Below are 57671 nucleotides of genomic sequence, written 5' to 3'. Positions count from 1 at the left end.
CTGTGCCCCAGAATGCAAGAAGAAACAGGGGTTTACGTCCTCATGCTGACCTCTCGCGTCGATACCGCCGATCGCCTGCAGGGGTTTCACTTAGGGGCAGATGACTATATTACGAAGCCTTTTAACCTACCTGAAGTGGGGGCAAGGGTTGCGGCCATTCTCAAGCGGCAGCGCCCGATCGCGGCAGCGCTAGAACAGCCGCTGCACTTCCAAGATTTGAGCATTGACCCCGAGCAGCGCAAGGTCAGTCGAGGCCAGAATCTCATTCCTCTAACGGCACTTGAGTTCGATTTGCTTTACACCATGGCTCAAACGCCGGGCCGAGTCTGGCGGCGCGGCGAGCTGATTGAAGCTGTGTGGGAGGAGGAGCATGACGGTGACGAACGGGTGGTGGACGTTCACATCGGCCAAATCCGCAAGAAGATCGAAACTCAGGTGGATCAGCCCTCCATCATCCGCACCGTGCGCGGGGTGGGCTATAAGTTTGAAGCTCCCATCGAACCGGTGGAGTTGTCCGTCCCCAGGCCCGTTCCCTCTAAAGTCTGATGCCCCGCCCCCACTACAGAGTAGCGGCAGTGCTAGTTCTGGCTAATGGGCTCGGTACTCGTTAAGGGCAGATCGCTCGTCAAGTAGATATGACCCAACTCTGTTTCCTCAAACATCCGGCGGGTCAAACGCCAGCCGGGATTGAGCGAAATGCGAGTGAAGCCAGTGCTGCTAATGCCTTGGGTTCGACCAATCTCGATGGGAGGAGTGCTGAAATCGAGGTTGGAGTAGCCCCGCAAAAACAGCTCGTCCCCTTCCTGCACGACCCTGAGGCTGTAGTGCAACCCCAAATCGCGATCGGCCATTCGAATCGAATAGGCATTGCTGTCTGCTTTGCGTCCGCAAATACCAGTGAAATCAAAGGTCAGCAGTAGCGGCTGGACTTCGGTGGGGCTAGTACCCTGCTCGCTCCAACACAGACTTTCGTCTGTCTCTTGTTCGACAATCATCAGATAGTAATCGCCGGATCGGCCCCGAGGAGCAGCCATCGCAATAAAGGCTTCGATATCGACTTCTTGCTTGTCAAAGAGGGAACGGGCATTTGCTGCTGCTCGAGACGAGGGGGCCACAGTGGCAGGCGTGCCAGAAGCATCCAGATTTGGGACTTCCGGTTCTACGCCCGAGGCCAGAGTGGCGGCCCCCGTCAGCGCGATCGCTGCGGCACCGCAAGTGGCCAGTAGGGTGCGCCAAGCGAGTGACAGACTGTCGATTGAATTCATCACATCAATCTCCTAACTAAGTAGTTCGGACTATTGCAAAAATTTGCTAAATGGCGGGGTAGTACTTCGCGCAGTCTTTGAGTCCATCGCAGTCTGCTTCAACTTGTCTCGACGGCAACGGACTCTTGCAAGACTTTGCCCCTGTGCCCCCTACACATAAGGTGAACTATGCGCGAGGGGGGCTAGAGTGTACCCTGCGACTCCCAATCTGCCATCAAATCTAGCGGAAGTGACGACCTAGCGCTATCTGATTTCGCCAACGGAACTGTCGGTAAAAGTCGCGGGCAGAGTGCAATGCCGATTCAGTGAGCGATGATTCAGTGACCGATCTGGTTGCAGGAGGGTGCGATCGCCACCTTCAAAAATGCTACTTCAGTCAAACGGTGGCATCGGTCGTAGGTTTGTATCCCCAAAAAGGACCGCAATGGGGGCATAATAGCGAAGATTCGGTGTGTGAGAATTTCCCTTGATCGCGTCTTCTAAAGTTTTCCGTCGTACCCTGCGCCGTCAGGATCGAGCGGCGCAATCGCGCGCTCCCCTTTTCGAAGCCATCCGCAGCTACGCCGCTCTCCCCAAAGCAGCCTTTCACACCCCAGGCCACAAGCAAGGGCGGGGTACGCCTGCAGAGTTACTGGAGTTTTTAGGCGAAAATGTATTTCGGGCGGATCTGACCGAGTTGCCCGAAGTGGACAACCTGCACGATCCCGACGGGGTGATTCGCGAAGCTCAAGAGCTGGCAGCAAGCGCCTATGGAGCCGATCGCAGTTGGTTTTTGGTCAACGGTTCCACCTGCGGAGTCGAAACCCTAATGATGGCGGTCTGCGATCCGGGGGATGTGGTCTTGCTGCCCCGCAACTGTCACAAGTCGGCGATCGCCGGGGTCATGCTATCGGGGGCCATTCCGGCCTACATCGAGCCCGATTACGATCGCGATTTAGGCATTGCCCACGGTTTAACCCCCGCTGCTGTGGAAGCTGCAATTCAGCGGTATCCCTCGGCTAAAGGAGTGTTGGCGGTCAGCCCCACCTATTATGGCGTGGCCAGCGATCTGGAGGCGATCGCCGCTGTGGTTCGCGCCCACAATCTCCCTTTTCTCGTGGATGAAGCCTGGGGGCCTCATTTTGCCTTCCACCCCGAATTACCCATTTCGGCCTTAGAGGCTGGAGCCGATCTCGTCGTGCAGTCCACCCACAAAGTTCTGGCGGGAATGACCCAAGCCTCGCTGCTGCACGTCCGGGGCGATCGCATCGATCGCAATCGCGTGCGCAATATCCTACAACTGCTGCAGTCCACCAGTCCCAATTACGTTTTGATGATGTCGTTGGATGTGGCCCGCCGCCAGATGGCTTTGCAAGGAGAAGCATTGCTGGAGGAAACCTTGCGCTTGGCGGATGAGGCGCGGGCACGGCTGAATCGAGTGGAGGGCATTCAGTGTTTTGGCACCGAGCGCTTGGGCTCCACCCCCGGCTTTCACCATTTAGATCGCACCCGCTTGACCGTGACTGTGTCCGATTTGGGCTTATTTGGCTTTGAAGCGGACGATTGGGTCAACCGCCATTGCAACGTGCAACCGGAGATGTCTACGCTGCACAATGTGGTGTTCATTGTGTCCATCGGCAACACGCAGCAGGATATCGATCGCCTCGTCGCCAGTTTTGAAGCTCTATCGCGCGATCGACGGGAGACTGCAGCAACAGTGGAATTGAGCGATCGGATGCAGCGTTTAGCCTGCATTCAATTGCCGCAGTTACCCCCCCAACGATTGAGTCCCCGAGCAGCCTTTTTCTCCCCTATCCATCGCCTGCCACTGCAGGAGGCGATCGGCAAAGTCTGTGCTGAAATTATTTCCCCCTATCCCCCCGGCATTCCCATCCTCGTCCCTGGCGAAGAGGTCACCTCTGAAGCCGTTGAATATTTGTTACTCGTTCACCAGGCGGGGGGGTTCATCAACGGACCCGAAGACGTTCGCCTCCAGACCCTCAAAGTGGTTAAGGATTAGCAACAGGCTCCAGCGAGCACTTGCTTCCCGAGGGGTTGGAATAGACGATCCAATAGAAGTGCAAAATACTACACAACGATCGAGCTTCTCAAACCACAAGCTCGGGAGGTAAAAGTATAAATATTCATATAAATGTATTCAATCGAGCACTATATCGCCGTCTTTAAAAGCTACTGTAAAGCTTTGCATTACCTACGAGTCGACTGAGACAGTAGGAAACACGAGACGGCTGCAGACTGTTTGAGCTGGGAGTGGAAGGATGAACATTCTCATTGAAACGATGAGCTCTCTTTTGCTGGGCTTTGCAATGAGTTGGGCGCTAATTGCACTGCTCGATCGCCAAGCGAAAGCTGGAACATTCTTGCTCTTAGGCATTTTGCCCTTTCTGGTGGTTTATATCGGCAGTCCCAATGCTCGAGTGTTTTCGTTCCACGGCTTGATGCACACAAGTTTTGTCTACCAAATTGCCAACGGAACGTTTCCCCCTGAAAGCCCGCTGTTGGGTGCTCGCTCCCTACTCTATCCCTGGGGCCATCATGCGGCGATCGCGGGGATGGTCAGGCTATTGAATATTTCTCCATCTCTGGCATTTTGTATCGTCAATCTGCTCAATATTCTGCTCCTGATGTTTTTGACATTTCAAGTGGCTAAGCTACTGTCATCCGATCGCGTTGCAGCTATCTTCTCGGTTGTGTTGTCTGTATTTGGATTAACTATCTTTAACGCAGGCCCCATCGCTAGAATCTTTGAAGATATTGTGTTCAGCATAACTGGAATGGGTCGTATCGGAGGAGAGTTTAGAGCTCTACTGTCCCCTAAGTTGAGCAATATTAATAGTATGCCGCTGGGAGTGACTTGCTTCGCCTTATTCTTATTCTCAATTGTGCAAATATATGCGAAAAATAACGCAACCAAGCAAAACTATGTCCTATTGCTAATTGCTGCAGTTGGTGCCGGATTCTTATATCCAATCGTCTGGCTGGCATTAATAGCTTGCTTTGGCACGATTAGCGCCATCCTACTGTTTCGAAGGAGGCGCAACTTTCTGGCAGTCCTCATCCCTGCGGCTGCAGTCATTGCCATTAGCATTTTGATTGTCTTGCCATACATTTACCAGATCGGCTCATCGAAACAAACATCAGCTCTATTCCTAGAGCCAGATATTAAATTCTTTGCAATTAAGTGCATTCGTTATGCTCTGACTTTACTGCCGATTGCGATCGTTGCCGCCCTAAATCGAAAAGCACTATGGGATGTCATTAAAACCGATTCCGAACCCTTATCAATCGTTGCGATTGCAGCTGTTACTTCTGGCATAATGTACTTGTTCTCGAGCCTAGGTTCAACTGGAGCAGAGTATAAATACTTTATCGTGAGTTGTTTTACCTTTGGCTCGATCGCGGGCATCCCGCTTGCACAGTTGTATCGCAATCATCGTATACTTGCTACGATTGCGATCGCATTGTTTTTAGTGCCCATCAGTCAAGATTGGATTGGGAAACTGGATGCGAGGAACTGGCAAGTTAGAGAACCCTATATGCTGCAAGGCAGTGTTTTACAGCATGGGGATCCGATGCAAGAGGAACTCTTTGCTTGGATTCGAGAGCGTACAGAGCGCGATGCCCTATTTATTGATTCAGAATTAACGATTCCAACATTTGGTCAAAGACAACTGTATGTGGCCCTCAATTCGGGCTGGCAGCCTTATCAAATCGATAAGATGCGAGATGGATGGAGTTCGCCTCCTTCTCTGTTAATCTTTCAAGAGGGGCATCCTAAAGCTGTGGTCAATCGGAGGAAGCAGATTGCAGAAGCATTATTGGCTGGGGAAAACCTGGTGGAGAACTACCGTGAGGTCTTGAACTCTCTCGATCGCACACATCAAAGCAATAGGACAGTTTATCTCGTCTCTAGACAAGAATCGACGCTCCGAAACACAAATCAATATTCAATATATGAGGAAGTTTTTAGCAATCCTCGGGCCACGATTTATCGATTGACCGATCGCCTCCCTGAGGGAGAGACTTTACCCAATGCCGAGCTAGACGATCGCCTTTAAGGTCCTGAGCGTCATGGGAGTCATAGAATGCATGCGTATAGGATTCATTGAAATGTCGTGAGCGTTCCCCAGAGTTTTATGAGCGTCAGTTCGACAGGTGTCTGGCCCCCATCCCCTAACCCCTTCCCTCGCGAAGCGTGGCGTCAGCCGTAATTTTGGGGGAAGGGGAACAGAACGGTAGATTGCGGGTTTGAGGCTGCTTCTCCCCTCTCCCAAATTGTGGGAGAGGGGCCGGGGGTGAGGGCCATGCAGAGTCATCGAACTCAGGTCAAAGTGAGGTTGGCCTGCCCCGGTCCCTCAGCGATCGCCGTAAAATGGTGATTGTACAGAGTTTGTGCAAGAAAGTACTTATGTTGAAATCCATGTGGAAGCCGTTTCAGCGCATCGCACGGCAGGGGTGGCGTCCGTTGCTGGCGATCGCCCTCGCCATTGCCCTGCTGGTTGCCCCCGCCAGCGCTGTTTGGGCCAGAACGGGCGGTAGAGCAGGAGGTGGCAGCTTCCGCAGCTTCCGCGCCCCCATCACCCGCAGCGCGCCTCAACGGACACCCCGTTCCTACGGTGGCGGCGGCTATTACGGCGGCTATGGCGGCGGCATTGGCTTCCCCCTCATGTTCCCGCTATTTGTCGGAGGTGGCAGCAGTATCTTCACCTTCTTGCTGATTTTGGGGGTGGGGAGTTTTGCGATTCGGGCTTTGCGATCGGCCAACGAAAATCGCCAAGCTGACCGCGAGGCCAATCCCGATATGACCGTCAGCGAAATTCAAGTGGGCTTGCTGTCGAGTGCCCGCAGCCTGCAAGCGGAAATTGACCAATTGGCTCGCTCCTCCGATCCCTCCGACCCCGCTGGGTTGAGCCAACTCTTGCAAGAGGTGTCGCTGCTGTTGGTACGTCACGATGACTATTGGGTCTACGGCAACGCCATCGCCGAAACCATGAAGCTGAATCGTGCCGAGCAGCGCATCAACCAACTGTCGCTGCAAGAGCGCAGCAAGGTCGACCTCGAAACCCTGAGCAACGTTGACGGTCGCCGACAAGCAGCCAACTCTCAACCGACTTTTAAGGCAGATAGTTCTGGAGAGACGCTTGCCGAAGAATTCTCCGAGCTGGGGGAATATATTGTGGTGACTCTACTGGTGGCGTATCAGTCCACTTCGGGTACACTACCTGTAGTGGATTCTGCTGAATCGCTGCGGCGTTGCCTAATGCAGTTGGGGGCTATTCCGGCGGAACGTCTCGCGGCTATGGAGGTGCTATGGAGCCCTCAAGCTGCAGGCGATACCCTCACCGCCACCGAACTGTTGACGGAATATCCGCAGCTACAGCTGCTCTAGCGGATATCAATCATGTCTTCCCAATCGTTTATTCCCTCCTTAGCTCAGGCTGAAGCCGAGGCCGATCGCCTCTTAGACGAATTATTTGGCGAGGTGGAAGCAACCCTCAAAGAGGGGGAGCAGTCAGAAGTCCATTCCCATTCCCAATCGGTCGAGCCCGCTCGACCGCCAGCCCCGCTGATGGCTTCGATGCTGTGGGTGGCAATTGGGGCTTTGGGGACGGTAGCGATCGCCGCTCTTGCCCTGTGGTGGAGTTTTGTCCATCTCCCCCAGAAATTTGCTGCCCAATCCCCCCCCATCCCGACCCCTGACGCCGCCCTCGACTTCGAGAACGCTGTTGGAGTCACCGACTCTGCCTTGACTCTTGCCAGCAGCGAGGCTGAGGTTTCCAACGTAGCTTCACTGGAGTCTGAAGACCTTGCGGCGGCTCCTCCCGCTAGCAGACCGGCTCCACCTGCTCCCGCAGTCTCCCCTCCAGCTACTGTGGCCCCTTCCCCTGCCACTGTCCCCAGCCCCCCTGCCATTGCCGCTGCTGCCCCCATCGATGCCGCCGTCCCCGACTTCCAGTTAATGGGCATTATGGACGGTGGTTCCGACGGTCAGCCAGTGGCCCTCCTGATCGTCGATGACCTGCTGCAAACGATTCCAGCAGGGGCAACGATCGAAAACGGTTGGAGGGTGGCATCCATTCGCGATCGCCAAGTTAGAGTGACCAATGGCAGACGCACGTTAACCTTGCAGGTGGGATTGCAATAAGCAGTGGGGATATATGAACCCGATCGACGATCTCATCCGCTTTCTCGAACTGCGCCTAGAGGAATTTCTGCGGGCACATCCAGAACTAGAGTTGCAGGCATTGGAAGAGCAACTGCGCCAGCAGGAAGCCGATACCACTCGGGCGATCGCCCAAAGTCGGGCAGAGCAGCAGCGGCTGCAAGATAGTATTTTGGCCACCGCCCGAGAAATCAAACGCTGGCACGAACGAGTCACCCAAGCAGAGGCAGCCAATCGTCCCGATTTGGCCCAGGGAGCGCGGCAGCGGGAGGCCGATCTGCTCAGCCAGGGCAACCAGTTCTGGGGGCAGATGACCGGTGTGAAAGAGCGCATTCAACAGATGGAAAAGTTGCTGCAGCAGGCGCAATTGCGGCGGCAGGAGGTCGAGCAAAAGTTGCGCGCCATGCAGCGAGAACAAGCTGAGCGCCAGACCGCTTCAGCTAGTGCCCAGACCTTCAGTTGGAGTGGCTGGTCGCAACCGTCTAGCGATTGGGATGAATTAGAAACGAAATTTCGCGATCTGGAAACCGATCTGGAGTTGGAGGAATTAAAGCGCCAGCAGCAGAATGGGTATTAATATAGAATAAGTATTAATACATATCACTGGGGTGGTGTTTGCCAGATGCACCGCATACAAGGGGTAACGCTGGGGAATACTGCATGAGCATTCGGGTATTTACAGACTTTGACGGTCCGCTGGTGGATGTGTCGGCTCGCTATTTTCGGGTCTATCAATTTTGTCTGGAGCAGGTGGCGGAGCCGGGGCAACCCTTGTCGCCCCTGGCTAGAGCGGAGTTTTGGGCCTGCAAGCGCGATCGCATTCCAGAATATCAAATTGCGATCGCCTCGGGCTTTCGGGAAGAACAAGCGATCGAGTTTGTTCGCCTGCGTCGAGAGCACGTCCACAGCCAGCCTTACTTTCCTTACGATGTCTTGCAAGCGGATGCGATCGCTGCTTTGACCTGCTTGAGAGACGCCGGCATCGAATTGGCGACCATGACCATGCGTCGCACCTGCGAGCTAGAGCCCGCTCTCGAACGGTTTGGGTTAACTGAATTTTTCCCTTCCTCCCATCGCTATTGCTTGGCTGACAATCATGTCAAACAGGGAGATACCCGCGATAAGCCCAATCTATTGGCCAAAGCCCTAGCGGAACTGCCGCCCGCTGCCTGCAGTTGGATGATTGGAGATACCGAGGCGGATCTGGTGGCGGGGTCTACCCATCGCATTCCCACCCTCGGCCTGTTGTGCGGTATTCGCAATCGCCGCCAGCTAGAGCGGTACAAACCTGCGGCCATCCTGCCCAGTTTGGCAAATGCTACAAGTTTCATTCTGGCCGAATTGTCCGTTCGGGCGGGCTAGCGATCGCCTACACGTGCAGCAAATCCTGTAACTTCGCGGGCAATGCTTCGCGGCGCAACTGCTTGCACAGGGGATAGACGGTGATGCAGTTATTTTGCTCTACCGCAGTCTTTTTAACGGTGGCGAAGGACTCAAATGCGTAACTGCGGATGGCTGCCGCGCTGGAATGTAGTGCTCCCTGCTCCAGGCCTATTTGAAGGCGTTCGAGCCCATCCGGCCACACCTCGCGACCGAAATCTAAGTTAAAGCCTACGCAGGGGCAACCACGACTCTTCCACATGTTTAAGAGTTGTTCGACCGAGCGTGCTTTGTACCGTCCCCGATACAGTGCTTCCACCAGTGCTGAAGACACCCAAGATTTCGGGAAGCGTTGCTCCCAAGACCTAACCCAGTCACCAGACGACTGCCCCCCCAGATCGAATCCATATTGCTTGAGGAATGCAGCTGCATCCATTGAATGCTCCCTATGCAGGCCAAACTAATATGCCCGAGTGCCTCAACTGAACCAATCGGTGCTGGAGTACCAATCAGTGCTGGCATTTGGGCTATTGCCAGCTACTATACCGCTAGTATTCCAACTCTACAGCGGACTGACTGGGGTGTGGAGATCTGAGGCGTTAAGTATTATGCAAAAAGCATCACTAGACTCGCCATCGGTAACATCTAAAATGTATGTTTCCCCCCCAACCCATGCGCCAATTGTTGGGCGACTTGAATGAATTCCCCCTATTTCTTTGGATGACTTATGGCCCAGTGGTCTTCCCGCCCCGCTCGACTAGAATTTGCTAAGGCAGCGATCGTACCTGTTATCTGCGATGCTCGTGCCGATCTGCCTGCCGCTATTGTGGCAGCAGGCGATCGCCTTTGCGGTTTCGAGCCGCAGTTGGACCTCGATGTGGATGCCTATCCTGTTGCTCGACTGTCGGCCATCCGTGACGAAGCTCCATTTGGCATGAGCGAAGCGGCTTTTCGGACATGCTTCGATACCGCCCGCTGGCCGTTATTAGTGCCATCCTCTCTAGCCGCCACCCGAGGAGCCGTGCGGGCCTTATGGAAGCGGTACGGTCCCTTAACACTGCTACACTGTAGTGCTCGCGCGGGCCTGCTGCCCCCCGAGCCACTGGCTGACGACATGGCTGAATCCTGGTTAGAGTCAGTGGAATCCTACGACCCTGCCATCGTACATGTGGGACTGCGCAGTTGTAGTGCTTCGGCCTGGCAGTGGTTGCAAACTCGACAGACTCCCGTGTTTTTAGCCTCGGACTGGACGTTAGAGGCGGCGATCGCCGCTCTCCCCTCCGAGCGACCGGTATTTTTGGCGATCGATTGCAGTGTCTTCGATCCCAGCCTGGTGGCTGCGGTGCCCCATCCCGAGCCCGGAGGGCTGCAATGGCAGCAGTTGGCAGATTTGTGTCGGGAACTCTTCGCCAATCGTACGGTGGTGGGGGCGGCGATTGGAGGCTTGAGGGGGGAATCCGGCCTTTCCCTCTCTGTCCGAGTGACGGCACGCACGATCGGTTGGTTACTCGCCTGTCACTTTGCGTCGAGCGCCCCAACCTCTGTCTCTCCAGCCTCCGAGAGCGGGACTGTCCCCGTTTCGTAATCTAGTCTGAAAATATCTAGCCTGAAAATATTGCCCTCTCGATTCTGTGCCCAATCCTTCTTTACCGCCCTCTTCTCCTTCCCCCAAGCAGCAGGCTCTGCGCTTGGTGGAAACAGCTTTTCTCGCCAGCACGTCAGCGCTGTTGTGGTTGGTGTCGGTTTACATCAACCCGGCACTACCGCTCGTACGTCTGTTTTTCCCACTGCCGGTGGCGATCGCCGTTTTGCGCTGGAACCGGCGGGCGGGGCAAATGTGTATGGTGGTTTCCACACTGCTGCTGACCGTTCTGCTCGGTCCCACCCGCAGCATTCTGTATCTCGTGCCTTACGGAATTTTGGGTTTGTGGATGGGCTGTATGTGGCAGCAGGGGCGATCGTGGGCTCGTTCGATCGCAGCAGGAACACTGCTGAGTAGTTTGGGTCTGATCTTTCAGTTGGCGCTGTCATCGCTATTGGTGGGAGAAAATCTCTGGGCATTGTTTACCCTGCAGTTAACGGGGTTTGTCAACTGGATTTTGGATTGGTCCCTCAGTTGGCTGGGCATTCACGCAGCTGCGACACTATTGACGATTCGGCTAGCCATTGTCGGTTTGTTGGCGATCAATTCCATCATTTATGTCTTTACGTTGCACTTAGTCTCTGCCTTGGTGATGGAAAAGCTGGAGCGCCCCCTACCGCCGCCGCCCCGCTGGGTGCAATCGCTCTTGCTGAGTTAAGCAATCGTCCTCTGAAATATCGCCCTGCCCAAACAAAATAGCCGATAGTATCAATGTATTGCTAGGGAATTTTGGTCTTGTTAGAGAGTGCATCGAGAGGCGAATGAGAATCTTCAATCACGACATCATGACCTGCACCCACGAGCAGGTGGTAGGCAATCAGCTTTTCTCCGGTAGAGTGCTGGGAAGCACAGAGCCGGACGATGTGATTCAGCTCCATCCCGACCTCAAGAGCGAGTGGGAGGCGATCGCCGCTCACTACAACCGCATCGGTCTCAGCCACACGGAAAACGCCATTTGGGATGTTTCCTTCCACCACCTAGCCGGTCATCCCGAACGCGAAATTTCCGTATTTTATTTTGGCGATGCCGTCCACCCCGACAGCGCAGATACTGAGCTGTTCCGTCAGCTCGATAAGCCCTGGTTCGATACCGTCCAGTGGATGAACTCCAAAAATAATTTCATGGCTTTAGCGGACGAGCTGGGGGTGTCAGTTCCGACAACACTGCGATTCAGCAGCCCGACCGAGGTCGATCTCGATACCCCGCATATTCCCTACCCCTGCTACCTCAAACCGGCGATTTCTGTGGATGGCATGGGGATTGTGCGCTGTGGCGATCGGCAAGCCCTAGCGAAGGCTCTGACCAATGTCTCTGCAGAAGTTCCCCTGCAGCTCCAGGAAGAAGTCGAGGCCAAAACATTTTTGAATCTACAGTATCGGGCCACCCCCCACGGTCCCGAACGCGTAGCAATCACGGAGCAAATTTTGGCTGGCTACAATCACTTGGGCAACCGCTATCCCACAGTCTACGATGCCTGGGATCTCGTCGAGCCGATGGCGGCTTGGATAGTCGATCGCGGCATGAAAGAGATTTTTGCGTTTGACGTATCGGTTGAGGAAATCGACGGACAACCGCGATATTTGGCGATCGAATGCAACCCCCGTTACAATGGCGCCTCCTATCCCACCGGTATTGCCCTCAAGCTCAACCTCAAGCATTGGGCGCACGAAACCTTTAATACTCCCCATCGCTCCCTACGCGATCTCGACTTTAGCGGTTTGGAATTTGAAGAGCCCGGGCATACGGGCATCATTTTGGTGAATTGGGGCAGCATTTTGGCTGGCAAGCTGGGGGTTTTGTTAGTGGGACCGCCTGACAAGCAGTTAGAGTTGAGAGAGAAGGTTAAAGCGCGATTGCAATAGCCTACTTTGTACTTGTAGCAGTTCTCATCGCGCGATCGCCGTGCTAAGTCTGCGTTCTATCACTCCCCAGACCTATGACCTCCAACTTCTCCCTCATCCTGCACGGCGGCGCTGGTGCCCTAGAGCACATCAAACGGGAAGGCAGCGTTGAAGCATTCACTCAGAGTCTGAGCAGCATCTTACTGCGAGGTCGAAGAGTTTTGGAGAAGGGAGGGGCGGCGATCGATGCGGTAGAACTGTGTGCGGCACTGCTGGAAGATGACCCTCTCTACAATGCAGGTCGGGGTTCGGTCTTGAACGAATTTGGTTTAGTGGAAATGGACGCCGCCATCATGGATGGGCGCGATCTGTCGGCAGGAGCGGTTGCCGGCGTCCACAACATCAAAAATCCGACCTGCTTGGCCCGGCGGGTGATGGAAAAAAGCGAACACGTCATGCTGGTGAGCAAGGGGGCAATGGAGTTTGCCACGCAAGTCAGCGGCATGGAGTTGATGCCCGATGATTATTTCATTGTGGAGAGTCGGGTGCGACAGTGGAAGGAGGCACAGGTGGCGGGCAAGATGCTGCTGGATCACGAGGATGTGGTGCCGATGCCCCAAAAAAAGTTGGGTACCATCGGAGCTGTGGCCCGCGACATCAATGGCAACCTTGCTGCTGCCACCTCTACGGGTGGCATTGTCAATAAGCGATGGGGCCGGGTGGGCGATAGTCCAATCGTGGGAGCGGGGGTGTTTGCCGATAATGAAACCTGCGCAGTCTCTGCTACGGGATACGGCGAGCAGTTTTTGCGGACGGTGCTGTCCAAGACCATTTCCGATCTAGTTCACTTCCAGGGGTTGAACGCGAAGGAAGCCGCCCGGGCGGGGATTGACTATCTCGTCTCGAAGGTGAATGGCTTGGGCGGTGTCATTGTGGTGGACAAGAACGGTCAGTGCGCAGTCGGACACTCGACCTCTGGCATGATTTACGGCTGGATCGAAAATGGTGGCGAAATGTACTGCAGCCTCTCCTAGAATCACTTCCTGTTTGCTCGCGGGCTGTCTTTTATTCCATTTAGCAGCAACGGCACAAGCGCGATCGCTGCCAGCAATCGCCCTACCATTGTCCCAAGCGGTTTCCCAACTGTCCGGCAAAGTGATAGAGCCGCCCTCCAAGCAAATTTTGTCTGCGATTCAGTTGGCGAGAGCCGCCTGGTTAGAGGCTGATGCCGACGCTTTTGCAAGGCTGTTTGCGACCTCAGGCGAGTTTGTGGTGCCGGGAGAACGCTGGGTAGGGCCAGCGGCGATTCGGAAAGCTGCAGCCAGCTATTTCGAGCAGTACTCAGTCCTCGCCATTGATCTTCAGAGCACCCTTGTTGAGGGCAATCGCGCTGCTGTCGAGTGGACCTGGGTGGATATCGAGAAGGCAACCGGTCGCCGCAACTCTGCTGAGGATGCGATCGCGATCGACTTTCAAAATAGCAAAATTCAGCGCTGGCGAGAGTACATCGACACTCAAACGCCCATGCAGCAGCAGGATGGGGGTTAGAGGCATGTCTTGGCTGCGGAGGCTCTTCCTTTGAAGCGGGCAGGTTGCCTGTAGGACTGGGGGGTCTCGCGACACCCGCAGTCGCCCACTAAAATCCTTCAGAATCGAGCATTAAGCTGCTAACAATCCACACCCAGCAACTTCATGCCCTCGAACTGTTGCTGATGACATATCCACACGATCGAACCCTACCAAAATTAACAGCTCTCTTGCCAAATCGGCAGCACACCTTTCCCACAATGGGATTGAATGGGGGGACATTATCCGAATTCGGCTTTTGGCTTTTCGGCGCTGGATACTTCAATCCCATCAATGCTCACCGCTCGTGATGAAAACAACGTTAGAACAACCATCAACCTTAGCAAAGCTCTTACAGCCCCATTCCCTAGAAAAATTCCTATCCGAAAACTGGGTCAAACAAGGCATCGTTATACCTGGCGATCGACCTGATAAATTCCGCTCTTTCTTTTCTTGGCAACAGCTCAACGAGTTGCTCAACTTTCACCAGCTCGATCTACGGTTTGTACTTCACAACAAGGTCTTACCCCCCTGCGACCCAAAAGACTGGGTGAAGCGATGTAGAGAGGGAGCAAGTTTAGTGGTTAGCCAAGCCCAAGACCAAGTCAAATCTTTGGCAGACTTATCCTGGGCCATTCAACAAGAACTGGGGCATCAAACTGTTCAAGCTAATATCTATTGCTCCTGGCCCGACCGACAAGGATTTAACAATCACTTCGATTCCCATGAAGTATTTGTGTTGCAAATTGACGGACAAAAAGAATGGTTTGTGTTTGAAGATACGGTTAAATATCCCTGTCGCGACGAAACATCAGAATCTTACATGCCACCAACGGGCGATCCCTACATCCACAGTGTTCTCAACCCAGGCGATCTCCTCTACATTCCTCGTGGCCACTGGCATTATGCCATTGCCCGGGAGCAACCTGCTTTACATGTCACCATTGGCATCTATTGTTTCACTGGGCGGGATGCCTTAGCATGGCTATTCAAAAAGCTGCAAACAACTCTGCAAAACGAAGAAGCCCTACGTCATAATTTACCTTTTATGCCCTATGGTCAGTCCCAAAATATGGAAGCTCACGTTCGACAAATATTTGATTCTCTATCAACTGTCCTAGAACGCGAGAAAGAGCTGCTTGTCCGAGAGTATGCCCTCTCGCAGTTAATGACCACAACCCATGCCCCAGAAATATCGCTACCCGGGCAGGTTGGTTTTAATATCCTCGAGCAAGGGCTCAATACAGCGTTAAGACAACCGAGATTTCAAACCGTCAACCTAAAACCTCTGGATGATAAGACCTATGTTTTAGTTACGCCCCAAAAGACAATAAAGTTCAAAGACCTAGCTCCCAAAGTTGTTGAAACACTTGTCAAAAAAATCTTCAGTCAAGAGGTTTTTACCATTCGAGACGTTGCCCGGTGGCTACCCGACTGTGACCTTGAAACCGTAATTTTGCCTCTCCTCGGCGGATTAGTCAAAGAGGGTATCTTGGTGGAAGATACCCTCCTGAGTGCTGTTCCCTTCGATCGAAACTGAGGTTGCAGTATATCGGTTGCAGATCGATCTTTGGAACAAGGTAGCCCTATAGGCAATTAAAAAAGGGTTTCGGCCTATTCAATACTATGTAAACGATCCTGTAGGAGTTATTGATTTCTCAAAACATACTCCACCGAGCCTAGCTCAGTTGCTGCAGCCCACTCAGAAATTAATGTACTCACCCATTGCGGCAATTCATCGTGAGCGCAATGGCCAATTCCCGGTAGTTTAATAAGCTGAATAGATGGCTTCCATTGTTTGAACTTGTCTGCAAAGAAACTCGGTACTGCTGGGTCTTCTTGTCCCCAAATAACTAAAATTGGTACCTCAATTTGAGGCAGTAGCAGCCTCGGACTTTCAAATCTACGGATCAAAATTGCTCGCAATAATTCTAACAATACTATCTCGGCTCCTTGCTCGAATGCAGGCGCTTGGAAAATTTTAACGAGTTCTAGATCGACTCGACACTTGAGTTTGTAGACATTGGCGATCGCTTTCTTCAAGCTCTTCTCCTGTCGCAACTGCCGAAAGAAAAATGGATAGATACAGGGGAGTCCAATCGCACACACCACTGCCTCGCAAATCCGTTCGATCGCCCATGCAATTGGGGCCGGATATTCTTCGGGATGGGGGCCATCTGCGCAGCTAATTAAGCATAAGCCTTTTGCCGTTTTGGGATATCGCGCCGCCAGAGTCACGGCGATCAACCCCCCTAAAGAATGTCCGGACAAAATTATTGGCTGTTGGATGTGCTCCTGCCAAAACGCATAAATTTGCTCCACCCACAAATCCACTGTGTATTCGACACTCAGAGGCTTCTCGCTAGCTCCGCACCCGAGCAAGTCGATCGCGTAGACCGATCGCGTCCGACTCAACGGCTCGATATTCGATCGCCAATGCCCTAAAGACGCTCCAAACCCATGAATGAGCAAAATCGGTGCTGCTGCTGTGACCGCCAGAGTTGGCGTATAGCTATAGCGAATGGACCACCCTCTCCACGACCAATCGCGTTGGTGCCCAAAATAGGACTCAGACATAGAGATCGAGATGGAGTGCAACTCTACAAATTGTAGTCTGGCAGCTCCGCCAACCTATGCGGCTACGCATCGACCCTGCGAATTTTGTCAGCGATCGCCCTCGCGTATCCGATTCATCCAACCCAATATTCGAAATCTTCCCACTCTAGAAGTTCAGTAGCACTTCCCCTAGCGCTTCCAGAGGCTGGAGATGGGAGAGCAAGCAGGGCATGTAGCCTAGGACTTCGCAGGCATATTATACCGATTTGGCCGCCCATTGCTGGAGATGCTTTACCCGAGTGCCGTTCTATTTGAGCGCAAACCCCTCAATGTGCCACTCTAAAATCGAGGTCGCAATTCTAAGGATATGTACCTGTCATGGCAGATGAATTACAGTTGCGATCGTTGAGCCCCCTTTTCCTCACTGCAGAAGCATTTTCTCCATACGGTCAGGCAATTTGGGCTACTGCAGATGGGAAACCCTTTGGGAGGGAGGATGCGAAACTCATTTTAGATCGCGGTGTTCCTCGGTTTTACATTATGCACTTGCAGCGACGGAGCTTCCGCTTTCACGAGATAACTCGCCACTGTCAATGTACCCAATGTTTGGGATCGTTAGATGGAAAAGAATGGTTTCTGGCGGTGGCTCCCCCCGGTGAGAAATCTCACCCCGAACCTGAGGAAATTACGGTTTTTCGTATACCTGGAAGCTGTTTTGTCAAACTCGACCTCGGCACTTGGCATGCCGGTCCTTACTTCGAAGGCGATTCGGTCGATTTCTACAATTTGGAGTTGAGCAACACGAATATTGGCGATCGCGAGACAGTAGATATGAGATCGCGCTTCAATGTTGAATATGCGATCGCGCTTTCCTAGAGTCCTACATTATTTGCTTGGAATCTCCAAGCCGTAACTTCTATCAGCGGAACAGAAAGCTAGATCTAAACGATCTCTCGAGGGAGATCTAGCTCAAAGAAATCTTTATGCACCATTCTATGGAAACAAAATGTACTCAACAGGCACATAATCTGTCAGCCAAACTTTGTTATCTGAGAGGAAAAACTGATGATTGCCATCGTGCATCTTGTCTGTCAACACCGCTAGAATGACTGGTTTTCCATGTCGATCGCCAACTTTCCTTGCCGTTTCGATATCCGAGGACAAGTGAACGTGTTGTCGCCTTCCCTTGATTAGCCCTTGTGTTCGAATTGAGTCGATAAATCGGGTCGCCGTCCCGTGATACAGAATTTCGGGAGGTTTTACAGGTTTTAAATCAAGCTCAATGCTAAGGGAGTGTCCTTGATTCGCGCGTATCTTCGATCTGTCTGAGTTAAATATAAATCGCTGTTTGTCATTCTCAGCAACAACAGTTATTAATTCTTTCATTGAAATCTGGCGGTTGTGTTCTTCTGCTTTTGCAAGAAGTTCGCTGACATTAGCCCAGCCAGAATTGTCTAGCTCCAAACCAATTGTTTCGGGCTTATGCCTGAGAATTAGACTCAGAAACTTGCTGATATGTACTTGAGATTTATCCATTTTGCTTGTCAGTTTTAGTATAACGGGTAGCTCTTAATAGATAAGGATATGAGATCCTAAAACTCTCGCCCTATAGACACTCTATCTTGACTTCTAGAACACTACCGATTTTTGAGGTAGGCCGGTATAAGTAGATGTGGCGGTTTTCGAGTAAATTCTAGGTTTGTGGCCCGGGCTACTGCAATAGAGGTCGCTTATTAAACTGCTTAGGTTTTAGTATGGTAGTATTCAGCTTGGATGGCGCGAGAGAGATGGCGCGAGAGATTTTGGCATGAATGACACGAGCGAGCAGCTCTCTCGCATCGAAGAGGCGATCGCTTCTTTAAGGAGCGATCTGAAAACTGATGTCGAGTCGCTCGAACGCGATGTGGAGAAGCTCGATTATAAGTTTGAAACTTACCAAGGTGCAGGAGAACGCCTCGAACGGCTAGCGACGTTTCTAATTGCTGGAGCGACTATTAGCGTCATTGCAGGGACAATCCTCTTGTTGCTGAAAGCCTAAGGCAATCTGTCCGCCTATGTTGACACATGTAGCAGTATTTATACAAACTTCACCCATTATCTGATTCTTGCTTTACCAACGCATCGGGGTCGGCAAAAACGCTGCGATCGCGGTGGGTTTGGTTAATGCCGTAGAGCACTGCCCACCCCTTGGGAAACTGATAGCCGCCATAGTCGCACGATTGCAGCACCTCTCGGAATCCACCCCCGACCGGAGGAATAAAGCGCAATACCTCTTTGAGAACGTTCTCCAGATAGGTCATTTGTTTGAGGGTGTCGAGGCTGAGGGGGCGATCGCCCAATTGGACTTGTTCGGCTCGGGCTCTCGCCTGCACTTCGGGGTATTGGGTCATTGCGAGGCAAAAGGATGTCAGTGGGGAGGTGAGGGTTTCGTGACCGGCGAACAACAATAACAGCACCCGATCTTTTAGCTCTTCAATGCTCAATCGTTCGCCGTCGTCATCGCGAGCCTGCAGTAAAAGCCCCAAGGCGTCGGTATTTGCTTCCCCATCTACGGCGGCTTGGCGATCGCGAATCAGCCGTTCCAACTCCGCCAGCAATTTCCTCCGACTGCACATGGACTTGCCAAACCGGGTCCAGGGCAAATTGAGAGGAATGCTGAATAGCCCTTGACTCCAAATTTCAAACAGTTGCCCTAAGGCACTGTCCGAACCGCGATCGAGGCCGACGAAGAGCTTGCAGGCAATGTCTAGAGTGTAGCGACGCAGTTGGGGGTACCAAGTCAGTTCTCGGGCGACGACCCAAGCTTGGCAGTAGCGATCGCTAATGGCTTCTATGGTCGGAATATAGCTATCTAGCGCTCGGGGTTGGAAGGCTTGGGCCAACAGTTTGCGGCGCTTGACGTGCAGACCTCCCGTTTGTAGGGCGAGGGAAAGGGGACCGAGGAGCGCTTCGGCACTGGGGGGCCATTTGACGGTCTCGAAGTTTAGGGTCAGGGGAACAAGAACGCTAAATGGAGGAGGGTTCGATTGCCCCTCTTGCTCCCCTCTCCCCAGGGAGAGGGGTTGTGGGTGAGGGCATGCAGAACCATCGAACTCAGGTCCGAAGGGGTTTGAGCGGTCGACCCGACCGATCCAAATTTTGGTGTCCGTCACTTCTGACACCTCTGAATGATTTTGCTGTATCCCAGACGGTGTCGAACGCGATCGCAAAATTGTAGCTGACGCCAAGTCACTCTCAGTCGTCTTTCAGGGAATACCTAGATCGATCTCCTAAGTTTAGAATGCAAAAGATTACCTCAATTGGAGTGTTATGCCGCTGATTCGAGTTCCCAAACCCTGGCATCTGCCGGAGAGTCGCATTACCTCCGAGAGCTCCTACCGCAGCCGCCGCCGCTTTTTGAAACAACTGGCTGGCGCGGGCATGGGTATTGCAGCGGCATCGATCCTAGGAGATCGCCCTTCCCGTTCGGCTTTAGTGGGAGACAGCACTACTGTTGCACCTGAAAATTACGTTCCAAACGCCGATTTTACCGATACCGGCTTGACCCCTACAGCAGAATCTTTGGTTTCCCGCTACAACAATTTCTACGAATTTGGCAACTCGAAAACCATCTGGCGCAAAGCCCAAGCTCTGCCCACCGACGACTGGAAAGTCGAGGTTACCGGTCTAGTCCAAAACCCCAAAATTTACGATCTTGACAGCCTCCGCCGCCAATTTCCCCTCGAAGAGCGCGTCTACCGCTTCCGCTGCGTGGAAGCGTGGGCGATGGTGGTGCCCTGGCTGGGTTTCCCCATGCGACTGATGTTAGAAGACGTGCAGCCCACTGCTGAAGCAAAATTCGTCCGATTTCAATCTTTTTACGATCCCGCCATCACCACGGGTCCGTTTTGGCCCCCCTCTGCCTCTCTCCCTTGGCCCTACACTGAAGGACTGCGTCTCGACGAGATGGCCAATGAGTTGGCTTTTTTCGCACTCGGGACCTACGGTAAAGACTTGCCCAAACAAAACGGAGCCCCCATTCGCATGGTGGTGCCTTGGAAATACGGCTTTAAAGGGGCCAAATCAATTGTCAAAATCGAATTTGTTACCGAGCAACCCGCCACCTATTGGAATACCCTCGCCCCCAGCGAATACGCATTTGAATCCAACGTGAATCCTGCTGTTCCCCATCCCCGCTGGTCGCAAGCCGAAGAACGTCTCGTTGGCGATGGCCCCGCCTGGGGATGGACTCGTCAACCGACACTTCCATACAACGGCTACGCAGAGTATGTAGCCCATTTGTACGCCTAGTTTCTGCCTCTACAACTGCGCTGTCCGATGCCAAGCTGCTTGAGCGGCCAGCCATACCTGCTGGACGGGGATGTGAAATTTGCGGGCAAGGGCGGCACAGTCAGAGAATTCTGGCTGGGCATTGACCACTTGGGCGTGGCGGCGAGCAACCTTCATTTGGATCGAGCCGTAGGGGGTTTCGACCCGCATAATTTCCCGCTCTAGGACAGACCGCTGCTGCAGCGATCGCCGAATGCCGATGGTGGTGGTTTCCTCAAACAAGATGCCCTCGCACCGATCGGCCAGGTGGGGGGGGCAGATCGCAGTGACGAGGGTGCCGGGACGATTTTGCTTCATCGTGACTGGCTGCGAAAATACATCCAAGGCACCGGCCTCGAACAGCCGTTCGAACGTGTAGGCCACCACCTGCGGATTGACATCGTCAATTTGGGTTTCTAGCACGGCGATGGTTTCAGTGGGTTGCTCCGCCAAACTGTCTCCCACCCACAACCGCAACACATTGGGTAGAGGTAAGTCTTTCGTGCCCGCGCCCACACCCACCTGTTCCACTTGCATGGGGGGACAGGGGCCAAAACCATCTGCCCAACTGACTGAAATTGCGGCTCCAGTGGGAGTGACCAATTCTGACTCCACACCATTGCTAAAGACCGGCACGCGAAAATCTTGCCATAACTGCATGACGGCAGGGACGGGCACTGGTATCTTGCCGTGGGCGCTGTTGGCCCATCCCCCTCCCACCGGTTGCGGAGAGGCAATGATGCGCTCCACTTGCAGCCAATCGAGGCCAATGCAAGTACCCACAATATCGATCGTGGCATCGACCGCTCCCACTTCGTGGAAGTGAACCGACTCTAGAGACTGACCGTGGACAGCAGCTTCCGCTTGGCCGAGGGTGCGAAAGATATCGAGGCTGCGCTGGGCGATGGTGGGGGACAAAGAAGAAGACGCGATCGTCGCCTGAATCTCGGGCCAATGACGAGAAGGGGACTCTCGACCGGCGGTCTGAACAATTGCCTGGGTGGCTTTCACGCCCGATCGCGTCACTGAATGCACTTGCAATTCGTATTCTTCCTCCAAGTGGAGGCGGCTCAACTCTTGCTCGAGATAATCCAATGGCAAGCCACAATCGAGCAATGCCCCCAGGCACATATCGCCCGCAATTCCAGCAGCACAGTCTAAGTAGGCAAGCTTCATAGGAAAAGGTTAAAAGTCACGGTAAAGGTCGAGTCAACGTCAATTCGACAAGTGTCTGGCCCACATCCCCTAACCCCTTCCCCCCTCGCGAAGCGTGGCGTCAGCCGTAAGTTTGGGGGAAGAGGAACAGAACGGCAGATTGCGGGTTTTAGACTGTTTCTCCCCTCTCCCTGGGGAGAGGGGCCGGGGGTGAGGGGCCGGGGGTGAGGGCAATGCAGAGCCATCGAACTCAGCTTCGAGTCAGGCAACGCCAGCGCAGCCAGTTTCGTCATTAGACTTGCAAAAGCTTGAGGACCCTTGACACTTCAATCGTCACTTCAAGCTAGTTTAAGGGTTCCCGCAAGGCAAGCTTCAGTATCAGTGCCGAGCTCAACCCAAATATTCCGCCATCACCACCGTGACATTATCGCGCCCGCCTTTCTCATTAGCAGCAGTCACCAAGGCTGCAGGGATTTCCTCCAAGACGCTAGATTCTTGACAGGTTTTAGCAATTTGCCCGTCATCCAACTCTTCAGTCAGACCGTCGCTACACAGCAACAGGCGATCGCCCAACTGCAACGGGATCGGTTGGACGGCAGGGGGACCCGAATCGGGACGACCCAAACAACGTTCCAGAATATGCCGATAGGGGTGTAACTTGGATTGGGCAGGCGTTAATTCCCCCAATCGCACTGCCCGGGCAATTAAGGTGTGATCCTCCGTCATTTGTTGAATGTCTTTGCCCCGCAGACGATAGAGCCGCGAGTCGCCAATGTGAGCGCTCCAGCAGTTGCCCTCTGTGTCGAGCAGGATGACCACAATGGTGGTTCCCATATCCGCTCGCTCTGGATGGGTCTCTTGATCGTGCAAGATGGCTTCATTCGCTGCTTCGATGGAGTGGTTGAGTAGCTGAGGAGCCGGATTGCTCCTCCAGCCATCGGCAAGGGTTTTGCGAATGGTATCGACCGCCAATATGCTGGCCTGAGCGCCAGCCGCATGCCCCCCCATGCCATCGGCCACGATGAAAAATCGACCCTCTGGATCGCAATAAAATGAATCTTGATTGCTTTGACGCACCTTGCCGCAATCTGTGTGACCGGAAAATCGCATCACAATCGCAATTCTCGCTTTCGAAACGGATAGTGGAAGGGTAGACAGGAAAAGCTCAAAAGCGATCGAACCGCTTGAGCTGCAAGAGAGAGCGAATCGTAGCAATGGCCGCGCCTGCTGCGAATACAGACAAGATTAGTGCTAATCGAGCCAACCCGGCAATCGCCAACTGGACAGTGACAATTAAAAACGCTGCGAACAGCAGGGCAAAAATTGCCCCCAGACCAACCGCCTGCAGTTGCCGCAGCAGGCGATCGGTTTCCACCGATCGCACCCGCACTCGAATATCCCCCTGCTCTAGCTTATCGAGGGTTTGCTCGATGCGGCGGGGCAAACTCAAGCTAGTATTGGTAAACTGAGCAGCCTGACGGCCCAGTTGGTCGATCAGGGTATTGGTTTCGTTCGGAGAGGTTTGGGCCATCAGCTCTGTCGTAAAGGGTTGTGCAACTTCCATAAAATTAAATTCGGGATCGAGGGCCTTGCCCAGTCCTTCGAGTGTGGAAAACGCCCGCATCACAAACGTAAACGTGGCCGGGAAGCGAAACGGTTGTCCCTGAGCCAACTCGTACAAATCTTCACTGATTTCTGCGATCGAGATGCTGCCGTGCTGGCCCATCGGGCGATCGAGAAAGTTATCCAACATGTACTGGACCGAGCGCCGCACCGGACTCATATCTGTCGAAGGCACCAAGGCTCCCAACTCCACCATTGAATCCACCACCACGCTGGCATCCCGAGTGGCAATCCCCTGCAGGGTGACCATCAACTTCGCCTTGATGTCTAGCTGTACTTCCCCCATCATGCCAAAGTCGTAAAAGATCAGGGTTCCATCCGGTTTTACCGCTAAATTGCCGGGATGGGGATCGGCATGGAAAAACCCATGCTGCAATACCTGTCGCAGATAGGCTTCCGCCCCCAAGCGGGCCACTGCCGAGCGATCGAGCCCTGCAGCAGTCAATGCTTCGAAATCGCTGATCTTAATACCGGGCAAATATTCCAGCGTCAGAACTTGAGGAGAGCTATAGCGCCAGTAGACTCGGGGCACCGCAACATTCTCGACAGCGCGAAAATTGCGCCGGAAGGTATCGGCATTACGACCTTCGTTGAGATAATCCACCTCTTCCCAGAGAGTGCGGCGACATTCTTCGTAAATGCCCACCCAATCTCGCCCCCCCCGACCCCACTTGGTGCGGTATTGGAAAAATTCGGCAATGCCCCGCAGGATGTCTAGATCGATCTCGAATAAGCGGCGCAATCCCGGACGCTGCACCTTCACGACGATTTCTTCGCCAGTGTGTAACTGAGCTCGATGCACCTGACCCAAACTGGCAGCAGCAATTGGAGTGGGGTCGAAATAGGAATAAATTTCTGTTAGCGATCGCCCCAGTTCCCCTTCCACAATGTCGGCAGCCCGCTCGAAGTCAAATGCAGGTACGCGATCTTGTAGAGCCGACAACTCTTCGATATATTCCGCCGAAAACAGATCGGCCCGAGTCGAAAACATCTGTCCGGCCTTAATAAAGGTCGGACCCAATTCCAAAATCGTTTCCCGAATCCAGATCGCTCGCTGGCGGCGGCGGCGGGCAAGCTGCGCTTCTGTCGGAGCTTCAGTAGAGCCGTAGCTCCAGTTCTTTTTGTCGAGCCAGTTGTAATAGACCAGCATGAGCGTAAATCGCCAGATATCGACGAGGCGACCCTGGCGACTATAGCTATCTCGCGCCCAACGATAGGAGTCGTAAGACTTTTTCGACGGCGTGGGGCTTTGGATGCGAAAGGGCAGGTTGATGGCGGTCAAGCGGACTGACTCCGATAGGTCTGCAGTTCAGAGCGAAGCTGGGCCACTTCAGCCCGAAGCTCGTCGAGGGTGGCTTGCAGGTCGCTGGATTTGGAAGGAAATCCCGAAGCACTATCGTAGAAGCCATTACGACTGAAATCGCCAGCAGCCTTAGCTTCTTCTTCTGTGGCCCTGGCCAGTACATCCTCCCCAAATTGTTCCCACTGCTGCTGAGCTTCAGCAACTACTTTGCCTAAATCGCTAGCGAGATCGGAGAGGGTACCTTCAGCTCGTTCGGCCAAAAGGTTGGCGGTGGCTCGTCCGAGAAAGAAGGCACGAGTAAGCGGATTCGACATAAAAGCAACTCTACATCCGACATCTAAAAACTATAACAAGCGTAGCCCAGACAGGTGTTTCTGGCCGTACTGCTAGAAGGAGAGGTTGCATTCTAGAACGGCGCGCGGCGATCTCAATCAGTCCAGTGCCCCAAGCAGCTTGCCCAGCGGCACTGTTACGTATATTGACTGAGATTCAGCGACTGATTAATTAGCCGGTTCGTCGACCACCTGCAGGCTGGAGAGACCGCCGGGAAGGTAGGTGGCGGAGATCTTGAGACCGCTAGACATGACGGGGCGGTTGCCCATATAGGTGGCCACAATATTGTGTGTGGTCGCCATCACGGGGCGGTTGTTCATAAAGGTGGAGGCCACAGTCTGGGTTTTGGCCTGGATGGGACGACCGTTGAAATAGGTGGAAGCGACCTTCAGGCCAGAGGAGACAATGGGACGGTTGCCCATATAGGTAGCCACAATATTCATGCTGGCAGGGGCAGTGGGCCGCAGGCCCAGAGAACCGCCGCGCTCGTAGACGGCCATGTCTGAAGTGGTTTTGGCTGTTTGGGTGGTCATAGCGAGAGACTCTCCGGTTACGGGAACTGCTGCAATAGATCGAATTACTATATCGCAATACTACAAAGATGTTTACAGTTTGAGATTAACGCGATCGCGCCCCCCACATCAAATCGTCCGCTAGATTTCGACTGAATCGGACTGGCGATCTCGATCGTGAGTAGAGTTGGGATATAGCATTCTGAGAAGCCCGTACTGCCGATATGTCTGACGCCACCTTGCTCTACGAAGGCAAAGCCAAGCGCATTTACGCCACCGACCGACCGGGGATATTGCGCTGCCAATACAAGGACGACGCAACAGCCTTTAATGCCCAAAAGAAAGGTCAAATTGCCGGTAAGGGGGAGGTCAACTGTACGGTTGCCGCTCTCTTGTTCCGCTATCTGGAAGGGGCGGGGATAGCAACGCACTTTGTCGGACAAACGGGATCGACTGAGATGGCCGTCAGGGCAGTGACGATCTTGCCAGTGGAGGTGGTGGTGCGCAATCGGGCGGCGGGAACGTTGTGCAAGCGGCTGGGGTTAGAGCGGGGAAAGGCGATCGCCCCCCCTTTGGTGGAATTTTTCTACAAGAATGACGACCTGGGAGATCCCCTCCTTACCACCGACCACATTGAACTCTTGAACTTAGCTACTCCAGAACAAGTACAGGTATTGCGGCAGCAGGCACTGGCGATCGATACTCTGTTACAGCAGTTTTTCCTCCAGTGCCAGTTAGAACTAATTGATTTCAAGCTAGAATTTGGCACCGATGCGAATGGGGATATTTTGCTGGCAGACGAGATTAGCCCCGATACTTGTCGCCTGTGGAACTTAGCAGACGAGCGAGTGCTGGACAAAGACCTATTTCGCTTCGACTTGGGAGATCCGGTGGCGGGCTATCGCGAAGTTTTAGAGCGGGTGCAGGCGGTGGCTGGAGAATTAGGGCAGTAGTGCCGCAAGTTTTACAATGGTTGTGTCGCTAGGAGTTCGCAAACATTATGGCCCTTCCTGGTATGGGACACGTTGCTGTCAAGGTGCAAGATATTCCTAAAGCCCTGGAGTTTTATCAACGCCTAGGCATGACTGTGGTTTGGTCGGACAGCGACTGGGCCTATCTCAAGGCGGGAGGCGATGGCTTGGCGCTATTGGGACCGGGGTATAAGGCTGCCGGTCCGCATTTTGGCTTCGTATTTCGCGATCGCGACTCCCTCGAGGCTGAATACCAGCGCATCAAAGCTCTCGGGGTCAAGATTGGGGCCATTCACGATCATCGAGACGGGACGGCCTCCTGCTACGGTCGCGATCTGGATGGGAATGTCTTCGAATTACTATACGAGCCCCAATCAGCCGACAAAACTGTTTTAAATAAAACCATTCCGACTGGATAGGTGTTTGAATACATCGAGTATCCTTTAATACTTGTTCGTTTTTCTGCTCTGACGGGCATGCTAATACCCAGATTTCCCGCAAGTCTCGAGGCTCGGCGAGCTATAACCATTGCTTTGTCTAGTTTGGCTCCCAACGAAACAATCTAGTCGAGCGTGACGAGCCTTGTTCCGCTCTAGCACCTAAGCTTCAACCGTATAGATTTGTAGGAGTCTTGCTGAGAAATTTAGCTGGGTAAAGCATGATTGGCAAGCTTTTGCGTAAATTTCGATACCTATTGGTGTTGGGCTGTTTGCTAACAGGATTGTGGACATTTGTCGGTCACCAGCCCGTCCATTCGTCGGCGATCGCCCCCATCACCGTTCGAGCGAGCTCGAACGACACCTACGAGCAATTGCTCGCTCGCGCCAAGCAAGACACACTGGCGGAAATCGCGCGCCAGTTTAATGGCAATGCTGCGCTTGCCTCGCTGGAATTCGAGGTGCTCGGCAAGCGCAGTGGTTCTCAAGTGCCCCTCTTGCGCGTCAGCGTGCGGCGATCGCAGTGGCAGCAGCAGCCCGCCAATATTGATGCCTGGATCGATGTCGATCCAGATAGCCAAGCATTGCTGGGATTTTCGGCTTCTCGAGTCGGCAGCACTCGCACGACAGCGGCAAGAGACTCGTCCGCCATTGTGCGCCGCTCTTCGGCCAGTACGCCGCCACAATCCCGTCGGAGTAATTCTTCTAGTAATTCTGGCCTATCCGCGCCCTTGGTGGCGGCGGCTCCATCGAAGTTGGACCGCATCCCTTACGACCGAGATGCAGGCGACTTTTTCGACGCGATTAGCTCTGAAGATGGCCTGTATCTGCGCTGGGTGGAGTACCCCATCACCGTTTACGTGGAGAATGGCAATTCCGATTGGGGACAAAGTATCGAGGCGGCGATCGATGATTGGTCGCAATACATTCCCCTCAGAAAAGTACGTCGCGAAGAAGACGCCAATATCAGCATTATCAGGACGGCCCCCATTGCCAGGGTGGGGGGAGTGGCAACCCCCAGCCTCTTTATCGATAGCGAGGCTCGGCGACAGATGAAGGTTTCCATTGTGATTACTGAATTCCAAACCCTGGGCAGGGTTGCCTCCACTGCCCGACACGAACTCGGTCACGCTTTGGGGCTATGGGGCCACAGCCCCAACCCGCGAGATCTGATGTACGCGACAGAGCTGTTTCCCAATCCGTCAGTCACCCGCCACGCTGTCAATACCCTCAAGCGAGTTTACGAGCAGCCCACAGCGATCGGCCAGAGAGTCTCGCTCGAAGACTTTTCCGGCTAGAGTGCGCTCGTTCATTTGGCTTCCATCCAGTTTTTTCCCGCTTGAATATCGACTTTAAGGGGGACATCTAGAGCGATCGCCGTTTCCATCGTCGTTTGAATTTTTGCTTGCAGTTCGTCCCATTCTTCAGGGGGAATTTCGAACACCAGTTCGTCGTGGACTTGCAGCAACAGTCGGGCGCGATAGCCTGCGAGAATGCGATGCAGCTTCACCATCGCCAGCTTGATGATGTCGGCACTCGACCCCTGAATGGGGGCATTGGCAGCAGCCCGCAACGCACCAGCTTCGAAGCGGTTGAGCTTGAGGGTATCCCGGTCGATTTCAGCGGGATCTTGACCCCGCAGCCGCTTGAGGGCGGCAGACTCAAAGGTGAAATAGCGGCGGCGACCCAGAATGGTTTCGACGTAGCCATTGGCGATCGCCTCTCGTTCCATCCGCTTGAGATAGCCGAAAACTTTGGGGTAGCGCTGGTTGAAGCGATCGATAAACCCCTTGGCTTCCTTGCTGGAAACCCCCGTTTCGCGGGCAAACCGCTGGGCTCCCATACCGTAAATGACGCCAAAGTTGATGGTCTTGCCCAAGCGGCGCTCGTCGGCGGTGACGGAATCTTTGTCCAGCAGTAGGCGGGCGGTAAGACTGTGGACATCGTCGTTGTTGCGATAAGCCTCCAACAAAACGGGCTCCTGACTGAGGTGGGCCAGAATGCGCAGCTCGATTTGAGAATAGTCTGCCGAGGCTAGCAGCCAACCTGCTTCGGGCAAAAAAGCAGCGCGGATTTGGCGGCTGAAGGCAGTGCGGATGGGGATGTTTTGCAGGTTGGGGTTGGAGGAGGAAAGGCGCCCTGTGGCGGTGACCGCTTGGTTGAAATCGGTGTGGACCCGTTGGGTATCGGGGCGGGCTAGGGCGGGCAGGGCGTCAACGTAGGTGGATTTGAGCTTGGCTAGAGTACGGTATTCGAGGATGTCGTCGACAATTGGGTGTTCCCCTTGCAATTTCGTCAGGGTGGCGGCGTCGGTGGAGTAACCCAATTTGGTTTTGCGGGATTTTTTGCTATTGAGGCCCAGGGTTTCAAATAGCAGCACGCTGAGCTGTTTGGGCGAGGCCAGATTGAAGGTTGAGCCGACGCGATCGTAGGCCCGTTGCTCGATCGCCGCCAAATCCGTTTCCAATCGAGCGGAAAAGTCTTTGAGGTAGGCAATATCGATGCGAACCCCACAGTGCTCCATTTCAGCCAGAACGGGTTCGAGGGGCAATTCGACCGTTTCGAACAGCGCCTTCAGCTCGGGGCTGGCCTCCAATTGCGATCGCAGTTTGGGCACGAGCAGGAAGGTGGAGTAGACATCCATGCCGCAATAGCTTGCAACGGCAGGGATATCGAGCTCGGCAATGGTTTTGCCTTTGGGAACGAGATCGGCATAGTCTTGCGCCACAATGCCCAAGTAGCGCGAGGAGAGCTCGCTGAGTTTGTGGCTGGTTTCGGGATTGAGGGTGTAGCTAGCCAGCATGGTGTCGAATACGACCCCATTGAGACCAATGCCCTGGTTGCGCAGGATAAGGCGATCGTATTTGGCATTTTGCAGAGATTTGGGGTAGCGATCGCCCTCCAACACTTGCCGCAAGGATTCGAGCACTGTGGCTTTATCCAGCATCTGTCCCTGCGAGTGTCCCACAGGAATGTAAGCCATATCGTCCCTCTCGCCACCCCAGCAGCAGCCAATCCCAACTAAGTCAGCCTCGCGGGGGTCGAGGGAAGTGGTTTCGGTATCCCAGGCAACGGGAGTTTGGGGATCGGTATAGGTTTTGAGGCGATCGACTAGCTCGGCGAGCTTGTCTGGTGTATCGATAATCTGCGGTTGAATCGGCTCGGGTTGGGCCTGTTGTTGCTCGGCAGTATCCGCCGCACTGAAAAACCACGTATCTCCGGCTTCATCCTGCTTCGCAGCCGATTCCGACTGAGCTGCAACTGTTGCTCCGCCCAAACGCGACTGAATTTGGTTAATCCGCCGCAAAAACGACTGAAACTCCAACTTTTCCAATATGGGAATGAGACGGCTGTCGTCAAACCCCTGCAATTTCAGCGACTCAAACGGCGCATCCACCGGTACGTCCAACTTAATCCGCGCCATAAATTGGGAGTGTTCGGCAGATTCCTGGCCTGCCTCTAGCTTTTTCTTCACCGCCCCCTCGATCTCGTCTAAAGCGGCATAGACCCCATCGAGGCTGTCGTAGGTACTCAATAATTTGACCGCTGTTTTCGCCCCAATCCCTTTGACACCGGGAATATTGTCAGAACTATCGCCACAGAGCGCTTTATAGTCCACCACCTGCTCGGGCCGCACCCCCAACTTTTCCAACACCTGTGCGGAGCCAATCTCTTGTGGCGCAGAGGAGCTATTGCGCCGACCGTAGGTGGAACCCCCCATGTACAGTACTTCGATCTCGCGTTCGTCATCCACGAGCTGGAATAAATCGCGATCGCCACTCAAAATCGCCACCGCTACCCCCTCGGGCACTGCTGTCGCCAAGGTTCCAATAATGTCGTCCGCCTCAAATCCCGGTGCTGTGAGGATAGGTAAATCCAGTGCTGCGAGTAACTCCTGTAAATTTTGCATATCGACAAAAAATTCCTCGGGGGTTTCCGCTCTGCCAGCCTTATAGCTTGCATCGGCTTCGTGGCGGAACGTGGGTTGGCGAGAGTCGAAGGCGATCGCCACATGGGTGGGATTTTCCTGCGCCAGGATGTCGAGCAGGGATTTCGTAAAGCCGAAACTGACGCTGGTGGGAATGCCGGTGGAGGTGCGCAGCCCTCCTTCTCGACTGAGGGCAAACGCATAAAAGGCCCGATAGGCCAGGGAATGGCCGTCTACCAGCAAGAGCTTGGCGGATTCAGTAGGGGAATCGGCGGGCATGGCGATCGCGGAATAAGAATAAAAATTGCATCAGTGGATACCGGCTCTGATTGTAGCGTCGGTGTTGGCGATCGCCGCTCGAATGGGCATCCTTGCCCCATCGAAGCGCCAGCGAAATGCGTGGGCTCGGGAATGGCACCACTCTATCGAGCGGTCTACAAGTCGGTTTAAACTGTACGCATTGCACATTCTGCAGTTGTATTAGCCCGTATCCTCGATCGCATATTGAGTCGAGTGCCTATCTTCGGCTAGCGTCCATTCCTCCCTGCGACCGTCCGGTCAATCGCTGTAACTCTAGCGATTGCGGGCTCGTTCCCACTATTGCAACTATATTTATATCTAAAGAATAGCTAGCGGCCTATGCACCTGAGTGATATCACCCACCCCAATCAACTCCACGATCTGAGCATCGCCGAACTGCGCGAGCTCGCCCGTCAAATGCGGGAGAAGCACCTTCAAACCGTCGCCGCCACGGGCGGTCACCTCGGCCCCGGCCTCGGTGTAGTCGAGTTAACTTTGGGCCTGTACAAAACCCTAGACTTCGATCGCGATAAAGTCACCTGGGATGTGGGCCACCAGGCATATCCCCACAAAATGCTGACGGGTCGCTACAAAGATTTCCATACCCTGCGCCAAAAAGGCGGTATTGCCGGATATCTCAAGCGCGGCGAAAGCCACTTCGATCACTTTGGGGCCGGTCATGCCTCCACCAGCATCTCGGCAGCTTTGGGAATGGCCCTAGCTCGCGATGCTCGCGGGGAAAGCTTCAACGTTGTCGCCATCATCGGGGACGGCGCGCTCACGGGCGGCATGGCCTACGAAGCCATCAACCACGCCGGTCACTTACCCAAAACCAATTTAACGGTGGTGCTCAACGACAATGGCATGTCAATTTCCCCCAATGTTGGGGCCATGACCCGCTATCTCAACCAGTTGCGCCTCAGCCCCCCCGTTCAAACCATCACCGATCGCCTGGAAGAGCAGCTCAAAAACTTGCCCTTGGTGGGCTCTAGCCTCTCTCCCGAAATCGATCGCATGAAGGAGAGCATGAAGCTGATGACCGCCGTGCGCAACAACAAGGTGGGTATCATCTTCGAAGAATTGGGCTTTACCTATGTCGGCCCTGTAGACGGCCACAACCTGCAGGAATTGGTGCATGTGTTCACCTTAGTGCAGAACATCACCGGACCGGTATTGGTGCATGTCGCCACCACCAAGGGTAAGGGCTACGCCTTAGCCGAACAGGAGCAGGTGGGCTATCACGCCCAGTCCAGCTTCAACCTTTCCACCGGCAAACCCAAGCCGTCCACAAAACCCAAGCCCCCCAGCTATTCCAAGGTGTTTTCCCATACCCTAACTAGGCTGGCAGAAAACGACTCGCGCATTGTCGCGATTACAGCGGCGATGGCCACTGGCACGGGGTTGGTGAAGTTTCAGGAGAAACTGCCCGAACAGTTCTTGGATGTGGGCATTGCCGAGCAACATGCGGTGACGCTGGCGGCAGGCTTAGCCTGCGAAGGCATGCGCCCGATCGCCACGATCTATTCCACCTTCCTGCAGCGGGCCTTCGACCAGATCGTTCACGATGTCTGCATTCAGAAATTACCCGTCTTCTTCTGCATGGACCGTGCCGGTGTGGTGGGGGCTGACGGTCCCACACACCAGGGTCTGTACGATATTGCCTATCTGCGCTGCATCCCCAACATGGTGGTGATGGCTCCCAAGGATGAGGCGGAACTGCAGCGGATGATCGCGACGGGGGTGAATTACACCGACGGCCCGATCGCGGTGCGCTACCCGCGCGGCAATGGCGTTGGCGTCCCCATTGTTGAAGAGGGCTGGCAGGAATTGCCCATTGGCAAGGGCGAGATTTTGCGCTCGGGCGATGACGTGCTGATTGTGGCCTATGGTTCAATGGTGCATCCGTCGTTGCATGCAGCTGAGATTCTGACGGAGCACGGCATTCAGGCCACGGTGGTGAATGCTCGCTTTGTCAAGCCGATCGATACCGAGCTGATTTTGCCGCTGGCGAGCCGCATCGGTAAGGTGGTGACGGTTGAAGAGGGCTGCCTTATGGGTGGTTTTGGTTCGGCGGTGGCTGAGGCGCTATCGGATGCGGATGTGACGGTGCCCGTGCTGCGGCTTGGGGTGCCCGATAAGTTGGTGGATCACGCTAAGGCTGAAGAATCTTTGGCGGAGTTGGGACTGACCAGTGCGTCGATCGCCGAGCGGATTCGGCAGAAATGGCAGCTTGCCGAGGCTGAGGTGGTTCAGCCTGCGGAAGTGAGCTAGCTTGCTTCCAATTCGATGTCGAATGGGCGGGAGCCTAGATAGCTCCCGCCCATTCGCTTGGGGGATGTAAGGCTTGGCAGAGATAGGCGATCGCGTTAGCATTGTGCTGCCAACGCGAGGCGTTCGGTTCTATTGGCAAATGCATTTCAGGGGTTCGCGTGGCGATCGGAATGCGGTATTTTAGATAGGCCGTGCTGATGTAGCTCAGTTGGTAGAGCAGCTCACTCGTAATGAGCAGGTCACCGGTTCAAGTCCGGTCATCAGCTTTTAGATATATCGAGCTTTTCCCTTGCTATCACTGGCTTTCGGGACTGTAGTCTTCACCGTTCCTGGCTCAGTTCGAACTATCTCCCGGCGATCGACTCTTGCAACTCAAGCACTGCTTTCCGAGACAGTTTTGTCATCTGTTGCACTAGCTCGACGGACATGCCATGGGTCAGCATCTCCGTTGCCACTTCAATCGACCTTTCCAGGCGACCTTCTTCAAGGGCTTCTTGGTATACCTTGGTCTGTTTGATGTCGCTAACACCCAGCATGGCTTCGATCTCCTCTCGACTCAGACGAGGGAATTTGTACAGCAGAATCACCTCAATCAATTCTACGATCTCTCGGCGGAGGGTCGCATCAGGTATCTGCTGAGCTTGCGCCACCACCTGACGGATATTCTGTTTAGTGTCCTCCTCTGGCTCCACAACCATCTTTACCATTTCCACCCCCAGAGTCCCATCTCCTGCTTCCAGCTCATCCAAATACAGCCGCTGCACGTAAGGGCTGTCTAGCAAGGGCTGGTAGTTAACCGTGTCGATAGGTTCAAGGCTGCGTTTGGCAAACAAGACTACTGCTCGCCAAGCGGGGTTAGAGCTGTCGTAGCGCAGGTAGAGGAAGATCTCGGAGAACAGGCGCTTGTAGAGGTTGGGGTCTGCTTGAAACTGGACTTCGCAGAAAAAGACCGGGCGCTGGGGGCTGAGGGGGAGAAAGACGCCATCGATGCGGAAAGCGGTCTGTTTGACTTCTACCGAATCAAATCGGTAGGACTGGGCCTCTTCTGTGGGTAAGCCGACTAGCTCGAAGAAGCTGGTGGGATAGCCTGCGAACAGTCGGTAAAAGATAGAGTCAGGCGATCGCTCTCAACTGTCGAGTTCGCCATCCAACAGCTTTACCGCAAACCCATATTCCATAGCATTGCGAAACAACTTGCCATCCAAAGTCCACAGCTCCGCCTGTAGAAATTCAGCCAAAGCCAAATAAGCAGCATCGTAAGCGCTGCGCCGCTTCAACTGCAGTGCAATCTCAACTACCCGTTCCCCTTCCGGGCAAGCGCAGAAAACAATCGGCAAGTCAGCCAAGGCTCCAAACGCCTCTGGAAGAGCAGCTACAGTGAATTCGCCACCGGCGATCGCGCCAGTAAAAGCACTCGCAATTTCGTAACGGGCTAGATCGGGAGCGTAAAGCTCGGCATTCTCCTCTAACCATTGCATCAACTGAGCTTCAACAAGATTGCTTCTTTCTCCGCCAATGGCCAGAGCCACCAGCAAATTGGCATCCAACACCACCCTTACCAACTAAACGTCTCCCCGTTGCCCCAATTCCTCGCGTCCTTCGCGAACCAAAGCAACAACGTCAATGTTCTTAGAGGAGCGGCGTTCGCGTAACTGTCGCAACCTTTTCAAAGAGTTGAGAGCCCGCGCCTTCTTGCTTGCGCGATCGTCCTTCAAGTGCTCGTGCAGCAGCTCCGCTGCCAAGCGATCGGGAGTCAGCCCCCGGCAGGCAGCCTCTGCCGACAGGCGATCGAGATCTTCACCTATCAGGCGTACAGTAATAGTGTTTGCCTCTTGCATAGACCCAGTATAGAAGAGTGGGTAAGGTTCAGTAGATGCCAGCGCCTCAGGCGGCCTACCCCTAAGAAGCATCTCAGTTCGTGAAAGATGCGATCGCCGATACCGCAGACTGAAAGATTACGGAATGAGCAGGTCACCGGTTCAAGTCCGGTCATCAGCTTTTAGATATATCGGGATTTTCCCATACTATAACTAGCTTTGAAGCGATTCACGGTCGAGAAGAATGGGGACTATTGGCCTAATTTCTTGGCGATCCTCTGTTGCAACTCAAGCACTTCTTCCATCGACAGCTTTGTTATCTGTTGCACTAGCTCGACAGCAATGCCATTAGCCTGGGTACGGGCCATAGCGTTTGGGAGATGGGTGTCGGTGGGATTTGCGCGTTATTCTAAGGGAGCGATGCTCGCACGAGTATGCAACCGTTACATCATTCAGAAACACAATGTTTGACGCTCTTTCCGACCAACTGGAATCCGCCTGGAAAAAACTGCGCGGGCAAGACAAAATCACGGAAAGTAATATTAAGGACGCCCTGCGAGAGGTCCGCCGCGCCCTGCTGGAAGCGGACGTGAACTTGGAGGTGGTCAAACACTTTGTCGAGGACGTGCGCGAAGCGGCCCTCGGGGCCAATGTGATTATGGGGGTGAGCCCCGACCAACAGTTCGTCAAAATCGTCAACGACGAACTGGTGAAGGTGATGGGGGAAGCGAACGCTCCCCTCAATCAGGCTGCTGACGGGACAGGACCAACCATTGTATTGATGGCGGGCCTGCAGGGGACGGGGAAAACGACTGCTGCTGCGAAATTAGCGCTGTTTTTGCGCAAGCAGAGCAAGAAAACCTTGTTGGTGGCGGGGGATATTTACCGTCCGGCGGCGATCGATCAACTCAAAACTCTGGGGGAACAGATCGACATTCCCGTCTTCGATCTGGGCAAAACCGATCCAGTTGAGATTGCTCGCCAAGGGGTTGCCAAAGCCCGAGACGAGGGCTTCGATACCGTGATTGTCGATACGGCAGGTCGCCTGCAAATCGACCAAACGATGATGGCAGAGTTGGAGAAGATCAAAACCACCATCAACCCCCACGAAACCCTGCTGGTGGTGGATGCCATGACCGGTCAGGAAGCGGCCACCCTAACCCGCGAATTCCACAACCGGATTGGGGTGACGGGTGCCATCTTGACCAAGTTAGACGGCGACACGCGCGGCGGTGCGGCGCTCTCGGTGCGTCAAGTTTCCGGTCAGCCAATTAAATTTATCGGGACTGGCGAAAAAGTCGAAGCCCTCGATCCGTTTTATCCCGAGCGGATGGCCTCCCGCATTTTAGGGATGGGGGACATTCTGACGTTGGTGGAAAAGGCACAGGAAGAAATTGATATTTCTGATGCCGAGGCTATGACCGAGAAATTGCTCTCGGCACAGTTTGATTTCACCGATTTTCTCAAGCAAATGCGCTTGATTAAGGGGATGGGAGCACTGGGGGGGCTGATGAAGATGGTGCCCGGTATGAATAAGCTGAGTGACGATCAACTGCAGAAGGGGCAGGAGAAGTTGTATCGATCCGAGGCGATGATTAATTCCATGACGAAGGCTGAGCGGCGCGATCCCGATTTGCTGGCCCGCAGTGCCAGTCGCAAGCGTCGGGTGGCGAAGGGGTCTGGCTACACGACGGGGGATGTGACCCAGTTGGTGGGAGAGTTTCAACGGATGCGGGACATGATGGGCCAGATGGGTCGCGGCATGATGCCCGATATGGGGGGCATGGGCATGCCCGGTATGCCGGGAATGGGGGGAATGCCGAGGGGGAATATGCCCGCTGCGATGGGCGGTCCTGGTTGGCGCGGCAAGCGCTCGGGGCGGCCGAAGAAGAAGCGCAATCGGAAAAAAGGAGGTGACGGCAAGGGCTTTGGGGGTTAGTGACGCTGGTCAGGAGGTCGTCGATCGCCAGTTCGCGTCTGGGCATGAAGTAAAGCTGATATGAAATAAAGCTGATATGACCTCGCATTGCCGGAGTTCGTACCTATGAACCGTTTCATTCGCCGCCTGCGCCGATCGCGTCTTTTGACGGTGTTGCTCCTGGTGGCGATCGCCTGGGGATTTGGCTGGAGTTTGGGGGCGCAAGAAACCATTTCCCAACCGGATTTGGCGACGCGCCATCGCCTGGGGGCGGAGGTGTATGTGGAAACCTGCGGTGCTTGCCATACAGCCCTACCTCCGCAGGTGATGCCAGCAGATACCTGGCGATCGCTGCTGCAGTCTCCCAATCATTACGGCCTCCAGTTAGAGAATTTGCCGCGAGGTCCGCTGCTGCAAGCAACGTGGGCATTTATGAGGGACTTCTCCCGCAATCGGGGCACAACGGAGCCGATTCCCTATCGCCTCTCCAACTCCCGCTTTTTTAACGCTCTCCATCCCGATGTCGAGTTTCCCGGAGAAATCCGAGCGACCGGCTGCATTACTTGCCATCCCCGCGCTAACCTCGGCGAGTTCACTAGCTTGACGGCGGCGTGGCAGTAAGATCGAATTGAGTTTGCCAAACAATCCCTTTCTCTCCCATTTGGAATCGGTATCATGTCTGCGATCGGCGCTCTCGATTTGCCATTGCGCGAGCAAGTGCAAGCCACTCGTCAAGCGGCTTTACGCCTAGCTCTCTTGCCCACTGAGATCAAAAACACAGCGTTAGAGGCGATCGCGGCTGCGGTCGAGACCCGCACAGACGAGATTTTGGCGGCCAATGCCAAAGACTTGGCAGCGGCGTCCGACATGCTTGCGAAGGGAGCGCTGACTGCTGCTGCCTACGCCCGCTTGAAGCTGACTCCCGACAAGATCGGGACGATGGCGGCTGGCGTAAGGGATGTGATGAAATTGACCGATCCGGTAGGACAGGTGCAATGGTCTCGGGAGTTGGACGAGGGGTTAATTCTGCATCGCAAGACTGCACCGCTGGGGGTGCTCGGCATTATTTTTGAATCCCGCCCCGATGCGGTCACTCAGATTTCCTCGCTAGCGCTCAAAACTGGCAATGGTGTGGTGCTCAAGGGGGGGAAAGAGGCGGTCAATTCCTGCCGCATGTTGGTGGAGGTGATTCACGCGGCGTTAGAGTCGCGAGGCATTCCGACAGCGGCGGTGAGTTTGCTGACAACTCGGGAAGAGACGCGGGCGCTGTTGGCACTGGACGATTTAGTAGATTTAGTGATTCCGCGCGGCTCGAATGCGTTTGTGCGCTACGTGCAGGACAACACCAAGATTCCGGTCTTGGGCCATGCGGATGGGATTTGTCATTTGTATGTCGATCGCACTGCCGATATCGACAAAGCGATTTCGCTGACGGTGGATTCTAAGGTGGATTATCCAGCAGCTTGCAATGCCTTAGAAACGCTGTTGGTACACGAAGAGATTGCAGCTGATTTTTTGCCGAGAGCGGTGGCAGCGTTGCAAGCGAAGCAAGTGGAGGTGCGCGGTTGCGATCGCGCTCGTGCCTTGGCAGAAATGTCTGCTGCTGGCGAGATTGATTGGGCGACGGAGTACGGCGATTTGGTCCTAGCGGTAAAGCTGGTAGATTCGCTGGATGAGGCGATCGCCCATATCGAGCAGTACGGCTCGCGGCATACGGAGGCGATCGTCGCGGAGGATGGCGCTACTGCCGAGCAATTTATGAATGCGGTGGATGCGGCAGGTGTGTTTCACAATGCGTCCACGCGATTTTCGGATGGGTTCCGCTATGGTTTTGGGGCCGAGGTGGGGATTAGCACTCAAAAGTTACCACCTAGAGGCCCGGTGGGCATGGAAGGGTTAGTGACGTATAAGTATTTGCTAGAGGGAGACGGGCACATTGTGGCCAGCTACAGCGGTCCGAATGCCCGTCGATTTACCCACCGCGAGCTTCCGTTTTAAGCACTACAGGTGGGATAGGGCTCGGAGTCGTGGGGCTGTGCGAGTGTCCCATTGAGATGCGAAGCTTTACCCCTTAGGGTTGGCAACTGGGTCGAACTCGATGCTTTTGAGTCGGAGAGAATTCCAAACCACATTCAACGAGCTCAACGCCATGGCAATTTCCGCCATGATGGGGTGCAGTAGGCCACAAGCAGCCACCGGTAGCGCAATCAGGTTGTAAGCGTAAGCCCACCAAAGGTTTTGCTCGATCTTGTCAAAGGTGGCTCTGGCCAAGGATAGGGCTTGCTCGACCCCGATTAATTCGCCGCGCACGAGGGCGATATCGGCGGCTTCCACAGCGATATCGGTCCCCGTCCCCAGCGCAATGCCGACATCGGCTTGTTTGAGGGCTGGGGCATCGTTAATGCCGTCTCCCACCATCGCGACCATGTGGCCTTCCTGCTGCAGTTGGCGCACCCACTCAATTTTCCCTTCAGGCAATACGCCCGCTCTCACGGTTGCGATCCCGACTCGCTCGGCGATCGCCGCTGCTGCCCGAGGGTTATCCCCCGTCAACAGGGCCAACTGCAAACCGCGCCCCTGCAAACTGGCGATCGCAGTTTCAGCATCCAGCTTGAGGGCATCGGCAATGGCAATGGCCCCCAAGATACTGCCATCTAGCGCGACCAGCACGACGGTTTGTCCGGCGGCTTCGAGGGTCTCGATCTGCTCCTGCCAATCGATCTCCGAGCTCGCAACGCTGGCAACCCAATCGGGGCTGCCGACCAGCACCGCGCGCTCGCCCACGCTCGCCCGCAGGCCGCGCCCGAGCATGGCTTCTATTTCAGTGGCGATGGGAGCGTCAATTCCCTCTGCCTCCGCTCGCGCCACGACCGCTCCCGCTAAAGGGTGTTCGGAGGCCCGTTCTGCGGCTGCAGCCCAGTAGAGCACCTCGCCACGGCGATCGGCCGGCAGAATTGCTTGTACCTCCGGTCGCGCTTGGGTGAGGGTGCCGGTCTTATCGAAGACTACGGTGTCCACTGACTGCAGTGTCTGTAGCGCTTCGCCGTGACGAATCAAAATGCCCCGCTCGGCTCCACAGCCAGCTCCCACCATCAATGCCATCGGGGTAGCCAAACCCAGCGCGCAGGGGCAGGCTACCACCAGCACCGCCATCGTGTTAAAGGCTGCCAGCGCCAGCGGAGACAGGTCGGCATTGACCCAAGGGACGATGGGGGCGATCGCCTCCACCCAGCGATGCAGCGGCTGGGCGGCGATCGTCCAGACAACAAAGGTAACCGCTGCCAGCACTATCACCACAGGCACAAAATATCCGGTAATCCGATCCGCCAATTGCTGAATGGGGACTTTGCTGCCTTGGGCCTGCTGCACCAAGCGAATCATTTGGGCCAAAAAGGTCCCGCTGCCGATCTGGGTCACTTCAACCAGTAGAAGTCCCTGCTGATTGGTCGTAGCTCCAATCACCCGATCGCCCGTTGCTTTCGCCACAGGCAGCGACTCTCCAGTGGCGATCGCTTCATCGACACTCGATCGCCCCGATAGGACGCGACTATCCGCCGGAATCACTTCTCCTGGTTTGACCAAGAGGCGATCGCCCACCTGCACGGCTCGAATGGGAACATCCACAACGTCCGCCGTTCCCAAAAATGCAGATAGATCGGCAGGAGCGATCCGTTCCGAGTCACCCTCTCTGGCGGCAGAACTCTCCGAGCTGCTCCCCTGCACTAAGTGTGCTTCCTTAACCTGCAACTGCATCAATCGCCGAATCACCTGCGAGGCTTGTCCCCGAGCGCGCTTATCGAGGTAGCGGCTGAACAAGTGAAACGCCATCACCATAGCTGCCACTTCCACAAACACCGTCACTTCGGGCACCGCCAGCAAGCCAGTGAAATAGGTGGGCAAAGTACCGAGGGAGATCAGCACGTCCATATTGGGGGCTTGCCGCCGAAGCGCCGCCCAACTGGCAGTGTGGGTGGGCCAACCTGCCACAAACACGACGGGAAAAGCTAAGACGAGCGCCAGGAGGTGGTGGTGTTCGTTGTGGGGCATCCCGTAGGCCATGCAGTAAATCATGACGGCCATTAAGATACCGGCCGGAACTGCCGCCAGCAAGAGACGATTGCGGGCTTGGCGCACCCCTGCCCATTCATCAGTCTCGGCGTCTCCCAGATTGCTATCCCAGTCCAGCGGCGCTGCCTCGAATCCGTTAGTGCGAACGGCGTTTACTAAGTCAGTCAAGGAAACGCGTTCGGGATCGAAGACCACCCGAGCCTGTTCTGCTGCAAAATTGACATCCGCTAGGGCCACCCCCGGCAATCGATCGAGCACCCGCGTCACACTAGCCGCACAACCCGCACAACTCATGCCGCCAATTTTGAGCTGTGCCGCTTCGCGAACGGCTGCTTTAGTGCCATTCGAGGCGATCGCCTCTACCTCTGGTGCTATTGCGGTCATACGTTTGCTCCACCTCGAAAACCACGCCCCTAGCTGTTCCGCATTGAGACTGGGAGAAATCGCATCTCTAACCAAAATCTCGCTGGTGCAGCGACGAGCATCCTTATTGTGGCCGACATTCGAGACAACTGGACCGGCTTTTCCCCTGGGTTGGGTGGTAACGAGAGTTTTGGAGCTGTCGTTACAAATCGTTTTTGCTACGTAAATCTGCGGCGATCGAGTGTTCTGTTGCAAGTGGGCTGTGGCTTGCTCTTCCTCAATGCCGAAGATTGGGGTCGCAGGGATAAGCGGGTCGAGCGAGATAAATCGCTCAATCGATCTCGCCACGATAGAATTGTCTTGATAAGTTGGATGTGCAATCTGAAGCAATCGCAACAATTATTTTTGCGATGTTCTATCAGTGCGCTAAATTCAATAACTAGTGTGTTGGTAGGGATTGAATTTGAGGTGTGGAAATCGCGCGATCGCGGGGGTGAGGGGAAGACTTAGCATTCCCTTCAATCAACTCGGCTCTCCCCGATGCAAGTGGCCCTTTAACACTTGAGGCGGCAGAGCGCCAAACACGATCGGCAGCGTCGAAAAACCACAATTGATTCGCCATTGAGTGGGTCGATCGGTTAGTGTTTTTCAGGGAGGGTGATGGATGTTATACCAGTCTTTGGGATGGGGCAAACTGGTATTGTGGCTATGCCTTGGTGTAGCAGGGGTTTCCGCCGATCGGTTCTAAGCCGCCGAGGGGGCTAAGCTGTATTGGTAGCAGCAGGAAGGCGCTGTCCTTGCTAAAACACTGAGTTCATGCAAGTAATATTTTTTCGTCTGCTCATCTCTCGATCGTTTCTTTTCGAGTTAATGTTTAATATGAGATGCCGATTTGCTCTGGTGCTAGCGATGGGCAGAGTTGACGAAAAGTGCGCTTAGATGTATCAAAGATGGCGCAGGTTCAGCAATGTGCTCCCATCTTTGGTGGCTATTGATACAGGCAGGGCTGCCCTCAGGCGTCCGTAGAGTACCGCAATCACAGACTAGAGGAATCCGGCATGACTCAGGCCAAGCAAGCGATTGAGGTTATCGACCTAACGAATAAATCGTCGACTCTATCGCCCGCTGGCAGTACCGCGACGCCTGCCAAAGACGTGGCTGCCACTCAAACCAAGAAGAGTAGCTCTGCGGCGGCTGCGAATGGAAAAGATGCAACTGCTAGTAAGAGTCGCTCGCGCCGTCGCACAACGACGAAGAAAAAGCAATATACCGAAGATTCCATTCGGCTGTATTTGCAGGAAATTGGTCGCATTCGCCTGTTGCGGGCCGATGAAGAAATCGAGCTAGCCCGCGAAATCGCCGATCTGCTGGAACTCGAGCGCATTCGCGATGACATGGTGGATGGCAGCGACGAGTGGGAAGATCCCGAAGATGTGACAGACGAGGCTTGGGCAGCAGAAGTAGATATGGCCCTGCCCGACTTTCGCCGCCGCCTGGGTCGCGGTCGCCGCGCCAAAGACAAGATGGTGCAGTCTAACCTGCGACTGGTGGTATCCATTGCCAAGAAGTATATGAATCGCGGCCTGTCTTTTCAGGACCTGATTCAAGAGGGCTCGTTAGGCTTGATTCGAGCTGCCGAGAAGTTCGATCACGAAAAAGGCTACAAGTTCTCCACCTATGCCACTTGGTGGATTCGGCAAGCCATTACGCGGGCGATCGCCGACCAATCCCGCACGATCCGCTTGCCGGTTCACCTGTACGAAACCATTTCGCGCATTAAGAAAACCACTAAGCTGCTGTCGCAGGAGTTTGGCCGCAAACCCACTGAAGAAGAAATCGCCACTCGCATGGAAATGACCATCGAGAAACTGCGCTTTATTGCCAAGTCCGCTCAACTGCCGATCTCGCTGGAAACCCCCATTGGTAAAGAAGAAGATTCCCGCTTGGGAGACTTTATCGAGTCAGACGGCGAAACTCCTGAAGATCGAGTGGCGAAGAACCTGCTGCGGGAAGATTTGGAGAGTGTGTTGGATACCCTCAGCCCCCGCGAGCGCGACGTGTTGAAATTGCGCTACGGTCTCGATGACGGCCGCATGAAGACTCTAGAAGAAATTGGTCAGATCTTTAACGTCACCCGCGAGCGCATTCGCCAAATTGAGGCGAAAGCTCTGCGCAAGCTGCGCCACCCCAACCGCAATAGTGTGCTGAAGGAGTATATTCGTTAGGTTTAAGGATGGCGAGGTTTAAGGATGGCGAAATGACTCCAGTCTCTTCCGAGCAATCCGCTCAGACTGACTACAGCTCAGCGGCGAGAGCCCTCTTGAGACGAGCCCGCTACGGCATTCTTTCCACCTTTTCCCAGCAGCTTCCCGGCTTTCCATTCGGGTCTGTCGTGCCCTGTGCGCTGACTCCGAACTGCGAGCCGATATTGTGCATTAGCCAACTGGCCGCCCACACCCAGAATATTCAAGCCGATCCGCACGTCTGTCTGACGGTCGTCGAGCCGAATACCTCTGCTGAGACTCAAACAGATGGGCGGTTTGCCTATATGGGCCTTGTCAAACCTGTGCCGGACACACACTTAGAGGCGATACGCGATCGCTTTTTAGCGCTGGTCCCGAGTGCTCGGCGCTATATCGGGTTTGGCGACTTTCGACTCTACACCGTTAGATTCGAGCAGGGCCGCTTTGTGGGTGGGTTTGGGAAAATTTCGTGGATTTATCCCGAGCCATTTGCTGTGGCGGACCCCATAGCGGAGGCGGCGATCGCCCACTTAGCTGAATTAAACCAGCTCTGTCGGGAGGCGCTCGATCGCTTTGCGCTCGGCCACAATCGCTCTCGGGCGCAGCTCGCTAACGTAGATAGCCAAGGTTTGGACCTGCGGCTCGAAGACACCGTTTGGCGGTTGGAATTTCCCGCAGATTTAAACGCTAACGCGACCTCAGTGGAGGCATTGGCTGCCATCGTCACGCGGCAGCTCGACGCCAACAGCACAGCTTAGATTTTGACCCTACTTGAGCCGAGCGAGCACGTAATCGGTCAAATTTATCAAGGAGTCTTTCGACTCAGAGGAGGACAGAACCTGCAATTGCTGCTCGGCTCGGCTGGCGAACTGTTTGGCTAATTGGTGGCTGCGCTCTAGACCGCTGCTATCTGCCACCCACTGAAGGGCCTGCTCCAGATCGCCCGGTTTCGAAAACTCGCGCTCGATCGCCGCTCGCAGTTGGGGCTTCTCCTCCATCGCGAACAGCACTGGAGCGGTCAGGTTGCCTTGGGAGAGGTCCGACCCAGCGGGCTTGCCCAAGGTCTCAGTGGAACTGGTGAAGTCTAAGAGATCGTCAACGATTTGGAAGGCAATGCCGAGGCTGCGGCCGTATTCGTAAAGGGAATCTGCGATGGTGGCAGAGGTTTCGCTGAGGACGGCGGCAGCGCGGGCGCTACCCGCCATGAGGGAGGCAGTTTTGTAGAAGCTTTTGTCGAGATAGGCTTCAAACGACAAATCGGGGTCGAACTGGGTCAGGTTTTGGCGAATTTCGCCCTCCGCAAAATCTTTGATCACTTTGGAGAGCAGTTTGACCACTTCTAGATTGTCGAGATTGGCTAAATACCAGGAGGATTGGGCAAACAGGAAGTCTCCGGCTAAAACTGCAATGCGGTTGCCATAGTCGCTATTGACCGTGGCTACGCCCCGGCGCAGGTCGGCAGCGTCGATCACGTCATCGTGAACGAGGCTGGCCGTGTGAATCATTTCCGTGATTTCCGCCAAGCGGCGGTGACGGGGGGTAAGATGACCGCCGACCGCCGTGGCGCGGCTAGCCAATAGGACGATCGCAGGGCGAATCCCTTTGCCTCGAGCGGTGAATAAATGCTCTGCGGCTGCCCCTAAAACCGGATGCTGGGCTCCGACTAAATTGGTCAGGTTTTGCCGAAGCTCCTGAAGGTCGGCTTCTACGGGGTCAAACAGAGATGCAACTGAAACCATGGAGACTCCGAGCTTCCGAACGAACTTTTAAGAAATCTTACAGTTCTTGTCCTTATTCTACGCCATGCCTCTCGATGTCATACCATCCTCAGTCGGGATCTTCGATCGGATTCGAACCCGCTCGCCTTTGTCCGAACAAGAGGCAGAAAGCAGGCGATCGCGCCTCTGTGGGAACTGAATCGCTAAGATAGACAGGCTGCTTTCCGATATAACCTGTGCCGCTGCCATTAGTTGCCATTGTGGGCCGTCCCAATGTGGGCAAATCGACGTTTGTGAACCGCTTGGCTGGCGAGCGCACGGCGATTGTCCACGACGAAGCGGGGGTGACTCGCGATCGCCTCTACCGTCCGGCGGAATGGGGCGGGCGAAGTTTCCGCGTGGTGGATACGGGCGGCTTGGTGTTTGAGGATGATTCCGAATTTTTGCCCGAGATTCGCGCCCAGGCAGCGGCGGCGATCGCCGAGGCGCAAGCGGTCATTTTAGTGGTAGACGGGCAGATGGGGCCGACGGCTGCCGATATTGAGATTGCCAACTGGTTGCGACAGCGGGATTTACCGATCGCGATCGCGGCCAACAAGTGCGAATCGGTTGAGCTGGGAATTGCTCAGGCGGCGGCGTTTTGGGAGCTGGGTTTGGGGGAACCGATTCCCTGTTCTTCCATTCACGGGAATGGGGTGGCGGAGGTGCTGGAGGTAATTGTACCGCTGCTGCCAGAAGCGGTTGAGGAAGAGGGGGAAGAACCGCTCAATATTGCCATTGTGGGCCGTCCCAATGTGGGTAAGTCTAGTTTGCTGAATCGGTTGGCGGGAGAGCAGCGGACGATTGTGAGCGATGTGGCGGGGACGACGCGGGATGCGATCGACACCCAGGTGGAGCACGAGGGCAAGCGATATCGCTTTATCGACACGGCGGGGATTCGCAAGAAGAGTCGGGTGGATTATGGGGTGGAGTTTTTTAGTATTAACCGGGCATTTAAGGCAATTCAGCGATCGGATGTGGTGCTGTTTGTTATCGACACGCTGGATGGCATTGGGGAGCAGGACCAGAAATTGGCAGGGCGGATCGCGGATGAGGGTCGGGCTTGCGTAGTGGTGGTGAATAAGTGGGATGCAGTGGAGAAGGATAGCCAAACCATTTATGATTACACCCGCTACGTGCGGGAGCGGCTGTATTTTGTGGAGTGGGCCTCTATCATCTTTACCAGTGCGCTGACGGGGCAGCGGGTGAACAAAATTTTCGAATTAGCCGAGCGGGCGGCTGAGAGCCATCGGCGGCGGGTGTCCACCTCGGTGGTGAATGAGGTATTGGAGGAAACGGCGATGTGGCATTCTCCCCCCACCAATCGGCAGGGCAAGCAGGGGAAGATTTATTACGGTACGCAGGTGAGTGTGCAACCGCCGACGTTTGCCTTATTTGTCAATCAGCCGGGGCTGTTTAAGGACAATTATCGGCGGTATGTGGAGAAGCAGTTTCGCAAGGTGCTCAGTTTTGACGGTACGCCAATTCGGTTTGTCTGGCGGGGCAAGACCGAGCGGTCTGCGGAGCGGGGTCGGCTGAAGTTGGAACAATCGCGCTAGGGATTGGGGTTCGGTCGCGATCGCCCCCCGACGGAAAGTTCCCCAGCCCCACATTTCCAAGGTATTTCGTTGCAACTCCTATCTTCCCTCTCACCAACATCCCCTCACCAACATGAGTTCAACCAGCCAAGATTTCGATAATCCCTGGAAAGATATACTCGAGGCCCATTTTGCCGAGTGCTTGGCCTTTGTACGAGCGAGGTTACGAGCGCGAGGCGATCGTCAATCTGTATCGATTTATCGATTGGATAATACAGTTGCCAGCGGAATTGGAGCTAGAATTTCGGACAGAGTTGGAGCAATGGGAGCAGGAGGGTCGGATGCCTTATCTCAGCACGATTGAGCGCATGGCACGTCAGGAAGGACTCGAACAGGGGGAACGAGCACTGATCTTGCGCCAGCTTGCGCGACGCTTTGGAGAGATGTCTGCGCAGCGCCAAGCTCGTATAGAAGCACTGGCACTACCTCAATTGGAAGAACTGGGGGAAGTGCTATTGGATTTCCAGAGTGGAGCAGATCTGGATATTTGGTTGGATGAAACCGATGCGTGAAGGCGATATTAACCTGCGAGTCGCGAAGTGATGGGTAGAGACGGATTTGCTCGGGCGGCGATCGCCAATATTCCCAAGCTTTTGACCCTGCTCGATCGCAATCCCCACAGTCCCACCTACGGCTGCTTCGATCGCAGTTTCTGGCATTACAAAATCATCGATTTCCCCAGCGGTATGTCGCAGGAGTTTGTCTGGCCATTGGCGCTGGTCTACGACACCGATATCTCTGGCAATCCCTTTTATCGGCAGTCCAATTTGCGCTCGTGGGTCGAAGCGGGCATTCTCTACGCCGCCCGCAGCGCCCATCCCGACGGCTCCTGCGACGATTATTTTCCTTTCGAGCGAGCCAGTGGAGCAGCGGCCTTCTCGCTGCTCGCTGGCATCGAGAGTTACAAGCTTCTGGGGATGGAAAGTCAGGAGATTTTAGCGTTTTTCGCCCGTCGAGCGGATTGGTTGGCCCACTACCACGAAAGCGGCCAGCTCGCCAATCATCAAGCTCTGATCGCCCTCTGTCTGGAGCTATTGGGTCGCTTGCTGGATTCCAAACGCTGGGAAGAGGCTAAGGCCGAACGACTGGAGCGGGTGTTGTCTTGGCAGAGCCAGGAGGGGTGGTTTCAGGAATACGAAGGTTGCGATCCCGGCTATCACACCCTGACGATCGCCTGTTTGGCGTGGCTCGATCGCCTGCAGCCCAGCGATCGCCTGAAAGCGTCGCTCAAAAATGCCGTTCGCCTCGCGGCCCACTTCATCCATCCCGACGGCTCCTACGGAGGCGAATATACGAGCCGCAATACCTACAACTTTTTTCCCCACGGATTTGAACTGGTGGGGCAATGGCTGCCCGAAGCGCTGCAGATTAACGATCGCTTTCTAGAGGGTCTGGCGAGCGGCCTCGGTGCCTGCTATGCCGACGACCGCATGATCGGCCACCACACCTGGAATTACCTCCTAGCTTGGCGAGATTTTGTCAGCGATCGCCCTCCGATTCCCGACCGTCAAGAAGAACGCATTTGGCTGCCCGAGGCCCGGTTGCTCGTCGATCGCCGCCAATCCACCGATCTCTACCTCGCCCTCAATAAAGGCGGTGCCTTCAAGCTGTTTCGAGATGGCCATCTAGTGACCTCCGACACGCAGTTTTCGCTGCAGGTGCGATCGGGCCGGAAAGTCCGCAATGCCGTGGGGCATCTCGTGGGGCAATACGAGCTAGATATCCAGCAGAACCAGATCGAGGTTCGAGGCAAGCTCGGCTGGGCCAAGCAAACACCAATGACCCCCCTCAATTTGCTCATCTTGCGGGGGGTAATGCTGACAGTGGGGCGATTTTTCCCCAACCTGATTCGCAAGTTGCTGCAGAAACTGCTGATTGTGGGTAAATCGGATGCCCCCTTTAGCTTCACCCGTCAATTGAACTGGAGTGGCGATCGCTGGGTGGTGCGCGATCGCCTGCAAGCAGACTCTTGGGAGAACGTCATCTCGGCTGAGATTGGCTGCGATCGAACCTCAATTTATGTGGTGATGAGCCGCACCTTCCAAATGGGTCAACTACAACCGTGGCAAGATCTAACGGAGCAAATCGAGATTTTACAGCCGGGACAGGTGTTAGAGATCGAGCGCCAGCTTTAATATTCTGCTTAATTCGTGGTTTGACAGCGATATTGTTGGTAGCGGTATTCACCGGCAGATTGCCGTCCTCGATCGTCAGGCAAACATTGCTGAGGCTGTAAATCTATCCCAGCGCGAAAATCAACTAACCAGAGATCGAACGGTCTCGGGAGCTGTGCGAGTTGCTGTTGAAAGGCTTGAATAGCGCTGGTATAAGTCTTAGTCTCGGGATCTCTGTGGGCCAAAAAAAACGTCCAATCCTTGCCAGGAGCTTGGGAGTCGGAGAAATGTTTGAACTCCCAAGCCAATCCCATCATTCTGCCTGTTTGTCCGTGATGTTTGTGGGTCGTAGCAATTAAGGCTGGATCTTGAGAATTTGCTTGGATAATTGGGGCGAGAAGATCGGGGCGATGATTTTGGAGGTAGCCTAAATTGTCAACTGCGGTAAAACTCCCCAAAGTAGCCATAAAGTAAATGATTGCCACTCTTACCGCTCCATTCCCAATCGGAGAGAGCTGCTTTTTAGCTGAGTATAATTTCTCCGGATACTGCCAAATCCCAGCTAGGGCAGCAGCCAACAAAAGAACGATCGCAGGAGCAATGAAGAACTGGAAACGGGCAGCCAAAGTTAAGTCCATACCTAGGCCATAGGTAATACCCAAAATTAAGGCGATCGCGACAACAACATACTCAACTAAGATTTGGATCGCTAAACGATCGTTTGGATTCTGCTGCTGGGTTTTCAAGCCAGAGAGGAGGTGGGGTAGACTCCACATCAGAAATAGCAAGCTGACTGCACCGGAAACGATGACAATTGTCAGAGATAAGTGGGTGAATGCTGAAGGCAAGAGTAAAAAGACGCTAACGAGCCAGATGAGCAGTCTTCCTACAGGGCCGAACCAGTCAGTGCGAGGATTGCCATCAGCAACCCAGTTTGTTGGTTCGCTGCCGTAAATACCGTACAGAGCTGGCAACCACACCAAGCATCCAATCAGCGTACCCACGGCTACTAAGCCAATGGGCCACCAATAGGGTTGTAACTCGACAAATTTCCCCTTCTGAATTTGTCGCAAAATATGCAACAGCAATACCAAAGCTTGGGTACAGAGGGTTAGAACAAAGAAGTAATGAGTCGCTATGCCCAGACAGTTAATCACTATCCAGGCCGACATCATCCAAATCGGGAAAGCTCGACGATTCTGTATGATTTCAATCGCTTTCAGAAAGCAATATAAAGAAGCGATCGCCAATAAACTAGCCAAAGTGTAATGACGTGCTTGTCGGGCAAGAAAAATGGCATAAGGCGAAACGGCCATCATGGCTGCTGCCATCTGAGCGATCGCCAAAGAGCGAAAGACAAAATAACCACAACTAAACAGGGCAGGAATGGAGAAAACTCCAAACAAGGCACTGAGCGATCGCGCGGCCGAGATGGATGCTAACTCCTGCGGGGGTGAAAATACTTTCATCCACAGATGAGTCAGAAAAAAGTAGAGGGGAGGATGAGTGCTTTCATTCGATAAATGCTCGGCAACTGACCCGATTCCAGCTCCAGTATTGGATTGTAGCGGTTGCAAAATAACATTGGCACTAACGATCTCGTTCAGCGGTACTGTTAAAAAGCTATTGCCGAGGCTGAAAGCTATCGTGGCACATTCATCAGTCCAAGGCGGTAGAGATGCCAAATTTGAAAAGCGCATCATCGTGCCTATGGCTAGCCATACCAAAAGGAGTAAGACGTGAAGGGGAGTTTTTCTGAAAACTCGATGTGACATCAACAAACAACTCCAAGTTTGATTTGCAAGACTCAACACAGTCCAGAAGCGATCGCGCCCTCGCCCCACTGCAGCAGGGCTCGCAGCCAATTTTGTCACGAATACAGGCCGACAGCGTCCTTTTCCGCAGCGGGAGATTTACAGTTGTATGGACCGAGACTCGTCTCGCAATTCGCCCCCCAAGGTTACTCCCAGCCATGAAGCGCGCCCTCTCCATTGGCATCAGCCTGCTCATCCTGGCTGCCATCTACTGGAAGATCGACATCGTCGAGATGATGCGCACCTTCCGCGATAGCGATCCCCTCTGGATGCCCGTCAGCCTGGGCATGGTCGTCCCCCTGACGATGCTGACCGCTTGGCGATTGCAGCAACTGATGCCCAGCCGCGAAGCAGGCGAACCCAATCCCCTTTCCTTTGCAGAAGCCAACCGTCTCATTCTGGCCGCTAGTTCCCTCAACATGGTGCTGCCGTCCAAGATGGGGGATATCGCCAAATCCTATTTCATGCGGGAGAAGGCGCAGTTGAGTGGATCGCTGTCGCTATCGATGGTGCTGTTCGAAAAAGCCTGCGACATGCTGTCTCTGCTGCTCTGGTGTGCATTTGGTCTGCTTGTCTACCCCCAAAAAGATGTTCTGTTTTGGGCGATGACGGTTGGCGTCGCAGGCGGTTTAGGCTTGGGCTTGCTGTTGCTAGGCTCGCAGTCCTTCGCCCTATTTTTCTTTCGGCTGGGGCGTTCCCTCTTGCCGAAAAAGTTCAAGCCGAAGTTCGATACTCTTATTGCAGCTTGGCAGGAGATGCACGGCTATTTTTGGCGCGATCGCCGCCAACTGCTCAAAATTACCCTCACCTCCACCTTCATTTGGTTTCTCCACCTACTCCAAATCTGGATGTTCATCTTGGCCCTGAAAGCCTCGGTTCCGTTTTTAGCGAACCTTGCCTTGTCCCCTCTAGCCTTGCTGGCGGGACTGCTGCCCCTCACCTTCGCAGGCGTCGGCACTCGGGATGCCGCTTTCATCTTGTTCTACCAATCCTATTTCGATGACTCGACAGGGGCGGCCTTGGGGCTGTTGGCCACGGCGCGATATTTTCTTCCGGCGATCGGCGGGCTGCCTTTTTTGGGCAAATACTTCAGCGAGATGCAGCGGCTGCGCCAAAAACCGGTAGAAGTGAAAGAGTCTGCCTGACATCGCTGTGGAAACTTCTACTTCTAGAGAGGATTGGTTTTGATTGAAGGCGCAGCGTCCCAGTTGAAAGGGTTGCGGCAGCATCTGTTTGCCACCGGTCAATCCCTGCGTCAGCCCCATGTGGCGTTTTGGTTCGGGATGAGCCTGCTGTTTGCAGCGGTCTTCAGTCTGATGGGCTTGCAAGAAGCCTTTCAAGCGCCGTTTACGATTCAAGACGACGCGCGGCAGCATATCTTCTGGATGCAGCGGTTTCTCGATCGCGATCTATTTCCCAACGATTTGATTGCCGACTATTACCAGAGCATCGCCCCCAAAGGATTCGCTGCCGTCTACCATCTCGCCGCCTCGATCGGTATCTCCCCCATCCTCGCCAGCAAGCTCATTCCCCCCTTGCTGGCCCTCCTCAACGCCGGTCTCAGTTTTTGGCTGTGCTTGGAACTCTTTCCCGTTCCTGCCGCAGCCTTTAGTGCCTCGCTGCTGCTCGGCCAAGCACTGTCCATGACGGATGCCGTGTTTTCGGGGACGGCGAAGGCATTTGTGTATGCCTGTGCATTAGCGTTTTTACTTGCCTTAGTGCGGCGATCGCTCTTCCCCTGTCTCTTTGCCCTAGCCATCCAAAGCCTGTTCTATCCCCAAATGGTGTTGATTGCAGCGGGCATGTTTCTGTTGGGGGTCGTGGAATGGCGGGAGGGGCGGTTGCGGCTGTGTCGCTCGCGCCAGCGATGGATTCTCTGTTTGTCGGGGGTTGGGGTGGCGGTGGTGGCGATGCTGCCGTTTTTGCTGCACCCGCATGAGTTTGGGCCGACGGTGACTTTGGAGCAAGCGCGATCGATGCCGGAATTTTTGGCGGGCGGTCGGACTCGGTTTTTCTACAATGGCGATCCCGAGCGGTTTTGGCTGCACGGACGGGGAGGCATTCGCTTGGCAGCGATTCTGACTCCTGCCACCAACGCGATCGCCTTGGCCCTCTTCTTTCTCGTCCGGTTCCCCAAGCAGTTTCCCCTCATCCGTCACCTCTCCCCCCAGATGGGCTGGCTTGCCCGCCTAATCCTCTCGTCACTCGCCTGGTTTTTCGCCGCCCACGCGACGCTTTTCACCCTCTATCTACCCAGCCGCTTCACCGAACACAGTCTGCGCATTGCGGTCATCCTCGGGGCCGGTATTGCTTTAGCAGTGGCGATCGAGGCTGGTTTGCGGTGGTGCGATCGCGTCGATAAACCGGGAGCAATCCTGCGATCGCTCCTCTCGGTCACCCTGGCCTCTGCCCTCGCCGCTCTGCTCCTGCTCTACCCTGCGTTCACACATGGATTTCCCTTCACCACTTACATCACAGGCCGCCACCCCGGTCTCTATGCGTTCTTTCAAGCCCAACCTAAAGACTCACTCATCGCCAGTTTAGATGGAGAAGCCAATCTCCTACCCACCTTTGCCCAGCGGTCTATCCTCGTCGGTCGCGAATATGCCATTCCCTACCACACTGGGTATTACCGCCAAATTCGCCAGCGGGCCTCCGACCTGATTGAGGCGCAATTCAGTCCATCGGCAGATATCGTCAAAGGGTTTATTGAGCAGTACGATATAAACTTATGGCTCCTCAACCGGCGATCGCTTGCGGTGGAAACTCTGGGCGATCGCTGGCTCCAACAATTTCAACCGGCGGCAGATGAGGCGATCGCGTCTTTACAGAACGGCGATCGACCCGTTCTAGAGTTAGTCAGCGCCAACTGTACGGTCTTTGAAAGCAACGCTCATATTGTGTTGGATGCCCGGTGTATTGAGGTGGAATTGAATTATCTTACCTCTCGCCACCTGAGTTCGATGGCTCTGCATGGCCCTCACCCCCGGCCCCTCTCCCAATTTTGGGCTATCCATTAGGCACAAGTCGATGGAGAGCTTACTGTGACTGGATTATAAACTGCAGTAGAGACTGAAGCAGTTGTAGCCGGAGGGAGAGAAACCATGCAAGATTGGGTCAGCCAAGAAATCAACCCGATCCACTTCGCCGATTTGCGACATGCAAAGCGGTTGGGGCAGATCGTCACAGACTTGAGTGAGCAGCCCACAGCGAGCGTGCCTCAGGCGAGTGGGAATGCCTCAGTGGCCCAAGGAACCTATCGATTTTGGGCCAACCCGAAGGTGAGCACGAGCAGCATTCTGGACAGTCATCGTGATGGAGTGGTCAGGCGGGCCCTCACGGGCAAGACGGTGCTGGCCATTCAAGACACAACGGATTTCGACTTCACCACTCACCCCCAGACCGAAGGGCTGGGCTTCATCAATCAAAGCCATCAACAGGGAATCAAAGTCCACAGTTGTTTTGCGGTGAGCGGCGAGGGAGAACCCTTAGGTCTGTTGAGTCAATTCATCTGGAATCGCAAACAGCGGCGCGGGAAGAAAGAAAAACGCTCAGTGACTCCCATCGAGCAAAAGGAAAGCTATCGCTGGATAGCAACTCTCGCAGCCGTAGAGCGAGAGCTCGCGGGCCAAGAGCAAGTGGTTCATATTGGCGATCGAGAAGCAGACATCTTCGAACTGTTTGCCCATCCCCGTGCGGACAACAGGGAGTTACTCATCCGCGCAAGGCACAATCGCAAACTTAGCCACGAGCTGGGCAAGTTCATCCCCACCCTCGAACAAGCCCCAGTCTTGGGAGCGATGAGCCTGCAAGTGCAGCGTAATCCCAAGCGAGCGGCCCGCATTGCCCAGTTGCAGGTGCGGGCGATGGCGGTGACGCTGGAGGTGCCATCGCATCACCTCAAAGCCGCGAGCTTAGAGCCCGTGCGCCTCAATGCCATCTTCGTGGAAGAAACCGTCCCCCCTGATGATGGCGCTCAGCCGATTCGCTGGTTTCTGCTGACCAGCTTGCCAGTTGAGAGCTTCGAGCAGGTCTGTCAGTGCATCCGCTGGTATAGCTACCGCTGGCTGATTGAGCGGTTTCACTTCACCCTCAAAAGTGGCTGTGGCATCGAACAGCTCCAACTGCAAAGCTATGAGCGCTTGCTCAAGGCTCTGGCAACCTACAACGTTGTAGCTTGGCGATTGATGTGGCTGACCTACCGCGCTCGACTCACCCCGCAAGCCTCCTGTGAGCTCGTTTTACAGCCTGCTGAATGGCGGCTGTTACGACGCAAGTTTGTGCCGAAAAGTCGCTCTCAAAAGCCACCCACTCTGCAACAGGCAATGCTGTGGATTGCTCGATTGGGAGGCTTCTTGGCTCGCAAGGGCGATGGCAACCCTGGATTGAAGACGCTTTGGCGAGGGCTGACCAAACTCCACCATTTGCTTGAAGGGGCTCAACTGGCTTCTCAAAGCTAGTGCCTGTCTATGGTTCAGCTACTTTTGCCTAATGGATAGCTTCCCTTTGGGGGTTGAGGCCGAGGCTGGGATCGGGCCAATGTGGGTGGCCAGCCATACGGCATCGGCCAGGTCTTCGTAATAGAAGTCCAGGTCGGCTCTCCTCAATAGGGCAACCAGCTCCTCCATCAGAAATCCTGAGTACTGTTGAGATGCTTGAGTAGAGTGTTGAGCAAATCCTCTTTTCGTTGGGTAATCGGGGTTTCTCGCGTCACCATAAAAATGGCATTGAGCAACTGATCTGTGGCAACATCCCCCAATTTCAAACGCTTCTCGAAGTCCTCAGTTAAGTCACTTTGCTCTTTTCGAGCTTGTTGGAACCATTGCTCAGCCTCCTGCTCGCTCCCGCTTTCTTTGAGCTTGTCCCGGCGTGCTTCCAAGTCTTTTTGCAGGTGAGCATTGACAATTCGGGTCAGTTCCGCTCCGGTGGGAACGGGCATGGCCAAGCGCAGGCAGCGGCGCAAAAACGGCGGCGGAAAAGCTCGCTCCCCATTACTGGTCAGGATGACAAAGGGAAAGGCCGTACAGGTCACCCGTCCATTGTCCACCTGCCAATATTCAGGTTGCTGCTGCGCTCTCAGTTCTGCTTCCTCCCGTGAAAGGTGAGGGGTGATTTCGGTGTAGGCAGTCCGCACTCTCACGCTGCGAACTTTCGCTTTAATGCGCTCCAATTCCGGGATCTTGAATGTCCCTTCTTCCAGGACAGTCAAAAGGTCGTTGGGTAGGTCGATGTCGCTTTTATCGATTTCGTCAATTAAAAGGACGCGGGGTTTGGGAGACGGCAGTAAAGCCGTACCGAGTGGTCCTAGCGTGATGTAGCTGCCAATATCGGTCAGTTCTCCTGTCGTGCCCTCTTTCTCCGCCTTGTTCTCTGTGCCCACTTCAGAGGCTGCTTCGGTCTCGGATGGCGGGGTTGCGGGCTCCCGTTCTCCTTGGGGGATTCCGGCTTCGTTCAGAAGCTGCTTGGCATCTTGCAAGCGCCCGATCGCGTCGTAGTCGTAGAGGCCGTTTTTCAGAGTGGTGCGGGTGGTGATGGGCCAATAGAGAACTTCCCCCAGCATTAGCTCTCGGGCAACTGCATAGGCGAGGGAAGATTTGCCCGTGCCGGGTTTGCCAGTCACCAGTAGGGGACGACGTAGGTAGAGGGCAGCATTGACCATATCGATCGCGGCTGGGGTGGCTTGATAGGGCCGCCCTTCGATCTTCATTGGCCTGCACGATCGTTGCCCGCAATGGGTCAAGATTCTCGATCTCGAACGTCCAATCCTCTAAATCCTGCCTGAGTTCTAGAGGAATCTCTAAATTCAGCAGGTTCAGAACAAAAAGGTGGAGGGCCTCCGGTTGCCTTTCCTGATTTCTGCGGCTGCTAAGTTTTTCGATCGAGGTTTCCAGAGAGTCGGATCTACTTGCAATCCAATCGCGTGAGACTGTTCTGGAGCGAGCGGTTTGTAACTGCTCTGAGATTGCGTTCTGGTATGGTTGCAGTAACTCGATTAAGCGATCGCTTCGACGGTCTTGTACCGCTCGTTCTTCTGTTTGTATTAATTTCTCGTATCTTTCAATCTCATCAATCAACTGGTCTCGACTATTTTCCAACTTAGGGGCTTCAAGTGGCTCGGCAACTGTCAGTTGTTGTATAACAAGCTTATGCCTGCGACGCAATGCTTTTAAGTGAATTCGTAAACCCTCTAGAAGCAAATCACTCTCTGCCACTTCCACCCCCTCTTATGTCTTGAATCTGTTCCTCATATCTCTCGATTTCACCAATCAGGTAGTCTCGTCTGACTTCCAATTTCGGAACTTCGAGCGGACCGGCTACGGTGAGTTCGTTGACAACGAGTACGAGCTGGCGATTGAGGGCAGCGAGCTGTGTCGATAGGGATTTAAGACGGATGCTTGATGAGGTCTTAACCTGGGGGTTTTGCT

Annotated in this window: 52 protein-coding genes, 1 tRNA gene and 1 pseudogene (2 of these 54 cut by a window edge); 32 read left to right on the top strand and 22 right to left on the bottom strand. The window is 54.5% G+C overall.

Features of this window, described 5'->3' with window-relative positions; all coding sequences use genetic code 11:
- Positions 1 to 546 carry the 3' portion of a response regulator transcription factor gene (locus tag SYN7336_RS21280; protein ID WP_017327970.1) on the top strand. Its footprint begins 189 nt before the window's first position, so only the last 546 of its 735 coding nucleotides appear in the window; the start codon falls outside the window, past its left edge; its stop codon occupies positions 544 to 546.
- Between the two features lie 32 nt (positions 547 to 578).
- On the opposite strand, the gene SYN7336_RS27160 is transcribed toward SYN7336_RS21280, so the two are convergent.
- Complete coding sequence (locus SYN7336_RS27160) at positions 579 to 1265, bottom strand: DUF3747 domain-containing protein (protein WP_017327969.1); 687 nt, start codon at positions 1263 to 1265, stop codon at positions 579 to 581.
- 466 nt (positions 1266 to 1731) lie between these two features.
- Between SYN7336_RS27160 and SYN7336_RS21270 the strand changes: the two genes are divergently transcribed.
- From SYN7336_RS21270 to SYN7336_RS21245, 6 genes are all read left to right on the top strand, one after another.
- Positions 1732 to 3264, top strand: a complete 1533-nt coding sequence (locus SYN7336_RS21270; protein WP_017327968.1) for an aminotransferase class I/II-fold pyridoxal phosphate-dependent enzyme — start codon at positions 1732 to 1734, stop codon at positions 3262 to 3264.
- 499 nt (positions 3265 to 3763) lie between these two features.
- Entirely contained in the window at positions 3764 to 5323 is a 1560-nt protein-coding gene (locus tag SYN7336_RS21265) for a hypothetical protein (protein ID WP_156820266.1), read from the top strand.
- Positions 5324 to 5685: 362 nt separating this feature from the next.
- Positions 5686 to 6654, top strand: a complete 969-nt coding sequence (locus tag SYN7336_RS21260; RefSeq protein WP_017327966.1) for a DUF1517 domain-containing protein — start codon at positions 5686 to 5688, stop codon at positions 6652 to 6654.
- A gap of 12 nt (positions 6655 to 6666) precedes the next feature.
- Positions 6667 to 7410: a hypothetical protein gene (locus tag SYN7336_RS21255; RefSeq protein ID WP_017327965.1), complete on the top strand. Its 744-nt coding sequence runs from the start codon at positions 6667 to 6669 to the stop codon at positions 7408 to 7410.
- 13 nt (positions 7411 to 7423) lie between these two features.
- Positions 7424 to 8005, top strand: a complete 582-nt coding sequence (locus tag SYN7336_RS21250) for a TIGR04376 family protein (protein ID WP_017327964.1) — start codon at positions 7424 to 7426, stop codon at positions 8003 to 8005.
- Positions 8006 to 8088: 83 nt separating this feature from the next.
- Positions 8089 to 8790 (top strand): HAD family hydrolase, encoded by a 702-nt coding sequence (locus SYN7336_RS21245; protein WP_017327963.1) that lies wholly within the window; start codon positions 8089 to 8091, stop codon positions 8788 to 8790.
- 7 nt (positions 8791 to 8797) lie between these two features.
- On the opposite strand, the gene SYN7336_RS28380 is transcribed toward SYN7336_RS21245, so the two are convergent.
- Positions 8798 to 9244, bottom strand: a complete 447-nt coding sequence (locus SYN7336_RS28380) for a hypothetical protein (protein WP_017327962.1) — start codon at positions 9242 to 9244, stop codon at positions 8798 to 8800.
- A 291-nt stretch (positions 9245 to 9535) separates the two neighbouring features.
- On the opposite strand from SYN7336_RS28380, the gene SYN7336_RS21235 reads away from it, so the two are divergent.
- From SYN7336_RS21235 to SYN7336_RS21210, 6 genes are all read left to right on the top strand, one after another.
- On the top strand, positions 9536 to 10393 hold the full coding sequence (locus SYN7336_RS21235) for an arginase family protein (protein WP_017327961.1): 858 nt from the start codon (positions 9536 to 9538) through the stop codon (positions 10391 to 10393).
- Positions 10394 to 10439: 46 nt separating this feature from the next.
- Positions 10440 to 11108 carry a DUF2232 domain-containing protein gene (locus SYN7336_RS21230; RefSeq protein ID WP_017327960.1) on the top strand — a complete coding sequence of 223 codons (669 nt, stop codon included), beginning with the start codon at positions 10440 to 10442 and terminating at the stop codon, positions 11106 to 11108.
- A 103-nt stretch (positions 11109 to 11211) separates the two neighbouring features.
- On the top strand, positions 11212 to 12312 hold the full coding sequence (locus SYN7336_RS21225) for an ATP-grasp domain-containing protein (protein ID WP_026101206.1): 1101 nt from the start codon (positions 11212 to 11214) through the stop codon (positions 12310 to 12312).
- Between the two features lie 74 nt (positions 12313 to 12386).
- A complete protein-coding gene (locus tag SYN7336_RS21220; protein ID WP_017327958.1) occupies positions 12387 to 13325 on the top strand; it encodes an isoaspartyl peptidase/L-asparaginase family protein in 939 nt (312 codons plus the stop codon).
- Complete coding sequence (locus tag SYN7336_RS21215) at positions 13297 to 13839, top strand: nuclear transport factor 2 family protein (RefSeq protein ID WP_202951126.1); 543 nt, start codon at positions 13297 to 13299, stop codon at positions 13837 to 13839. The genes SYN7336_RS21220 and SYN7336_RS21215 overlap by 29 nt, the downstream gene beginning before the upstream one ends.
- Positions 13840 to 14167: 328 nt before the next feature.
- Entirely contained in the window at positions 14168 to 15397 is a 1230-nt protein-coding gene (locus SYN7336_RS21210; protein WP_017327956.1) for a cupin domain-containing protein, read from the top strand.
- A gap of 107 nt (positions 15398 to 15504) precedes the next feature.
- Here the strand turns inward: SYN7336_RS21210 and SYN7336_RS21205 are convergent, their stop codons facing one another.
- Positions 15505 to 16434 (bottom strand): alpha/beta fold hydrolase, encoded by a 930-nt coding sequence (locus SYN7336_RS21205; RefSeq protein ID WP_017327955.1) that lies wholly within the window; start codon positions 16432 to 16434, stop codon positions 15505 to 15507.
- Positions 16435 to 16791: 357 nt separating this feature from the next.
- Between SYN7336_RS21205 and SYN7336_RS21200 the strand changes: the two genes are divergently transcribed.
- Positions 16792 to 17289, top strand: coding sequence for an ureidoglycolate lyase (locus SYN7336_RS21200; RefSeq protein ID WP_017327954.1), 498 nt, complete (start codon positions 16792 to 16794; stop codon positions 17287 to 17289).
- Between the two features lie 117 nt (positions 17290 to 17406).
- On the opposite strand, the gene SYN7336_RS21195 is transcribed toward SYN7336_RS21200, so the two are convergent.
- Positions 17407 to 17949 carry an RNA 2'-phosphotransferase gene (locus tag SYN7336_RS21195; RefSeq protein WP_017327953.1) on the bottom strand — a complete coding sequence of 181 codons (543 nt, stop codon included), beginning with the start codon at positions 17947 to 17949 and terminating at the stop codon, positions 17407 to 17409.
- A gap of 271 nt (positions 17950 to 18220) precedes the next feature.
- Here SYN7336_RS21195 and SYN7336_RS27150 point away from each other — a divergent pair, with 271 nt between their 5' ends.
- Positions 18221 to 18451 (top strand): hypothetical protein, encoded by a 231-nt coding sequence (locus SYN7336_RS27150; protein ID WP_017327952.1) that lies wholly within the window; start codon positions 18221 to 18223, stop codon positions 18449 to 18451.
- Positions 18452 to 18500: 49 nt separating this feature from the next.
- On the opposite strand, the gene SYN7336_RS27145 is transcribed toward SYN7336_RS27150, so the two are convergent.
- Positions 18501 to 19565, bottom strand: a complete 1065-nt coding sequence (locus tag SYN7336_RS27145; RefSeq protein WP_227498555.1) for a cytochrome P450 — start codon at positions 19563 to 19565, stop codon at positions 18501 to 18503.
- A 157-nt stretch (positions 19566 to 19722) separates the two neighbouring features.
- Here SYN7336_RS27145 and msrP point away from each other — a divergent pair, with 157 nt between their 5' ends.
- The gene (gene msrP, locus SYN7336_RS21180; protein WP_017327950.1) at positions 19723 to 20703 is read left to right on the top strand and encodes a protein-methionine-sulfoxide reductase catalytic subunit MsrP; all 981 of its coding nucleotides are present in this window, start codon (positions 19723 to 19725) and stop codon (positions 20701 to 20703) included.
- A gap of 9 nt (positions 20704 to 20712) precedes the next feature.
- Here the strand turns inward: msrP and larC are convergent, their stop codons facing one another.
- The 5 genes from larC to SYN7336_RS27140 form a co-directional block, all read right to left on the bottom strand.
- Complete coding sequence (gene larC / locus SYN7336_RS21175) at positions 20713 to 21897, bottom strand: nickel pincer cofactor biosynthesis protein LarC (protein WP_017327949.1); 1185 nt, start codon at positions 21895 to 21897, stop codon at positions 20713 to 20715.
- Between the two features lie 369 nt (positions 21898 to 22266).
- Positions 22267 to 22986, bottom strand: a complete 720-nt coding sequence (locus SYN7336_RS21170; protein WP_017327948.1) for a PP2C family serine/threonine-protein phosphatase — start codon at positions 22984 to 22986, stop codon at positions 22267 to 22269.
- A gap of 55 nt (positions 22987 to 23041) precedes the next feature.
- Positions 23042 to 24781 carry an AarF/ABC1/UbiB kinase family protein gene (locus tag SYN7336_RS21165; RefSeq protein ID WP_017327947.1) on the bottom strand — a complete coding sequence of 580 codons (1740 nt, stop codon included), beginning with the start codon at positions 24779 to 24781 and terminating at the stop codon, positions 23042 to 23044.
- Positions 24778 to 25116, bottom strand: coding sequence for a DUF6825 family protein (locus tag SYN7336_RS21160; RefSeq protein WP_017327946.1), 339 nt, complete (start codon positions 25114 to 25116; stop codon positions 24778 to 24780). The genes SYN7336_RS21165 and SYN7336_RS21160 overlap by 4 nt, the downstream gene beginning before the upstream one ends.
- Before the next feature lie 186 nt (positions 25117 to 25302).
- Entirely contained in the window at positions 25303 to 25668 is a 366-nt protein-coding gene (locus SYN7336_RS27140) for a hypothetical protein (protein ID WP_017327945.1), read from the bottom strand.
- A gap of 203 nt (positions 25669 to 25871) precedes the next feature.
- Between SYN7336_RS27140 and purC the strand changes: the two genes are divergently transcribed.
- The 3 genes from purC (at position 25872) to SYN7336_RS28375 (ending at position 28353) form a co-directional block, all read left to right on the top strand.
- Complete coding sequence (gene purC, locus SYN7336_RS21150) at positions 25872 to 26600, top strand: phosphoribosylaminoimidazolesuccinocarboxamide synthase (protein WP_017327944.1); 729 nt, start codon at positions 25872 to 25874, stop codon at positions 26598 to 26600.
- A 47-nt stretch (positions 26601 to 26647) separates the two neighbouring features.
- Positions 26648 to 27037, top strand: coding sequence for a VOC family protein (locus tag SYN7336_RS21145; RefSeq protein ID WP_038026161.1), 390 nt, complete (start codon positions 26648 to 26650; stop codon positions 27035 to 27037).
- 239 nt (positions 27038 to 27276) lie between these two features.
- Complete coding sequence (locus tag SYN7336_RS28375; protein WP_017327942.1) at positions 27277 to 28353, top strand: hypothetical protein; 1077 nt, start codon at positions 27277 to 27279, stop codon at positions 28351 to 28353.
- Between the two features lie 11 nt (positions 28354 to 28364).
- Here the strand turns inward: SYN7336_RS28375 and polA are convergent, their stop codons facing one another.
- On the bottom strand, positions 28365 to 31268 hold the full coding sequence (gene polA / locus SYN7336_RS21135; protein ID WP_026101202.1) for a DNA polymerase I: 2904 nt from the start codon (positions 31266 to 31268) through the stop codon (positions 28365 to 28367).
- Positions 31269 to 31622: 354 nt separating this feature from the next.
- Here polA and dxs point away from each other — a divergent pair, with 354 nt between their 5' ends.
- On the top strand, positions 31623 to 33554 hold the full coding sequence (dxs, locus tag SYN7336_RS21130; protein WP_017327940.1) for a 1-deoxy-D-xylulose-5-phosphate synthase: 1932 nt from the start codon (positions 31623 to 31625) through the stop codon (positions 33552 to 33554).
- Between the two features lie 193 nt (positions 33555 to 33747).
- Positions 33748 to 33820: transfer RNA gene (locus SYN7336_RS21125), tRNA-Thr, on the top strand.
- Between the two features lie 78 nt (positions 33821 to 33898).
- Here the strand turns inward: SYN7336_RS21125 and SYN7336_RS21120 are convergent.
- From SYN7336_RS21120 to SYN7336_RS21110, 3 genes are read right to left on the bottom strand one after another with little or no spacing between them, the layout of a single operon-like run.
- Positions 33899 to 34651 carry an Rpn family recombination-promoting nuclease/putative transposase gene (locus SYN7336_RS21120; RefSeq protein WP_255346732.1) on the bottom strand — a complete coding sequence of 251 codons (753 nt, stop codon included), beginning with the start codon at positions 34649 to 34651 and terminating at the stop codon, positions 33899 to 33901.
- 30 nt (positions 34652 to 34681) lie between these two features.
- Entirely contained in the window at positions 34682 to 35104 is a 423-nt protein-coding gene (locus SYN7336_RS21115; protein WP_227498554.1) for a type II toxin-antitoxin system VapC family toxin, read from the bottom strand.
- Positions 35105 to 35116: 12 nt separating this feature from the next.
- Positions 35117 to 35392, bottom strand: coding sequence for a hypothetical protein (locus tag SYN7336_RS21110; protein WP_017327936.1), 276 nt, complete (start codon positions 35390 to 35392; stop codon positions 35117 to 35119).
- A gap of 442 nt (positions 35393 to 35834) precedes the next feature.
- Between SYN7336_RS21110 and ffh the strand changes: the two genes are divergently transcribed.
- From ffh to SYN7336_RS21090, 3 genes are all read left to right on the top strand, one after another.
- A complete protein-coding gene (gene ffh / locus SYN7336_RS21100) occupies positions 35835 to 37310 on the top strand; it encodes a signal recognition particle protein (protein WP_017327934.1) in 1476 nt (491 codons plus the stop codon).
- Positions 37311 to 37415: 105 nt separating this feature from the next.
- The gene (locus tag SYN7336_RS21095) at positions 37416 to 37910 is read left to right on the top strand and encodes a hypothetical protein (RefSeq protein WP_017327933.1); all 495 of its coding nucleotides are present in this window, start codon (positions 37416 to 37418) and stop codon (positions 37908 to 37910) included.
- 63 nt (positions 37911 to 37973) lie between these two features.
- Positions 37974 to 39287 carry a glutamate-5-semialdehyde dehydrogenase gene (locus SYN7336_RS21090; protein ID WP_369791889.1) on the top strand — a complete coding sequence of 438 codons (1314 nt, stop codon included), beginning with the start codon at positions 37974 to 37976 and terminating at the stop codon, positions 39285 to 39287.
- Between the two features lie 66 nt (positions 39288 to 39353).
- Here SYN7336_RS21090 and SYN7336_RS21085 read toward each other — a convergent pair whose 3' ends face one another.
- On the bottom strand, positions 39354 to 42068 hold the full coding sequence (locus tag SYN7336_RS21085; RefSeq protein WP_051039858.1) for a cation-translocating P-type ATPase: 2715 nt from the start codon (positions 42066 to 42068) through the stop codon (positions 39354 to 39356).
- A gap of 91 nt (positions 42069 to 42159) precedes the next feature.
- Positions 42160 to 42342, bottom strand: a complete 183-nt coding sequence (locus SYN7336_RS31330) for a hypothetical protein (RefSeq protein WP_156820263.1) — start codon at positions 42340 to 42342, stop codon at positions 42160 to 42162.
- A gap of 436 nt (positions 42343 to 42778) precedes the next feature.
- On the opposite strand from SYN7336_RS31330, the gene rpoD reads away from it, so the two are divergent.
- Positions 42779 to 43945, top strand: coding sequence for an RNA polymerase sigma factor RpoD (gene rpoD, locus SYN7336_RS21080; protein ID WP_017327930.1), 1167 nt, complete (start codon positions 42779 to 42781; stop codon positions 43943 to 43945).
- A gap of 8 nt (positions 43946 to 43953) precedes the next feature.
- Complete coding sequence (locus SYN7336_RS28370; RefSeq protein WP_017327929.1) at positions 43954 to 44721, top strand: HugZ family protein; 768 nt, start codon at positions 43954 to 43956, stop codon at positions 44719 to 44721.
- A gap of 9 nt (positions 44722 to 44730) precedes the next feature.
- Here the strand turns inward: SYN7336_RS28370 and sds are convergent, their stop codons facing one another.
- Positions 44731 to 45702: a solanesyl diphosphate synthase gene (gene sds, locus SYN7336_RS21070; RefSeq protein WP_017327928.1), complete on the bottom strand. Its 972-nt coding sequence runs from the start codon at positions 45700 to 45702 to the stop codon at positions 44731 to 44733.
- A gap of 215 nt (positions 45703 to 45917) precedes the next feature.
- Here sds and der point away from each other — a divergent pair, with 215 nt between their 5' ends.
- From der to SYN7336_RS21055, 3 genes are all read left to right on the top strand, one after another.
- The gene (der, locus tag SYN7336_RS21065; protein WP_017327927.1) at positions 45918 to 47279 is read left to right on the top strand and encodes a ribosome biogenesis GTPase Der; all 1362 of its coding nucleotides are present in this window, start codon (positions 45918 to 45920) and stop codon (positions 47277 to 47279) included.
- Positions 47280 to 47449: 170 nt separating this feature from the next.
- On the top strand, positions 47450 to 47830 hold the full coding sequence (locus tag SYN7336_RS21060; RefSeq protein ID WP_017327926.1) for a DUF4351 domain-containing protein: 381 nt from the start codon (positions 47450 to 47452) through the stop codon (positions 47828 to 47830).
- Between the two features lie 30 nt (positions 47831 to 47860).
- Positions 47861 to 49453, top strand: coding sequence for a hypothetical protein (locus SYN7336_RS21055; protein WP_017327925.1), 1593 nt, complete (start codon positions 47861 to 47863; stop codon positions 49451 to 49453).
- Positions 49454 to 49461: 8 nt separating this feature from the next.
- Here SYN7336_RS21055 and SYN7336_RS21050 read toward each other — a convergent pair whose 3' ends face one another.
- The gene (locus SYN7336_RS21050) at positions 49462 to 51135 is read right to left on the bottom strand and encodes a glycosyltransferase family 39 protein (protein ID WP_017327924.1); all 1674 of its coding nucleotides are present in this window, start codon (positions 51133 to 51135) and stop codon (positions 49462 to 49464) included.
- A 269-nt stretch (positions 51136 to 51404) separates the two neighbouring features.
- On the opposite strand from SYN7336_RS21050, the gene SYN7336_RS21045 reads away from it, so the two are divergent.
- From SYN7336_RS21045 to SYN7336_RS21035, 3 genes are all read left to right on the top strand, one after another.
- Complete coding sequence (locus tag SYN7336_RS21045; RefSeq protein WP_017327923.1) at positions 51405 to 52391, top strand: lysylphosphatidylglycerol synthase transmembrane domain-containing protein; 987 nt, start codon at positions 51405 to 51407, stop codon at positions 52389 to 52391.
- Between the two features lie 39 nt (positions 52392 to 52430).
- Complete coding sequence (locus tag SYN7336_RS21040; protein WP_193789868.1) at positions 52431 to 54266, top strand: hypothetical protein; 1836 nt, start codon at positions 52431 to 52433, stop codon at positions 54264 to 54266.
- Between the two features lie 84 nt (positions 54267 to 54350).
- A complete protein-coding gene (locus SYN7336_RS21035; RefSeq protein ID WP_017324427.1) occupies positions 54351 to 55706 on the top strand; it encodes an IS4 family transposase in 1356 nt (451 codons plus the stop codon).
- An 18-nt stretch (positions 55707 to 55724) separates the two neighbouring features.
- Here the strand turns inward: SYN7336_RS21035 and SYN7336_RS31325 are convergent, their stop codons facing one another.
- From SYN7336_RS31325 to SYN7336_RS30195, 4 genes and pseudogenes are all read right to left on the bottom strand, one after another.
- Positions 55725 to 55874 carry a hypothetical protein gene (locus SYN7336_RS31325; RefSeq protein WP_017327921.1) on the bottom strand — a complete coding sequence of 50 codons (150 nt, stop codon included), beginning with the start codon at positions 55872 to 55874 and terminating at the stop codon, positions 55725 to 55727.
- Positions 55874 to 56953, bottom strand: a complete 1080-nt coding sequence (locus tag SYN7336_RS32495) for a MoxR family ATPase (protein WP_017327920.1) — start codon at positions 56951 to 56953, stop codon at positions 55874 to 55876. Before SYN7336_RS32495 ends, SYN7336_RS31325 begins: the two co-directional genes overlap by 1 nt.
- A gap of 58 nt (positions 56954 to 57011) precedes the next feature.
- Positions 57012 to 57458: pseudogene (locus tag SYN7336_RS33135) on the bottom strand (hypothetical protein); the annotation flags it as partial.
- Positions 57445 to 57671, bottom strand: the final stretch of a protein-coding gene (locus SYN7336_RS30195) for a DUF4062 domain-containing protein (RefSeq protein ID WP_017327919.1). The gene runs 454 nt beyond the window's last position; 227 of the gene's 681 nt are visible here — the last part of the coding sequence; the start codon falls outside the window, past its right edge; it ends in the stop codon at positions 57445 to 57447. The gene SYN7336_RS30195 and the pseudogene SYN7336_RS33135, both read right to left, overlap by 14 nt.

This window comes from Synechococcus sp. PCC 7336, assembly GCF_000332275.1.
Lineage (GTDB): Bacteria > Cyanobacteriota > Cyanobacteriia > Thermostichales > PCC-7336 > PCC-7336.
The sequence above is the reverse complement of the archived record's forward strand: the minus strand, read 5'-3'. Positions and strand labels throughout refer to the sequence as shown.

Excerpts from the sequence above, each read along its gene's own strand:
- SYN7336_RS27140 (WP_017327945.1), bottom strand. The coding sequence starts at position 25,668 with ATGACCACCCAAACAGCCAAAACCACTTCAGACATGGCCGTCTACGAG.
- SYN7336_RS32495 (WP_017327920.1), bottom strand. The coding sequence starts at position 56,953 with ATGAAGATCGAAGGGCGGCCCTATCAAGCCACCCCAGCCGCGATCGAT.
- SYN7336_RS21235 (WP_017327961.1), top strand. The coding sequence starts at position 9,536 with ATGGCCCAGTGGTCTTCCCGCCCCGCTCGACTAGAATTTGCTAAGGCA.
- SYN7336_RS31325 (WP_017327921.1), bottom strand. The coding sequence starts at position 55,874 with ATGGAGGAGCTGGTTGCCCTATTGAGGAGAGCCGACCTGGACTTCTAT.
- SYN7336_RS21220 (WP_017327958.1), top strand. The coding sequence starts at position 12,387 with ATGACCTCCAACTTCTCCCTCATCCTGCACGGCGGCGCTGGTGCCCTA.
- SYN7336_RS28375 (WP_017327942.1), top strand. The coding sequence starts at position 27,277 with ATGATTGGCAAGCTTTTGCGTAAATTTCGATACCTATTGGTGTTGGGC.
- SYN7336_RS21145 (WP_038026161.1), top strand. The coding sequence starts at position 26,648 with ATGGCCCTTCCTGGTATGGGACACGTTGCTGTCAAGGTGCAAGATATT.
- SYN7336_RS21255 (WP_017327965.1), top strand. The coding sequence starts at position 6,667 with ATGTCTTCCCAATCGTTTATTCCCTCCTTAGCTCAGGCTGAAGCCGAG.
- ffh (WP_017327934.1), top strand. The coding sequence starts at position 35,835 with ATGTTTGACGCTCTTTCCGACCAACTGGAATCCGCCTGGAAAAAACTG.
- SYN7336_RS28380 (WP_017327962.1), bottom strand. The coding sequence starts at position 9,244 with ATGGATGCAGCTGCATTCCTCAAGCAATATGGATTCGATCTGGGGGGG.
- msrP (WP_017327950.1), top strand. The coding sequence starts at position 19,723 with ATGCCGCTGATTCGAGTTCCCAAACCCTGGCATCTGCCGGAGAGTCGC.
- SYN7336_RS28370 (WP_017327929.1), top strand. The coding sequence starts at position 43,954 with ATGGCGAGGTTTAAGGATGGCGAAATGACTCCAGTCTCTTCCGAGCAA.
- SYN7336_RS21035 (WP_017324427.1), top strand. The coding sequence starts at position 54,351 with ATGCAAGATTGGGTCAGCCAAGAAATCAACCCGATCCACTTCGCCGAT.
- SYN7336_RS21055 (WP_017327925.1), top strand. The coding sequence starts at position 47,861 with ATGGGTAGAGACGGATTTGCTCGGGCGGCGATCGCCAATATTCCCAAG.
- dxs (WP_017327940.1), top strand. The coding sequence starts at position 31,623 with ATGCACCTGAGTGATATCACCCACCCCAATCAACTCCACGATCTGAGC.
- SYN7336_RS27150 (WP_017327952.1), top strand. The coding sequence starts at position 18,221 with ATGAATGACACGAGCGAGCAGCTCTCTCGCATCGAAGAGGCGATCGCT.
- sds (WP_017327928.1), bottom strand. The coding sequence starts at position 45,702 with ATGGTTTCAGTTGCATCTCTGTTTGACCCCGTAGAAGCCGACCTTCAG.
- SYN7336_RS21250 (WP_017327964.1), top strand. The coding sequence starts at position 7,424 with ATGAACCCGATCGACGATCTCATCCGCTTTCTCGAACTGCGCCTAGAG.
- SYN7336_RS21195 (WP_017327953.1), bottom strand. The coding sequence starts at position 17,949 with ATGGATAAATCTCAAGTACATATCAGCAAGTTTCTGAGTCTAATTCTC.
- SYN7336_RS21050 (WP_017327924.1), bottom strand. The coding sequence starts at position 51,135 with ATGATGCGCTTTTCAAATTTGGCATCTCTACCGCCTTGGACTGATGAA.
- SYN7336_RS21110 (WP_017327936.1), bottom strand. The coding sequence starts at position 35,392 with ATGCAAGAGGCAAACACTATTACTGTACGCCTGATAGGTGAAGATCTC.
- SYN7336_RS21260 (WP_017327966.1), top strand. The coding sequence starts at position 5,686 with ATGTGGAAGCCGTTTCAGCGCATCGCACGGCAGGGGTGGCGTCCGTTG.
- SYN7336_RS21225 (WP_026101206.1), top strand. The coding sequence starts at position 11,212 with ATGAGAATCTTCAATCACGACATCATGACCTGCACCCACGAGCAGGTG.
- SYN7336_RS21210 (WP_017327956.1), top strand. The coding sequence starts at position 14,168 with ATGAAAACAACGTTAGAACAACCATCAACCTTAGCAAAGCTCTTACAG.
- purC (WP_017327944.1), top strand. The coding sequence starts at position 25,872 with ATGTCTGACGCCACCTTGCTCTACGAAGGCAAAGCCAAGCGCATTTAC.
- SYN7336_RS31330 (WP_156820263.1), bottom strand. The coding sequence starts at position 42,342 with ATGGCGAATCAATTGTGGTTTTTCGACGCTGCCGATCGTGTTTGGCGC.
- SYN7336_RS21205 (WP_017327955.1), bottom strand. The coding sequence starts at position 16,434 with ATGTCTGAGTCCTATTTTGGGCACCAACGCGATTGGTCGTGGAGAGGG.
- SYN7336_RS21200 (WP_017327954.1), top strand. The coding sequence starts at position 16,792 with ATGGCAGATGAATTACAGTTGCGATCGTTGAGCCCCCTTTTCCTCACT.
- SYN7336_RS21170 (WP_017327948.1), bottom strand. The coding sequence starts at position 22,986 with ATGCGATTTTCCGGTCACACAGATTGCGGCAAGGTGCGTCAAAGCAAT.
- SYN7336_RS21045 (WP_017327923.1), top strand. The coding sequence starts at position 51,405 with ATGAAGCGCGCCCTCTCCATTGGCATCAGCCTGCTCATCCTGGCTGCC.
- rpoD (WP_017327930.1), top strand. The coding sequence starts at position 42,779 with ATGACTCAGGCCAAGCAAGCGATTGAGGTTATCGACCTAACGAATAAA.
- SYN7336_RS27160 (WP_017327969.1), bottom strand. The coding sequence starts at position 1,265 with ATGAATTCAATCGACAGTCTGTCACTCGCTTGGCGCACCCTACTGGCC.
- SYN7336_RS21160 (WP_017327946.1), bottom strand. The coding sequence starts at position 25,116 with ATGTCGAATCCGCTTACTCGTGCCTTCTTTCTCGGACGAGCCACCGCC.
- SYN7336_RS21095 (WP_017327933.1), top strand. The coding sequence starts at position 37,416 with ATGAACCGTTTCATTCGCCGCCTGCGCCGATCGCGTCTTTTGACGGTG.
- SYN7336_RS21245 (WP_017327963.1), top strand. The coding sequence starts at position 8,089 with ATGAGCATTCGGGTATTTACAGACTTTGACGGTCCGCTGGTGGATGTG.
- larC (WP_017327949.1), bottom strand. The coding sequence starts at position 21,897 with ATGAAGCTTGCCTACTTAGACTGTGCTGCTGGAATTGCGGGCGATATG.